At 61.1% G+C, this 57,671-nt stretch carries 49 protein-coding genes and 2 tRNA genes (1 of these 51 running past the window's edge); 23 read left to right on the top strand and 28 right to left on the bottom strand.

Features of this window, described 5'->3' with window-relative positions; all coding sequences use genetic code 11:
- Both BUE92_RS07570 and colR read right to left on the bottom strand, forming a co-directional pair.
- Nucleotides 1-1,005 carry the 5' portion of a sensor histidine kinase gene (locus BUE92_RS07570; protein WP_073522863.1) on the bottom strand. Its footprint begins 276 nt before the window's first position, so only the first 1,005 of its 1,281 coding nucleotides appear in the window; it begins with the start codon at nucleotides 1,003-1,005; its stop codon lies off the left edge, out of view.
- Complete coding sequence (gene colR / locus BUE92_RS07565) at nucleotides 995-1,678, bottom strand: two-component system response regulator ColR (RefSeq protein ID WP_003208587.1); 684 nt, start codon at nucleotides 1,676-1,678, stop codon at nucleotides 995-997. The genes BUE92_RS07570 and colR overlap by 11 nt, the downstream gene beginning before the upstream one ends.
- Before the next feature lie 200 nt (nucleotides 1,679-1,878).
- Between colR and BUE92_RS07560 the strand changes: the two genes are divergently transcribed.
- Together BUE92_RS07560 and BUE92_RS07555 are read left to right on the top strand one after the other, a co-directional pair.
- Nucleotides 1,879-3,828 (top strand): LTA synthase family protein, encoded by a 1,950-nt coding sequence (locus BUE92_RS07560; protein WP_073522861.1) that lies wholly within the window; start codon nucleotides 1,879-1,881, stop codon nucleotides 3,826-3,828.
- A 50-nt stretch (nucleotides 3,829-3,878) separates the two neighbouring features.
- A complete protein-coding gene (locus BUE92_RS07555) occupies nucleotides 3,879-4,604 on the top strand; it encodes a phosphatase PAP2 family protein (RefSeq protein ID WP_073522859.1) in 726 nt (241 codons plus the stop codon).
- A 430-nt stretch (nucleotides 4,605-5,034) separates the two neighbouring features.
- On the opposite strand, the gene groL is transcribed toward BUE92_RS07555, so the two are convergent.
- The 5 genes from groL to BUE92_RS07530 form a co-directional block, all read right to left on the bottom strand.
- A complete protein-coding gene (gene groL, locus BUE92_RS07550; RefSeq protein WP_073522856.1) occupies nucleotides 5,035-6,681 on the bottom strand; it encodes a chaperonin GroEL in 1,647 nt (548 codons plus the stop codon).
- Nucleotides 6,682-6,732: 51 nt separating this feature from the next.
- Nucleotides 6,733-7,026, bottom strand: a complete 294-nt coding sequence (locus BUE92_RS07545; protein WP_073522854.1) for a co-chaperone GroES — start codon at nucleotides 7,024-7,026, stop codon at nucleotides 6,733-6,735.
- A gap of 247 nt (nucleotides 7,027-7,273) precedes the next feature.
- Nucleotides 7,274-7,750 carry an FxsA family protein gene (locus BUE92_RS07540; RefSeq protein ID WP_073522853.1) on the bottom strand — a complete coding sequence of 159 codons (477 nt, stop codon included), beginning with the start codon at nucleotides 7,748-7,750 and terminating at the stop codon, nucleotides 7,274-7,276.
- Nucleotides 7,751-7,816: 66 nt separating this feature from the next.
- Nucleotides 7,817-8,548, bottom strand: a complete 732-nt coding sequence (locus BUE92_RS07535) for a HugZ family pyridoxamine 5'-phosphate oxidase (RefSeq protein WP_073522852.1) — start codon at nucleotides 8,546-8,548, stop codon at nucleotides 7,817-7,819.
- Between the two features lie 102 nt (nucleotides 8,549-8,650).
- Nucleotides 8,651-9,658 (bottom strand): DUF481 domain-containing protein, encoded by a 1,008-nt coding sequence (locus BUE92_RS07530; RefSeq protein ID WP_073522851.1) that lies wholly within the window; start codon nucleotides 9,656-9,658, stop codon nucleotides 8,651-8,653.
- Nucleotides 9,659-9,852: 194 nt separating this feature from the next.
- On the opposite strand from BUE92_RS07530, the gene BUE92_RS07525 reads away from it, so the two are divergent.
- From BUE92_RS07525 to BUE92_RS07510, 4 genes are all read left to right on the top strand, one after another.
- The gene (locus tag BUE92_RS07525; protein ID WP_054897670.1) at nucleotides 9,853-10,167 is read left to right on the top strand and encodes an MGMT family protein; all 315 of its coding nucleotides are present in this window, start codon (nucleotides 9,853-9,855) and stop codon (nucleotides 10,165-10,167) included.
- A gap of 43 nt (nucleotides 10,168-10,210) precedes the next feature.
- Nucleotides 10,211-11,743, top strand: coding sequence for an AmpG family muropeptide MFS transporter (locus tag BUE92_RS07520; RefSeq protein ID WP_073522850.1), 1,533 nt, complete (start codon nucleotides 10,211-10,213; stop codon nucleotides 11,741-11,743).
- 185 nt (nucleotides 11,744-11,928) lie between these two features.
- On the top strand, nucleotides 11,929-13,644 hold the full coding sequence (locus BUE92_RS07515) for a proline--tRNA ligase (protein WP_019817246.1): 1,716 nt from the start codon (nucleotides 11,929-11,931) through the stop codon (nucleotides 13,642-13,644).
- Between the two features lie 20 nt (nucleotides 13,645-13,664).
- Complete coding sequence (locus tag BUE92_RS07510; RefSeq protein ID WP_073522849.1) at nucleotides 13,665-14,618, top strand: hypothetical protein; 954 nt, start codon at nucleotides 13,665-13,667, stop codon at nucleotides 14,616-14,618.
- A gap of 129 nt (nucleotides 14,619-14,747) precedes the next feature.
- On the opposite strand, the gene dinB is transcribed toward BUE92_RS07510, so the two are convergent.
- Nucleotides 14,748-15,806 (bottom strand): DNA polymerase IV, encoded by a 1,059-nt coding sequence (gene dinB, locus BUE92_RS07505; protein ID WP_073522847.1) that lies wholly within the window; start codon nucleotides 15,804-15,806, stop codon nucleotides 14,748-14,750.
- Nucleotides 15,807-16,084: 278 nt separating this feature from the next.
- On the opposite strand from dinB, the gene BUE92_RS07500 reads away from it, so the two are divergent.
- From BUE92_RS07500 to BUE92_RS07485, 4 genes are all read left to right on the top strand, one after another.
- Nucleotides 16,085-16,161 (top strand) — tRNA-Met (locus BUE92_RS07500).
- A 175-nt stretch (nucleotides 16,162-16,336) separates the two neighbouring features.
- Nucleotides 16,337-16,413, top strand: a tRNA-Met gene (locus BUE92_RS07495).
- 280 nt (nucleotides 16,414-16,693) lie between these two features.
- A complete protein-coding gene (gene mprF / locus BUE92_RS07490) occupies nucleotides 16,694-19,336 on the top strand; it encodes a bifunctional lysylphosphatidylglycerol flippase/synthetase MprF (protein ID WP_073522845.1) in 2,643 nt (880 codons plus the stop codon).
- On the top strand, nucleotides 19,336-20,616 hold the full coding sequence (locus BUE92_RS07485) for a virulence factor family protein (protein ID WP_073522844.1): 1,281 nt from the start codon (nucleotides 19,336-19,338) through the stop codon (nucleotides 20,614-20,616). Before mprF ends, BUE92_RS07485 begins: the two co-directional genes overlap by 1 nt.
- Before the next feature lie 137 nt (nucleotides 20,617-20,753).
- Here the strand turns inward: BUE92_RS07485 and recJ are convergent, their stop codons facing one another.
- Nucleotides 20,754-22,463 (bottom strand): single-stranded-DNA-specific exonuclease RecJ, encoded by a 1,710-nt coding sequence (recJ, locus tag BUE92_RS07480; RefSeq protein WP_073522843.1) that lies wholly within the window; start codon nucleotides 22,461-22,463, stop codon nucleotides 20,754-20,756.
- A gap of 149 nt (nucleotides 22,464-22,612) precedes the next feature.
- Nucleotides 22,613-23,155, bottom strand: coding sequence for a YaeQ family protein (locus BUE92_RS07475; RefSeq protein WP_003193952.1), 543 nt, complete (start codon nucleotides 23,153-23,155; stop codon nucleotides 22,613-22,615).
- A 137-nt stretch (nucleotides 23,156-23,292) separates the two neighbouring features.
- On the opposite strand from BUE92_RS07475, the gene BUE92_RS07470 reads away from it, so the two are divergent.
- A complete protein-coding gene (locus tag BUE92_RS07470) occupies nucleotides 23,293-24,492 on the top strand; it encodes a CaiB/BaiF CoA transferase family protein (RefSeq protein WP_020301356.1) in 1,200 nt (399 codons plus the stop codon).
- Between the two features lie 172 nt (nucleotides 24,493-24,664).
- Here BUE92_RS07470 and BUE92_RS07465 read toward each other — a convergent pair whose 3' ends face one another.
- A complete protein-coding gene (locus BUE92_RS07465) occupies nucleotides 24,665-24,949 on the bottom strand; it encodes a DUF3509 domain-containing protein (RefSeq protein WP_020301357.1) in 285 nt (94 codons plus the stop codon).
- A gap of 207 nt (nucleotides 24,950-25,156) precedes the next feature.
- Here BUE92_RS07465 and BUE92_RS07460 point away from each other — a divergent pair, with 207 nt between their 5' ends.
- The gene (locus tag BUE92_RS07460) at nucleotides 25,157-25,819 is read left to right on the top strand and encodes a response regulator transcription factor (RefSeq protein WP_073522842.1); all 663 of its coding nucleotides are present in this window, start codon (nucleotides 25,157-25,159) and stop codon (nucleotides 25,817-25,819) included.
- On the opposite strand, the gene BUE92_RS07455 is transcribed toward BUE92_RS07460, so the two are convergent.
- The 6 genes from BUE92_RS07455 to xerD all read right to left on the bottom strand — a co-directional run bounded on the left by BUE92_RS07455 (nucleotide 25,788) and on the right by xerD (nucleotide 35,677).
- A complete protein-coding gene (locus tag BUE92_RS07455; RefSeq protein WP_073522841.1) occupies nucleotides 25,788-27,032 on the bottom strand; it encodes an EAL domain-containing response regulator in 1,245 nt (414 codons plus the stop codon). The two genes, BUE92_RS07460 and BUE92_RS07455, sit on opposite strands and share 32 nt — an antisense overlap.
- A gap of 189 nt (nucleotides 27,033-27,221) precedes the next feature.
- Entirely contained in the window at nucleotides 27,222-30,794 is a 3,573-nt protein-coding gene (locus tag BUE92_RS07450; protein WP_073523096.1) for an ATP-binding protein, read from the bottom strand.
- A gap of 196 nt (nucleotides 30,795-30,990) precedes the next feature.
- Nucleotides 30,991-32,400, bottom strand: a complete 1,410-nt coding sequence (thrC, locus tag BUE92_RS07445) for a threonine synthase (protein ID WP_003193958.1) — start codon at nucleotides 32,398-32,400, stop codon at nucleotides 30,991-30,993.
- A 67-nt stretch (nucleotides 32,401-32,467) separates the two neighbouring features.
- Nucleotides 32,468-33,772 (bottom strand): homoserine dehydrogenase, encoded by a 1,305-nt coding sequence (locus BUE92_RS07440; RefSeq protein WP_073522840.1) that lies wholly within the window; start codon nucleotides 33,770-33,772, stop codon nucleotides 32,468-32,470.
- 128 nt (nucleotides 33,773-33,900) lie between these two features.
- The gene (locus BUE92_RS07435; protein ID WP_005791088.1) at nucleotides 33,901-34,632 is read right to left on the bottom strand and encodes a thioredoxin fold domain-containing protein; all 732 of its coding nucleotides are present in this window, start codon (nucleotides 34,630-34,632) and stop codon (nucleotides 33,901-33,903) included.
- Nucleotides 34,633-34,780: 148 nt separating this feature from the next.
- Complete coding sequence (gene xerD, locus BUE92_RS07430; protein WP_020301360.1) at nucleotides 34,781-35,677, bottom strand: site-specific tyrosine recombinase XerD; 897 nt, start codon at nucleotides 35,675-35,677, stop codon at nucleotides 34,781-34,783.
- Between the two features lie 107 nt (nucleotides 35,678-35,784).
- On the opposite strand from xerD, the gene BUE92_RS07425 reads away from it, so the two are divergent.
- Nucleotides 35,785-37,593, top strand: a complete 1,809-nt coding sequence (locus BUE92_RS07425) for a cation:proton antiporter (RefSeq protein ID WP_073522837.1) — start codon at nucleotides 35,785-35,787, stop codon at nucleotides 37,591-37,593.
- On the opposite strand, the gene BUE92_RS07420 is transcribed toward BUE92_RS07425, so the two are convergent.
- From BUE92_RS07420 to ffh, 6 genes are all read right to left on the bottom strand, one after another.
- Nucleotides 37,594-38,007 (bottom strand): acyl-CoA thioesterase, encoded by a 414-nt coding sequence (locus tag BUE92_RS07420; RefSeq protein WP_003193963.1) that lies wholly within the window; start codon nucleotides 38,005-38,007, stop codon nucleotides 37,594-37,596.
- Nucleotides 38,008-38,089: 82 nt separating this feature from the next.
- A complete protein-coding gene (gene rplS, locus BUE92_RS07415) occupies nucleotides 38,090-38,440 on the bottom strand; it encodes a 50S ribosomal protein L19 (protein WP_003175895.1) in 351 nt (116 codons plus the stop codon).
- A 45-nt stretch (nucleotides 38,441-38,485) separates the two neighbouring features.
- Nucleotides 38,486-39,259: a tRNA (guanosine(37)-N1)-methyltransferase TrmD gene (trmD, locus tag BUE92_RS07410; protein WP_153475158.1), complete on the bottom strand. Its 774-nt coding sequence runs from the start codon at nucleotides 39,257-39,259 to the stop codon at nucleotides 38,486-38,488.
- Nucleotides 39,241-39,777, bottom strand: coding sequence for a ribosome maturation factor RimM (gene rimM / locus BUE92_RS07405; protein ID WP_003175898.1), 537 nt, complete (start codon nucleotides 39,775-39,777; stop codon nucleotides 39,241-39,243). Before rimM ends, trmD begins: the two co-directional genes overlap by 19 nt.
- Before the next feature lie 5 nt (nucleotides 39,778-39,782).
- Nucleotides 39,783-40,034 carry a 30S ribosomal protein S16 gene (gene rpsP, locus BUE92_RS07400; RefSeq protein ID WP_003175899.1) on the bottom strand — a complete coding sequence of 84 codons (252 nt, stop codon included), beginning with the start codon at nucleotides 40,032-40,034 and terminating at the stop codon, nucleotides 39,783-39,785.
- A 250-nt stretch (nucleotides 40,035-40,284) separates the two neighbouring features.
- A complete protein-coding gene (gene ffh / locus BUE92_RS07395; protein WP_003193965.1) occupies nucleotides 40,285-41,661 on the bottom strand; it encodes a signal recognition particle protein in 1,377 nt (458 codons plus the stop codon).
- A gap of 232 nt (nucleotides 41,662-41,893) precedes the next feature.
- Between ffh and BUE92_RS07390 the strand changes: the two genes are divergently transcribed.
- The 3 genes from BUE92_RS07390 to BUE92_RS07380 all read left to right on the top strand — a co-directional run bounded on the left by BUE92_RS07390 (nucleotide 41,894) and on the right by BUE92_RS07380 (nucleotide 45,536).
- On the top strand, nucleotides 41,894-42,706 hold the full coding sequence (locus BUE92_RS07390; RefSeq protein WP_034115853.1) for a cytochrome C assembly family protein: 813 nt from the start codon (nucleotides 41,894-41,896) through the stop codon (nucleotides 42,704-42,706).
- Nucleotides 42,707-42,718: 12 nt separating this feature from the next.
- Entirely contained in the window at nucleotides 42,719-43,957 is a 1,239-nt protein-coding gene (locus BUE92_RS07385; protein WP_073522835.1) for a transporter associated domain-containing protein, read from the top strand.
- Nucleotides 43,958-44,225: 268 nt separating this feature from the next.
- Nucleotides 44,226-45,536: an MFS transporter gene (locus BUE92_RS07380; protein ID WP_073522834.1), complete on the top strand. Its 1,311-nt coding sequence runs from the start codon at nucleotides 44,226-44,228 to the stop codon at nucleotides 45,534-45,536.
- 101 nt (nucleotides 45,537-45,637) lie between these two features.
- On the opposite strand, the gene purT is transcribed toward BUE92_RS07380, so the two are convergent.
- From purT to BUE92_RS07355, 5 genes are all read right to left on the bottom strand, one after another.
- Nucleotides 45,638-46,819 carry a formate-dependent phosphoribosylglycinamide formyltransferase gene (gene purT / locus BUE92_RS07375; protein ID WP_073522833.1) on the bottom strand — a complete coding sequence of 394 codons (1,182 nt, stop codon included), beginning with the start codon at nucleotides 46,817-46,819 and terminating at the stop codon, nucleotides 45,638-45,640.
- Nucleotides 46,820-46,889: 70 nt separating this feature from the next.
- A complete protein-coding gene (locus tag BUE92_RS07370) occupies nucleotides 46,890-47,357 on the bottom strand; it encodes a preQ0 transporter (protein WP_003193971.1) in 468 nt (155 codons plus the stop codon).
- Nucleotides 47,358-47,482: 125 nt separating this feature from the next.
- Nucleotides 47,483-47,698, bottom strand: coding sequence for a DUF1289 domain-containing protein (locus BUE92_RS07365; protein WP_003193973.1), 216 nt, complete (start codon nucleotides 47,696-47,698; stop codon nucleotides 47,483-47,485).
- Nucleotides 47,695-48,219 carry a gamma carbonic anhydrase family protein gene (locus BUE92_RS07360; protein ID WP_032895426.1) on the bottom strand — a complete coding sequence of 175 codons (525 nt, stop codon included), beginning with the start codon at nucleotides 48,217-48,219 and terminating at the stop codon, nucleotides 47,695-47,697. Before BUE92_RS07360 ends, BUE92_RS07365 begins: the two co-directional genes overlap by 4 nt.
- Nucleotides 48,220-48,254: 35 nt before the next feature.
- Complete coding sequence (locus BUE92_RS07355) at nucleotides 48,255-48,857, bottom strand: CoA pyrophosphatase (RefSeq protein ID WP_032895425.1); 603 nt, start codon at nucleotides 48,855-48,857, stop codon at nucleotides 48,255-48,257.
- A 147-nt stretch (nucleotides 48,858-49,004) separates the two neighbouring features.
- Here BUE92_RS07355 and BUE92_RS07350 point away from each other — a divergent pair, with 147 nt between their 5' ends.
- From BUE92_RS07350 to nagE, 7 genes are all read left to right on the top strand, one after another.
- A complete protein-coding gene (locus tag BUE92_RS07350; protein ID WP_073522832.1) occupies nucleotides 49,005-49,553 on the top strand; it encodes an NUDIX hydrolase in 549 nt (182 codons plus the stop codon).
- A gap of 36 nt (nucleotides 49,554-49,589) precedes the next feature.
- The gene (locus BUE92_RS07345) at nucleotides 49,590-50,093 is read left to right on the top strand and encodes a L,D-transpeptidase family protein (RefSeq protein WP_073522831.1); all 504 of its coding nucleotides are present in this window, start codon (nucleotides 49,590-49,592) and stop codon (nucleotides 50,091-50,093) included.
- A 262-nt stretch (nucleotides 50,094-50,355) separates the two neighbouring features.
- A complete protein-coding gene (locus BUE92_RS07340) occupies nucleotides 50,356-51,114 on the top strand; it encodes a GntR family transcriptional regulator (RefSeq protein ID WP_073522829.1) in 759 nt (252 codons plus the stop codon).
- 10 nt (nucleotides 51,115-51,124) lie between these two features.
- Nucleotides 51,125-52,231 carry an N-acetylglucosamine-6-phosphate deacetylase gene (gene nagA / locus BUE92_RS07335; RefSeq protein WP_047711706.1) on the top strand — a complete coding sequence of 369 codons (1,107 nt, stop codon included), beginning with the start codon at nucleotides 51,125-51,127 and terminating at the stop codon, nucleotides 52,229-52,231.
- A complete protein-coding gene (locus tag BUE92_RS07330) occupies nucleotides 52,212-53,234 on the top strand; it encodes an SIS domain-containing protein (RefSeq protein WP_143169957.1) in 1,023 nt (340 codons plus the stop codon). Before nagA ends, BUE92_RS07330 begins: the two co-directional genes overlap by 20 nt.
- A gap of 30 nt (nucleotides 53,235-53,264) precedes the next feature.
- Nucleotides 53,265-55,775 carry a phosphoenolpyruvate--protein phosphotransferase gene (ptsP, locus tag BUE92_RS07325; protein ID WP_073522826.1) on the top strand — a complete coding sequence of 837 codons (2,511 nt, stop codon included), beginning with the start codon at nucleotides 53,265-53,267 and terminating at the stop codon, nucleotides 55,773-55,775.
- 26 nt (nucleotides 55,776-55,801) lie between these two features.
- Entirely contained in the window at nucleotides 55,802-57,499 is a 1,698-nt protein-coding gene (gene nagE, locus BUE92_RS07320; protein WP_073522825.1) for an N-acetylglucosamine-specific PTS transporter subunit IIBC, read from the top strand.
- The last annotated feature ends 172 nt before the right edge of the window (nucleotides 57,500-57,671 follow it).

Genomic DNA, 57,671 nt, shown 5'->3' with positions numbered 1-57,671 from the left:
GCGCAGCAGGTTGCCCATCACCGCATGCAAGAAGGTGGTGTTGTAGCAGGTGTCCAGGGGGTTGCCTGGCAGGTAGACCAATGTCAGGCCTTTTTTCTCGATGGGCTCGCGCCAGATACCGAGCAGGTCTTCGGCCACCTGGGTGAGGTTACCCTGGGGCGAACTGGCAGCGTCGTCGTGTTTGGCGCGGGCGAGCATCAGGAAGGTTTGCACCAGCTCGCGCATTTCTTCACAGGCTCGGGCAATCCGTTCTACCTGGTTGCGACCGCGCTGATCGATGGCCGGGTTTTCCCGCAACAGTTCGCAGGAACTGGCCAAGACCATCAAGGGCGTGCGCAACTCATGGCTCACATCACTGGTAAACAGTTGCTCGCGTGACAACGCCTGACGCAAGCGACCCAGGGTGGCGTCGAACGCCACCGCCAGTTCGCCCACTTCATCGGCGGCGTAATCCGGCGCCAAGGGCGGCGCCAGGCCCAACAGTTGGTCACGATGGCGGACCTGGCGGGCCAGACGTACCACCGGCGCCATCACCTTGCGGGCCAGCACCCAGCCGAGAAACACCGCCAGCGCCAGGCTGAGCACGAAGCCCACCAGCACCACGGCAAACAGCACGCGCTCACGCTCTTCGAAATCGCTCTGGTCTTGCAGCAACACATAACGCCGGCCATCGACCACTTCGACCATGGCGTGGTACGACAGCGCCTCGCGAAACACCTCATGAAACCCCGGGTCCAGATGGCGCAGATCCTTGGGCAGTTCAAAATCGCCACGCCCGCCGCTGAAATAGAACAACTGATCGGGCTCCGGCCGGTGGCTCCAGTCTTCGACGCTGTCCATCAGCAACAGGCGCTGCAGGTCACCGCCCAGGCCGGCCGAGATCAACTTCTCCTCCACCAGGTGCACCGTGGCGATGATGCCGATGGCGAAGGCCCCCGCCACCAACGCACTCATCAAGGCGAAGGCGATGATGATCCGCTGGGCAAGGCTTTGCTTAAACTCCATCACGACCCTCGGCCAGGCGATAACCCACACCGTGCACCGTTTGCAGCAACGGCTTGGCGAAGGGTTTGTCGATCACTTGGCGCAGTTGATGAACGTGGCTGCGCAGGCTGTCGCTGTCCGGACAGTCGTCGCCCCACAGGGCTTCTTCGAGAATTTCCCGGCGCAGAACGTGCGGGCTTTTCTGCATCAGCACGGCGAGCAGTTTCAGGCCCACGGGGTTGAGCTTGAGCAGGCGCCCTTCGCGGGTGACTTCCAGCGTATCGAGGTCGTAGTTCAGGTCACCCACCTGCAGGGCACGACGCCCGCCGCCCTGGGCACGGCGCAGCACCGCTTCGATACGCGCAGCCAGTTCCGACAAGGCGAACGGTTTGAGCAGGTAGTCATCGGCGCCGGACTTGAAGCCCTGCAGCCGGTCGTCCAATTGGTCGCGAGCGGTGAGCATGATCACCGGCGTATCGCGACGCGCGTCTTCGCGCAGGCGCTTGCACAGGGTGTAGCCATCGATGCCGGGCAGCATGATGTCGAGCACGATCAGGTCGTAATGCTCGGTGGCCGCTAGGTGCAGGCCCGACAAACCGTCCTGCGCACAGTCCACTGTGTAGCCTTTGAGCCCCAGGTAGTCGGCCAGGTTGGCGAGGATATCGCGGTTGTCTTCAACCAATAGAATTCGCATGGGCAGTGTCTCCGTACGCGGTAACGGCCGTGTTGGCTCGCGCAGCTTAAGGCCAAGCGGGGCTCAGGGATAGAGCGCAGAGCCCCGCTGATAAAGGTTTTCAACTGTTTGCAGAGCCGAACAGGTTTTTCACTATAGCTTCACAAACTGACTACAGCCTCAGGAAGAAGATCGCCCCCATTGCTCTAAGGAACATAGACATGGGTTTTTTCAAAACCGCGCCAATGCGCTATTTGCTGTTGATCACCGGTGCCTGGTTAGTGGTTTTCCTGCTCACCCGCAGTGTGCTGCTCATCACTCACCTGGATGAAGTCGGCGGCAACCTGCTGCCGGTGTTTGGCGTGGGTGTGCTCTACGACCTGGCCTTCCTCGCCTATGCAGCTTTGCCGCTTGGCCTGTATGTGCTGCTCTGCCCACCTGCCTTGTGGCGCCGTCGTGGCCATCGCTGGTTCCTGCAAGCGGTGCTGACCGTCAGCCTGTTCGCCATGCTGTTCACTTCGGTGGCCGAATGGCTGTTCTGGGATGAGTTTGGCGTGCGCTTCAACTTTATCGCCGTCGATTACCTGGTGTACTCCGATGAGGTATTGAACAACCTGCTGGAGTCCTATCCGATCGGCAAGCTGCTGAGCCTGCTGGCAATGCTGGCTATCCTGCTGAGCGTGGCTCTGCGCAAACCCTTCAATGCCGCGATGGCAGCGCCATTGCCTGCACTGCGTGGCCGTTTGGTCAACGCCCTGGGCCTGTTGGTGCTCGCCGGCCTCAGCCTGCAACTGGTCAGCCAGGACAGCCCGCGCACCCAAGGCGGCAACGCGTACAACAACGAATTGGCCAGCAACGGCCCCTATCAGTTCTTTGCCGCGTTCCGTAACAACGAACTGGACTACACCCAGTTCTACAAAAGCCTGCCGACCGACGTCGTCGCCAAGCAATTGCGCGCCGAACTCAGTGAACCCAACGCCCGCTTTATCGACCAGGACCCGCTGGATATTCGCCGTGCCATCACCAACCCCGGCACACTGCGCAAGCCCAACATCGTACTGGTGACCATCGAGAGTTTCAGCGCCAAGTACATGGGCAGCAATGGCGATACGCGCAACCTCACGCCCAACCTGGATGCATTGCGCCAACAGAGCCTGTACTTCAATAACTTCTACGCCACCGGTACGCGCACCGACCGCGGCCTGGAAGCCATTACCCTGGCAATTCCACCGACGCCGGGGCGTTCGATCGTCAAGCGCATCGGCCGTGAAAGCGGGTTCGCCAGCCTTGGGCAACAGCTCTCGGCCATCGGTTATGACAGCGTGTTTGTCTATGGCGGGCGCGGTTACTTCGACAATATGAACGCGTTCTTCAGCGGCAACGGCTATCGGGTGGTGGACCAGAGCAGCGTGCCCGAGTCAGAAATCTCCTTCAAAAACGCCTGGGGCATGGCGGACGAAGACCTGTTCAAGCAGACCTTGAAACTGGCCGACGCCGACTACGCCAAGCAACAGCCGTTCTTGCTGCAACTGATGACCACCTCCAACCACCGTCCTTACACCTACCCGGACGGGCGTATCGACATCAAGTCCGGCAAGGGCCGCGACGGCGCGGTGAAATACACCGACTACGCCATCGGCCAGTTCCTTGAGGCCGCCCGCCAGAAACCGTGGTTCGATAATACGATCTTCGTGTTCGTCGCCGACCACACCGCCGGCAGCGCGGGCAAGGAAGACCTGCCTATCACCAACTACCAGATCCCGCTGTTTATCTACGCGCCCAAGCTGATCGACGCACGGGAGTCCACCCAACTGGCGAGCCAGATCGATCTGGCGCCGACCTTGTTGGGCCTGCTCAACCTGAGCTACGAATCGACATTCTTTGGCCGCAACCTGCTGCAAGACAACCCATTGCCTGCACGGGTGGTAGTGGGCAATTACCAGCACCTGGGTCTGTTTGATGGCAAGGACCTGGCAATCCTCAGTCCGCGCCAAGGCTTGCGTCGCCACGACCGGGCCCTGGGCGAGAGCCAGGAGCTGCGCGTCGGTAGCGATGACCCTTTGATTCAACGGGCGATCACCTACTACCAGGCCGCCAGTTATGACTACAAACAGCAACTGCTGAGCTGGAAAGCGCCCAAGGAAGAGGCTCCAGTCTTAAGCAAACGCTAATCAAAAAGCCCCGTGCAGGTGAGTACGGGGCTTTTTCACCAAGGTTCGTGATGAAATCCCCCTCCTCTTTACCGGTTTCCAAACCGCTTGATTTCTGGCTGTGCCTGGGCCTGCCTGCCAGCGCTGCAGTGGCCATGCTGTTGCTGGAGCTGACATCACTGGACATGGACCTGGCCAGGCATTTCTACAGCGCAGAGGCTGGCGGCTTTATTGGCCGCTATAGCTTCTTGCTTGAAGACATCCTGCATGACCGTGCCAAGCAACTGGTGATCCTGTTTTCGGTGCTGGCGATTCTGGGCCTGGTCGGCAGCTTCATCCTGCAGCGACTCAAGCCGTACCGCCGTGAACTGGTGTGCCTGGTGCTGTCGCTGGGAATGGCGACGGCGTTCGTGTCGCCATTGAAAACCATCACCGCCGTGCAATGCCCCTGGAGCCTCAAGGAATTCGGCGGCCAGGAAACCTACAGCGAACTGCTCAGCCCGCGCCCGCCGACCGATAAACCCGGCCGCTGCTGGCCCGGCGGGCATGCAGCCACAGGGTTTGCCTTGTTCGCCTGGTTCTTTGCCCTGCGGGATCGGCGGCCGCGGCTGGCGCGCTACGCGTTCATCTTTGCCTTCAGCCTGGGCAGCGTGTTTTCAGTCAGTCGCATGCTGCAAGGTGCGCATTTCTTTTCCCACAACGTGTGGACAGCGATCTTTTGCTGGCTGATCTGCCTGGGGCTGTATTGCTTGTTGCTGTACCGGCCTTCACGGCAAGCCGTAATGCCGGTCGGTTAAGCGAATGCAACGAAGATCAAATGTGGGAGCTGGCTTGCCTGCGAAAGCCAACGGTAACCACGATGCGAAGCGCGCCGCTCTTGATCCTGATCTGCTTTTGATCTTGATCTCAGGCGCCCCGTTAAACCACGCTGGCCGAACGCAGGCTTGAATTCGTGGGTAACCCGGCAGAATGCAGAGTTAGCCGCCGTCAGGGCGGCCCCCTAGATGGCCGTTGCCTGAATAACGGATATGAACTCGCCCTGATCCAACATTCCTGCACGCTGGCAGGCCGTCTTCGCAGGCAAGCCAGCTCCCACATTTTGACCGCGGCGCATCAGTTAGATAAGCGTGGCTGTCAGGCCGCCGTCGGGTAGATACAGCCGCTCATAAAAAAGCCCCGCCTGCATCACTGCAGGCGGGGCTTTTTATAGTGCCGGGTAAGGCTGGCTTACATCATGCCGCCCATGCCACCCATGCCGCCCATGTCTGGCATACCGCCGCCAGCCGAGCCTTCTTTCTTCGGTGCTTCAGCGATCGCCGCTTCAGTGGTCAGGATCAGACCGCCGATGGAGGATGCTGCTTGCAGCGCGGAACGGGTCACCTTGGTAGGGTCCAGGATGCCCATTTCGATCATGTCGCCGTACACGCCAGTCGCAGCGTTGTAACCGTAGTTACCTTTGCCGTTCTTGACTTCGTTGACCACAACGCTTGGCTCGTCGCCGGAGTTGGCAGCGATCTGGCGCAGCGGTGCTTCAACGGCACGACGCAGCACAGCGATACCGACGTTCTGGTCAGCGTTGTCGCCGGTCAGGTTGGTCAGGGCTTCCAGAGCACGGATCAGCGCAACGCCACCGCCAGGTACAACGCCTTCTTCAACGGCAGCACGGGTTGCGTGCAGGGCGTCTTCAACGCGGGCCTTCTTCTCTTTCATCTCGACTTCGGAACCAGCGCCAACCTTGATCACTGCAACGCCGCCAGACAGCTTGGCCAGACGCTCTTGCAGTTTTTCACGGTCGTAGTCCGAGGAAGTCTCGGCAACCTGGGCACGGATCTGGGCGATACGCGATTCGATGTCGCCTTCAACGCCAGCACCGTCAACGATGATGGTGTTTTCCTTGGAAATGGTCACACGCTTGGCACTACCCAGGTTTTCCAGGGTGGCGCTTTCCAGGCTCAGGCCGATCTCTTCGGAGATAACGGTACCGCCGGTCAATACGGCGATGTCCTGCAGCATGGCCTTGCGACGGTCGCCGAAGCCTGGAGCCTTGACAGCTGCAACCTTGACGATGCCACGCATGTTGTTCACAACCAGGGTCGCCAGGGCTTCGCCTTCAACGTCTTCGGAAACGATCAGCAGTGGGCGGCCGGCTTTGGCGACGGCTTCCAGTACTGGCAGCATTTCGCGGATGTTGGAGATTTTTTTGTCGACCAGCAGGATCAGCGGGCTGTCCAGCTCGGCAACCATGGTGTCCGGCTTGTTGACGAAGTACGGGGACAGGTAGCCACGGTCGAACTGCATGCCTTCTACAACCGACAGTTCGTTTTCCAGGCCCGAGCCTTCTTCAACGGTGATCACGCCTTCTTTACCGACTTTTTCCATGGCTTCGGCAATGATGTCGCCGATGGAGCTGTCGGAGTTGGCGGAGATGGTGCCTACCTGAGCGATAGCCTTGGTGTCAGCGCATGGCTTGGACAGGTTTTTCAGCTCGGCAACGATGGCGATGGTCGCCTTGTCGATGCCACGCTTGAGGTCCATAGGGTTCATGCCGGCAGCGACGGCCTTGTAGCCCTCGTTGACGATAGCCTGAGCCAGTACGGTAGCGGTGGTGGTACCGTCACCTGCGTCATCGTTGGCACGGGAGGCAACGTCTTTGACCAGCTGCGCGCCCATGTTTTCGAAACGGTCTTCCAGTTCGATTTCTTTGGCTACAGAAACGCCGTCCTTGGTGATGGTCGGAGCGCCGAAGCTCTTCTCGATGATCACGTTACGGCCTTTCGGGCCCAGGGTCGCTTTTACTGCGTCAGCCAGGATGTTGACACCGGTGAGCATTTTCTTGCGGGCGGAATCGCCGAATTTAACTTCTTTAGCAGCCATGATCGATATTCCTTAAATACTTTAGTAGTAACGGGAAAATGAGCGGGGAAATCAGTCTTCCAGAACGGCAAGAATCTCGTTCTCGCTCATTACCAGCAGGTCTTCGCCGTCGACTTTCACAGTGTTGCTGCCGGAGTAAGGGCCGAAAACAACCTTGTCACCCACTTTCACGGCCAGCGCACGTATTTCACCGTTTTCCAGAGCCTTGCCCGGACCCGCAGCCAGAATCACACCGTGGTTGGCTTTTTCAGCAGCCGAACCTGGCAGGACGATGCCGCCAGCGGTTTTCTTTTCTTCTTCACTGCGACGGATGACGACGCGGTCATGCAGAGGACGAAGCTTCATTGTCGATCTCTCCTAAGTGTATTTTTCATCGGCCGGTATCAATTCCGGCGGGTTAAATTCCGGCGGTGCCGGTCGCGGCTCGCGGGGCGAGACGCGGAAGTCTGTCTAGTGTCACCACCAGAAACCTTGCGGTGACCGTTACATAAGGGCGCCCAGGCTTATTACAAGGGGCCGGGGATGAAATTTTTTGTGTCGGTTCAAGGATAAATGCAACACGGCACCCGAAGGTGCCGTGCCAGTGAAGCGGTTACTTAGGGTCGCGGTGTTCGAATTCGCCTTCGATCACATCACCTTCACGCCCCAGGGGTTGGCGCGGAGCCGGGCCGCCACGGGGTTGCAGGTCGTCGGCGAACGCACGCTGGCGAATCGCGGCCTCTTCGGCACGCTGGCGCATCTTGCCAGCCAGCAGCTTGCGGGTGAACGGCAGCAACAGCACCAGGCCGAGCACATCGCTGATAAAGCCCGGCAGGATCAGCAGGCCACCGGCCAGGGCCATCATCAGGCCCTCAAGCATGGTCTGGGCCGGCAGTTCGCCGCGGTTCAGGCTTTCACGGGCACGCAGCGCGGTTGCCAGGCCGGCGACACGCAGCACCAGCACACCGAGCATGGAGCCGGCGATGATCAGCAACAGCGCCGGGAAAAACCCGATCGCACCGCTGACTTTAACGAATACGAACAGCTCCAGCACCGGGAACAGCAGAAAGAGCAATAAAAAAGGGCGCATCAAATGGTTCCTCAACGCAAGAATGCCTTGCCAGTTCACCTTAGATGACGTCGCCGTTGTGTGAATTCAAGCAGTAGCCGCGGTTTTTTTCGGCCAGGCTTCAGCGTGCGCCAATGAAACCAGGGCTTCACGTACTTGTGTCGGCGTGTTGCAGGGCTCGGCAAACCCTAGCCAATGCAACGATTGTCCAATGCGCAGGTGCATGCCTTCGCTATCGATACCGGCCAACTGCGCAGGCTCGGTGGTCGGCAAGCCGCCAAGCTCGACGTAATGGGCGATGGCCTTGGCGTGATCGCTGTTCATGTGCTCGATCATGCTGCGCTCGGCCTTGCCCGCAAATGGATTGGCCAAGGTCAACTGGTCGACCCAATGGATCGCGCCAAACCCACCGATATAACGGTGGCGCACCGGCTTGAGCACCCAGAAATCGAAATCGTGGGCCTTGTGGTAGTTGGCCGAATCGGGGAAGTAGCGGTAGTAGCGCTCTGCAGCCGCTTCGATGGCGGCAGGGTCTTCCAGCTTCTCGGCTTCGGCCAGGTAGGTCAGGCGCCCGACGGCTTGCACATCATCGGCCTCGCGCTCACCCACCAGCAGCGAACACTTGGGATCTTTTTGCAGGTTATGGGTGTGCTGGGCAATGCGGCTGATCAGGATCAGCGGGCGGCCCTGCTCGTCCAGGCAGTAGGGCACCACCGAGCCGAAGGGAAAGCCGGGCATGGCTTTGGACTGTGTGGCGAGCGCCCCACGGTATTCCTTGAGCAACAGCTCTCGGGCGTTCTTGGCAACCTGCGTGCTCAATAGATGACTCCTCGGGTGTTCCGCGGCCCATGGCATATGGGAATGGATCTCAACACAAGGTAATCAATATCTGCGCAGGTTGCCAGAGTGGCCGACGCCGGTTTACCAGGCCACGCCGAAGCCTGCGGTGTAGCGGGTCTTGCTCAAGCTGCTGTCGGAGTCGCCGCTGATGACGTCACGCTCGGCCTTGAGGTTGAGGGACGCCCATTCGGTGACTTTGTAGCGCAGGCCCATCTCGGCATCCAGGGAGTAATCGGCCGGACCGTCCAGAGGCTTGCCCAATTCGCCGTTGGTGAAGAACTCCACGGTCTTGCCCACCAGGTAGCGGTTGTAGTTCCACTTCATGGCCAGGGAATAGAAGTTGTCCTTGCCGCCGTCGGCATATTCGTAATCGGTGCGGTTGACCAGCGATCCGAGGGAGAACGCACCCAACTCATCATCCCAGAACTGGTAGCCCGGGCCGGTACCCACGGTGCGCTGGCGCGCCAGGTCTTCGACCTTGTCGCGCTTGTAGGTCAGTCGCCCCTGCCAGAACCAGTGTTCGGTGATAAAGCGGTCCAGGTCGTATTCCAGGGCCCAGTTGTCGGTGGTGGTGACGTCGTCCTGGAACTCGCGGTTGTATTCGCCCTTGCCCGTATGGCGCCACTGGCCGTGACGGGCCGAGGTCTTGAAGTCGATGTCGTAGTCGTTGGTGTCTTTGTCCGCGCGCTTGTAGTCCAGCGCCAGGTCGACGTTACCCTTCCACACCAGGTCTTCGATCACGGGCTTGGGCTTCATGATCTGTTGGATACTTGCCAGTTCCACCGTCTTGGGCGCCTCGCCATTGGCCAGCACCACCTTGCCATCATCCGATGCCTGCAAGGACTTGGCCTTTTCACCGCTGTAGGCGTCCTGCTTGACCAGCAGTTCCTGATCACTTTCCAGGGTTTTGACCTGTTTCCAGTCCACCGCAATGGAGCCCGCGTAGTCGGTTTGGATCAGCAACTTGCCACCGTCGAAGACTTTGATCTTGCCGGTGAGCCGATCACCGTTTTTCAACCAGACGGTATCGGCGAGCAAGGGCGTGGAAGCACTGAAAACAGCAAGGCACAACAGGGTTCTGGACAACATAAGCAAGTACGGGACTCGGGGTTGGCGAAAATAAGGGGCGTTATAGTGTTACATGGCTAGAACTGACTCAAGGATTTATATTGAGTTCAATACTCATCGTCATGTTTACAGACGTTTCTGACAAAACAACGACGATCTCAACGGATATACCCACAGTGATCCTACCTGCCGATACGCCACAAAGCCCCGCCGAGATGCGCCGCACCGCCCTCTACCTGACGTTGTCGCAGGTGCCCGAAGGCTGCGTGGTGAGTTACGGCGAGCTGGCCCACCTGGCCGGTTTGGGGCGGGCTGCCCGCTGGGTCGGGCGTACCCTGAGCCAGTTGCCGCAAGACACGCGGTTGCCCTGGCATCGGGTGCTGGCTGCCGGTGGTCGGATAAGTCTGCCGGTGGGCAGCGCCTCGGGTGACGAACAACGTGCGCGTTTACGTAGCGAAGGCGTCACCATCCTGAACAATCGTGTTGATATTCAGCGTCATGGCTGGCGCCCGGTAGAGCACAGCGGTTAGAGTGCGCGCTTTGTTTCCGCAAATCTGAGGCAGACTCCAGCCCATGCCCCGTAAAACCTGGCGCGCCGCGCTCGCCGCCTATGCCAGCCCTTCGACGTTAGTGCTGTTGCTGCTCGGTTTCGCCGCCGGCATGCCTTACATGTTGGTGTTTTCGACGCTTTCGGTGTGGCTGCGTGAAGCCGGTGTGGCCCGCGAGACCATTGGTTATGCGAGCCTGATCGGCCTGGCCTACGCCTTCAAATGGGTCTGGTCGCCGCTGCTCGATCAATGGCGCCTGCCGTTGCTTGGCAAATTGGGGCGTCGTCGCTCCTGGCTGGTGCTGGCCCAATCGCTGGTGATCCTCGGATTGATCGGCATGGGTTTTTGTGACCCGCAAAAACACCTGTCCTGGTTGATCGCCATTGCGGTGATCGTCGCCTTCGCGTCGGCCACGCAAGACATCGCGGTGGATGCCTACCGCCTGGAAATCGCCGACGACAGCCGTCAGGCCGCCCTGGCGGCAAGCTACATGTCCGGTTATCGCATCGCCGCCCTGCTGGCCACGGCCGGTGCGCTGTTCTTTGCCGAAGGCTTTGGCTCCACCGGCTTCAACTATAAACACTCGGCCTGGACCGGCACCTATGTGCTGTTCGGCGTGTTGATGGTGCCGGCGTTGCTCACCACCTTCCTCATGCGTGAACCTGATGTGCCACTGCGCACCCAGTTGCAGGCCGGGCGCTACAGTTTCGCGCACCAGTTGGTGTCAGTGTTTGTGCTGATCGTGCTGTTGGTCTCGGTGCCGGCGATGTTCACTCAGCTGTACAACACCGACTTTGCCAGCGTGCTGTTCCAGGGCGTAAGCCTGTGGGAACTGCTGATGGAAGACCGCGCGTTCCTGCGCGCCATCCTCTATATCACCCTCACTACCCTGTGCCTTTCAGCCATGGGCCGCCGGGGCCTGGCGCCCGTGCTCACGCCGGTCAACGACTTTATCCTGCGCTACCGTTGGCAGGCGCTGCTGCTGCTCGGTCTGATTGCCACCTATCGCATGTCCGACACGGTGATGGGCGTCATGGCCAACGTGTTCTATATCGACCAGGGATTCACCAAGGACCAGATCGCCGGGGTGAGCAAGATCTTCGGCCTGATCATGACCCTGCTCGGCGCCGGCATGGGCGGCCTGTTGATCGTGCGGTTCGGGATATTGCCGATCCTGTTCATCGGCGGCGTGGCCTCGGCCGGCACCAACCTGCTGTTCGTGATGCTCGCCGACATGGGCCCCGACCTGCAGATGTTGATCGTCACCATCTCCTTGGACAACTTCAGTTCGGGCATGGCCACCTCGGCGTTCGTGGCTTACCTGTCGAGCCTCACCAACCTCAAGTTCTCCGCCACCCAATATGCGCTGCTCAGTTCGATCATGCTGTTGCTGCCACGTTTGATCGGCGGCTATTCAGGGGTGATGGTGGAGAAGTTCGGGTATCACAACTTCTTTATGATCACCTGCCTGCTGGGCGTGCCGACGCTGCTCCTGATTGCGCTGCACTGGTTCCAGGAGAACCGCCGCGCCCGGTTGAATCCCCCGCAGGAAGACTGATACATGTGGGAGCGGGCTTGCTCGCGAATGCGGTGGGTCAGTCCAAGACTCGGAGGCTGACACGCCGCATTCGCGAGCAAGCCCGCTCCCACAGACCCCTCTGCATTCTGATACCTGTACTCCAGCACTCTGCGCCCGTACAATCCCAAGTCATTTCAAGTCCAAGCAACCGACAACGGCCTACCATGCGTACCAGTCAATATTTGCTCGCCACACAGAAAGAAACGCCTTCCGACGCGGTTGTAATCAGCCATCAGTTGATGCTGCGCGCCGGCATGATCCGCAAACTGGCCTCGGGCCTGTACACCTGGTTGCCCATGGGCTTGAAGGTGATGCGCAAGGTCGAAGCCATCGTTCGTGAAGAAATGAACGCTGCCGGCTCTCTGGAAGTGTTGATGCCGAGCACCCAACCGGCTGAGTTGTGGCAGGAATCCGGGCGCTGGGAAGAGTACGGCCCTGAGTTGCTGCGCTTTAAAGACCGTCATGGCCGCGATTTCTGCGCCGGCCCGACCCATGAAGAAGTCATCACCGACCTGATGCGCAACGAACTGAGCAGCTATAAGCAGTTGCCGCTCAACCTGTATCAGATCCAGACCAAGTTCCGTGATGAAATCCGCCCGCGCTTCGGCTTGATGCGTGGCCGCGAGTTCATCATGAAGGACGCCTATTCGTTCCACGCCGACCAGGCTTCCCTGCAAGCGACCTACGATCGCATGCACCAGGCCTACTGCAACGTGTTCACGCGCCTGGGCCTGAAGTTCCGCCCGGTTGAAGCGGACAACGGCTCCATCGGCGGTGCCGGCTCCCACGAATTCCACGTGCTGGCCGAGTCCGGCGAAGACGATATCGTGTTCAGCAACGGTTCCGACTACGCGGCGAACATCGAGAAGGCCGAAGCCATACCACGTGAAACCTCGCGCCCTGCTCCCACCGAGGAGCTGCGCCTGGTCGACACGCCAGACACCAAGACCATCGCGGCCCTGGTGGAGAAATTCAATCTGCCGATTGAAAAGACCATCAAGACCCTGATCGTGCGCGCCGAAGAAGAAGGCAAGCTGATCGCCCTGGTGATCCGTGGCGACCACGAGCTCAACGAAATCAAGGCCGCCAACCAGCCTGGCGTGGCCAGCCCGCTGGTCATGGCCACCGATGCCGAGCTGCGCGACGCCATTGGCGCCGGTGCTGGCTCCCTGGGCCCGCTGAACCTGCCACTGCCGATCATCATCGACCGTTCGGTCGAGCTGATGAGCGACTTCGGTATCGGCGCGAACATCGACGACAAGCACTACTTCGGCGTGAACTGGGAGCGTGACCTGCCGGTTCCGACCGTGGCCGACCTGCGCAACGTCGTGGCCGGCGACCCAAGCCCGGATGGCAAGGGCACCCTGGAGATCAAGCGCGGCATCGAAGTCGGGCACATCTTCCAGCTGGGCAACAAGTACAGCAAGGCGATGAAATGCGAAGTGCTGGGCGAGAACGGCAAGCCGATCACCCTGGACATGGGCTGCTACGGCATCGGCGTATCCCGAGTAGTTGCCGCTGCCATCGAGCAGAACAACGACGAGAAAGGCATCATCTGGAGTGACGCGCTGGCGCCGTTCCAGGTAGCCCTGGTGCCACTGCGCTATGAAACCGAGCAAGTACGCGAAGCCACCGACAAACTGTACGCGGAACTCACCGCGGCCGGGTTTGAAGTGCTGCTCGATGATCGGGACAAGAAAACCAGCCCGGGCATCAAGTTCGCCGACATGGAACTGATTGGCATCCCGCACCGGATCGTGGTCAGTGACCGCGGCCTGGCTGATGGCAATCTGGAATACAAGAGCCGGACCGAAGCCGAAGCCCAACCGTTGCCGGTGGCTGACGTGCTGTCTTTCCTCCAGGCGCGTATTCGTCGCTGAAAACCAGATCAAGAGAAGTCATGTTCAAGCGAAACACCAGAGCCCTGGGGGGCGCCGCCTTGTGCTGCGCCCTGCTGGTCAGCGGCTGCGCCAATCAGATGTCGCAACGCAGCGAGCACGAGGAGCGGGTCGAGCGTAAGTTGCTCGACCACAGCCTGCAGATCGATGTAGGCGAACCTAAAGTGCTGGAGCTGCCGCAACGCCGGGTTCGCATTCATGAGCAGAAGACCTTCGAGGTCACCGAATTCGAAGTCACCCGTCGTTACGACCGCTACACGCCCTACCAGCCCTGGCGCAAACTCTATGAGATGCCCTTGGGTGCCGTGGCGTTGGTGGCGGGCGTGGGTGCCAACGTGGTGAATATCTTCGCCCTCGGCAACCTGCCCACGAGTGTGACCCATGACTGGTTGAGCTATGGCGTGGACGGCATCAACCCGTTCATGAACGTGCAATCCCACGGCCGTGCGCAACAGAACCTGGCGGCTATCGATGAAGTCCAGCGTGACAAGCGCCTGGAGTATTCGAGCCTGCCCTGGAGCGAGCGCCCGGTACAAGTCACTGCCGGCAAGCAGACCCATGAGCTGACCACCGACCGCAACGGCATACTGCGCCTGAACCTGTTGGACAGCCCCTTTGCCGAGCAGGACCTGAACCGCGTCACCACACTGAAAATCAGTGTGGAGGATGGCCAGGACGACGTGCATACCGACTCGACCCTGGCGGTCAGCAACACGCTACGCAGCAAGTTGCTCGAAGCTCATGCCCTGATCTACGACGACCTGGAAGATGACGAGGTGAACCAGTGGGTGCACCGCGTCAAGCGCCTGTCGGAGTTGGGCTTGGAAGAAGAAGCCAGCGAGCTGGAACAAAGCCTGATCGAACTGACGCGCAATGATCCGGAGTTGCAGCAGGAGTTTGTGCAGGCGCTGACCAAGGATGGGGGGCGACTCGTCGCAGATCCTGGCGCTCGCTGACCCCCAGGCTTTTTTGTAGGAGCGAGCTTGCTCGCGAAAAACGCACAGGCACCGCGTTTATTCAGCAAACACGCGTTATCGTTGGCGTTCTTCGCGAGCAAGCTCGCTCCTACAGGGGGCACCCGGTTTTTACCAGCAGAACTCGAGCTGTTCGTTGCCGCCGCTCAGGTCCAGCAACCGTACGCCTATCCCCAGCAACCGCACCGGCTTACCCCCGCGATTGAACGCCTGGGTCATCAACTGCTCATAACTCTCCAGATCCCGCCCTGCCCCGGCCTGCTCCAGCGTCGTCTGGGTAAAGTCATGAAACTTCACTTTCACGAACGGCTTGCCCGCCCGGTAGCTGCTGTCGATACGCGCCATGCGCCCGGCCAAGGTCTCCATCAGTTCCGGCAGTTTCGCCAGGCAGCTTGAAAGATCGGGCAGGTCCACGTCGAAGGTATTTTCTACACTGATGGATTGCCGCCGGCTGTCGTTCTGCACCATGCGATCATCAATCCCACGGGCCAGGCTCCAGAGGCGCTCGCCAAAACTGCCGAATTCGCGCACCAGCGCCAGCTTGTTCCAATCGCGCAATTGCAGGCAGTCTTCGATGCCCAGGCGCGCCAGCTTGTCGGCGGTGACCTTGCCCACGCCATGCAGCTTGCTGACACGCAACTGCGAGACAAAGTCTTCAACCTGGTCCGGCGTGATCACAAACAGGCCGTTGGGCTTTTTCCAGTCGCTGGCGATCTTGGCCAAAAACTTGTTGGGCGCAACGCCCGCAGACACAGTGATATGCAACTGGTTGGAGACCCGGCGCCGAATGTCCTGAGCAATACGCGTGGCGCTGCCGCCAAAATGCGGGCTGTCAGACACGTCGAGGTAAGCCTCATCCAGCGACAACGGCTCGATCAAGTCGGTGTAGTCGCGGAAAATCAGCTGGATTTCTTTCGATGCTTCTTTATAGGCATCCATGCGCGGCTTAACGATGGTCAAGTCCGGGCACAGCTTGAGGGCGTGACGTGACGACATCGCCGAACGCACCCCATACGCCCGCGCCTCATAATTGCAGGTGGCGATCACGCCGCGTCGATCTGCCGAGCCACCGACAGCCAAGGGCTTTTGCGCCAGGCTCGGGTCGTCGCGCATCTCGATGGCGGCGTAGAAGCAATCACAGTCGACGTGGATGATTTTGCGCTGCGTCATATAAACGGGGTGTTAACCAACGGGTGGCCAGTATCGCACTCACCCCTGTATATAGCACCAGTAGTTTGAATCTTCTGTCTGAGCGGTAGGAAATTTCGTAGATGAATATATTTTCTCAATCGAATCCAGCATCCCAATAGAGCTGAAAGCCTTGCCCTGCCTGGCTTCGAGGCCTCAAGAAGCCCCTCATCAAGCGCTAACCGATTGAAGCAAAAGCGCTTTTCTTCGATTCACAGGTTGACACACTCGCGTTCCTCTGTAGAATGCCGACACACAGACGCGGGATGGAGCAGTCTGGTAGCTCGTCGGGCTCATAACCCGAAGGTCGTCGGTTCAAATCCGGCTCCCGCAACCAAACATCAAAAAAGGCTACTCGAAAGAGTGGCCTTTTTTGTGCGTGTCCGTTTTGCGCCTGTACACCTGCACAATGCGGCCAACACCTTGATTTCAGAATAATTAGCGCTTATTTCAGCGATCGGCTCATTAACGGTTGACACCCCGGCATTGGGCTGTAGAATGCCGCCCACAGACGCGGGATGGAGCAGTCTGGTAGCTCGTCGGGCTCATAACCCGAAGGTCGTCGGTTCAAATCCGGCTCCCGCAACCAAACATCAAAAAAGGCTACTCGAAAGAGTGGCCTTTTTTGTATCTGGCAAAAAAGTTCTTCTGAAACAATGGCATGGCATCTTTCATGAAACCGTAGACGGTTTGCAGAGTCCATCTCATTGCACACTATGCTCAATGCTCAAGCGCTACCCCTCTACGACCAATGGCCGCAGTCGCCGCCCCGGGCGATCCGCGTTAATATTTGTAATTATTTTGTCCATAGGGATTGGTAACTTGGCTGGATACCTCCATCCTGTCGCGCACAATCCACGAGGTGATTGATGCGCGCCAACTCGTCTGAACCACAAGACACCGTCACAGCAGAACAACCGATCACTCCCACCCGTTTGCGGTGGCTGGACCTGTTGAGCAAGTACCGCCAGCCCATCGGCCTGGCCGTGACGCTCCTGCTGTTTGCAATCGCCCTGATCGCCTGCCGACACCTGCTGCTGGAGCTGGACCTCTACGCACTCCATGATTCGATTCTGGAAGTGCCCAAGCCAGCCTTGCTCGGTGCGTTTGCCGCGGCGGTCGCAGGCTTCATTATCCTGCTCGGTTATGAATTTTCCGGCGCACGCTATGCCGGGGTGAAATTACCCGCCAAGACCCTGGCCCTGGGTGGTTTCACCGCCTTTGCTATCGGCAACGCCATTGGTTTGTCGATGCTCTCGGGCGGTTCGGTGCGTTACCGTTTATATGCACGCCATGGCATCGGTGCCTCGGAAGTGGCGCACATGACCGTATTCGCCAGCCTGGCCCTGGGCTGTGCGCTGCCGCCGCTGGCCGCGCTGGCCACGTTGAGCAACTTGCCAGCCGCCTCCACTTACCTGCATTTATCGCAAAGCCTGCTCGGCGGCATTGCCGGCGCCGTGCTGCTATTGTCGGCCCTGCTGTGCATCGGCATCTATCGCCGCCGCCTGCCGGAGCAACCCTACCCCGACAACCTGCTGGTCAAGGCCGGGCGCCGTACCCTGCGTCTGCCTGGCCGACGCCTGACTTTCCTGCAACTGATCATCACCGCACTGGACGTCGCCGCAGCCGCCACCGTGCTGTATCTGCTGTTGCCGGAAGCTCCGCCCTTCGGCCCGTTCCTGTTGGTGTACCTGCTGGCCCTGGCCGCTGGTGTACTCAGCCATGTGCCGGGCGGCGTGGGCGTATTCGAAGCGATCCTGCTGGCGGCCTTCGCCGACAAACTCGGTGCCGCGCCCCTGGCTGCTGCCTTGCTGCTGTACCGCATGATCTACGTGGTGCTGCCACTGTTGGTCGCCTGTGTATTCCTGCTGGTCAACGAGGCCCAGCGCCTGTTCCAGACCCAGCAAAGCCTGCGGGTAGCGTCGGGGCTGGCAGCGCCAGTATTGGCCGTCCTGGTTTTTTTGTCCGGCGTGGTCCTGCTGTTTTCCGGCGCCACGCCAGAGATCGACTCACGCCTGGAAAACATCGGCTTCCTGATTCCCCATCGTCTGATTGACGCGTCGCACTTCGGTGCCAGCCTGATCGGCGTGTTGTGCCTGTTGCTCGCCCAGGGCTTGCGCCGGCGGTTGTCGGCCGCCTGGATGCTGACCATGGTGTTGCTGCTGGTCGGCGCCCTGCTCTCGCTGCTTAAAGGCTTCGACTGGGAAGAAGCCAGCCTGATGACCATGACCGCAGTGCTGCTGGCCATCTTCCGCCGCTCGTTCTACCGCGCCAGTCGCCTGACCGAGTTACCGTTTTCGCCGCTGTACCTGGTGGCCAGTGTCTGTGTGCTCGGCGCTTCGATCTGGCTGCTGCTGTTTGCCTATCAGGACGTGCCCTACAGCCATCAACTCTGGTGGCAGTTCACCCTCGACGCCAACGCCCCGCGTGGTTTGCGTTCGCTGCTCGGCGCTGCCGTGTTGCTGGTGATCGTGTCGCTGACCTGGCTGCTGCGCACGGCACGCCCGGTCATCCACCTGCCGACCCCGGAAGAACTGGAGCGCGCCAGCAAGATCCTGATGGCCTCGTCCCAACCCGACGGCGGCCTGGCGCTCACCGGCGACAAGGCGCTGCTGTTTCACCCCAACGATGAAGCCTTCCTGATGTATGCCCGTCGCGGGCGTAGCCTGGTGGCTTTGTACGACCCGATCGGCCCGACCCAACCGCGCGCCGAGATGATCTGGCAGTTCCGCGACCTGTGCGACATCCACCACGCCCGCCCAGTGTTCTACCAGGTACGCGCCGAGAACCTGCCGTACTACATGGACATCGGCCTTACCGCGATCAAGCTGGGTGAAGAAGCCCGCGTCGACCTCAAACGCTTTGACCTGGAAGCCAAGGGCAAAGAAATGAAGGATTTGCGCTACACCTGGAACCGTGGCACCCGGGACGGCCTGTCCCTGGAAATCTGCGACCCGGGCAAGGCGCCGATGGATGAATTAAAAGTCATCTCCGATGCCTGGCTTACCGGTAAGAATGTGCGGGAAAAGGGCTTCTCCCTGGGCCGTTTCAGCGATGACTACCTCAAGCACTTTCGTATCGCGATCATTCGCTTCGAAGGGCGCCCGGTGGCCTTCGCCAATTTGCTCGAAACCTACAATCATGACCTTGCCAGCCTCGACCTGATGCGTGCCCACCCGGACGCGCCCAAGCTGACCATGGAATTCATGATGGTGGGCCTGATTCAACATTATAAGAGCCACGACTACGCGCGCTTCAGCCTCGGCATGGTGCCGTTGTCGGGCTTGCAACCGCGCCGTGGCGCGCCGCTGACCCAGCGCCTGGGCTCGATGGTGTTCCGCCGTGGCGAGCAACTGTATAACTTCCAAGGTTTGCGCCGCTTCAAAGACAAGTTCCAGCCCGACTGGGAACCCCGTTACATGGCCGTGCCCGCAGGACTGGATCCGCTGGTGGCATTGGCCGATACCGCCGCCCTGATCGCGGGCGGCTTGACTGGATTGGTGAAACGCTGATGATTCGACGCTCCTGGCGGTATGTATTGGCCTTAGTGGTGCTGCTCGCGCTGATCGCGGCGGGTGGCTTCTGGTACTGGAACCGCCCTGCCCCGCAGCCGACCCTGGAGCACTTGCCCCAGGCCGACGGTTCGGTAATGACCCGCGTAACCCCGGCCAGCAACGCAAAAGCCCGCGTGGCCGTGGCAGTGATGGCCGACGAAACCCTGACCGACAGCCAACTGATTGCCCTGAGCCAAGGCGGTTCAGCGCAACTGGTTCAGGTGGTGCTGCCAAAAGATGACTGCGCGCTGCAGGAAAAAGCCCTGCAAGGCGCCCTGGCCCAGCTGAAAGGCCCGGCAACCCTGGTCAGCGGCATCGGCCCTGGCGCCGCACTCGCCTGGCGCTGGCTGGCCACCCAGAACGACGACAAGGCCAACGCCATCTCCGTGGGCTTCGCCCTGAAACAGGAAGGCTGCAACGACCCGCTGCCGAAAACCGCCGCCCATGGCAGCTGGCTGGTGGCGTGGAACGATAACCCCGACGATGAAAGCGCCAGTTTCGTACGCGACACACCGCGCGCCACCACCAGCATCAGCGACTACGACATTCATTACCCACAGGTGCTGAACAACGAACTGCGCAAGCAACTAGTCGGTTCGGACAACGGCGGCCTGGCGATTCCGGTGGTGGAAGTACCCGCCGGCCAAGCCAAGGACACCGTGACCCTGTTCCTCTCCGGTGACGGCGGCTGGCGCGACCTGGACCGCGACGTGGCGGGCGAGATGGCGAAGATCGGCTACCCGGTGGTGGGCATCGACACCCTGCGCTACTACTGGCAGCACAAGACGCCGGAGCAAAGCGCCAAGGACCTCACCGAGCTGATGCAACACTACCGGCAAAAGTGGGGCACCAAGCGCTTCGTGCTGACCGGTTACTCGTTCGGCGCCGACGTATTGCCAGCGATCTACAACCGTATGCCAGAGAACGAACAGCAACGGGTAGACGCGATCATCCTGCTGGCCTTCGCCCGCACCGGCAGCTTTGAAATCGAAGTGGAAGGCTGGCTGGGCAACGCCGGCAAAGAAGCCGCCACCGGCCCGGAAATGGCCAAGCTGCCGCCTGAGAAAGTCGTGTGCATCTACGGCGCCGAAGAAGTCGACGAGAGTGGCTGCACCGACAAGACCGCCGTGGGCGAAGCCATGAAGCTGCCGGGCGGGCATCACTTCGATGAAAACTACCCGGCGCTGGCCAAGCGGTTGGTGGATGTTATCGTCAAGCATCAGGCCAAAGCCGAGTAATCCCAGGCTGTACACAAGACCCAATGTGGGAGGGGGCTTGCCCCCGATGGCGGTGGATCAGTCACAACATCATTGACTGACACTCTGCTATCGGGGGCAAGCCCCCTCCCACATTTGAATTGCATTGTGAGCTGTATCTAACGCGGTTCGATGTGCGCAATCATCAACTGCACCGTCTCATTGCCACGAAATTCATTCACATCCAGCTTGTAGGCCAATTCCACCCAACGCACGGTCGGGTTTGGCCACACTTCGCGGTCTACCCCAAAGGCGATGCCATCGAGCTTCACAGACCCGCATTCGCTCTTGAGCACTACTTTCAGATGCCGCTCGCCCACCACCCGCTGCTCCACCAACTGGAACACGCCATGGAACAACGGCTCGGGAAAGTGCTGCCCCCACGGGCCGGCATGGCGCAGGGCGCGGGCCAGTTCCAGGTGAAACTCTTCCACCGCCAGGGTGCCGTCTGAAAGCAGGCGGCCGGTGAGGTCTTCTTCGCGTAGTTGCCGACGCACTTCGGCATCAAAGGCTTGCGCAAACAATGGGAAGTTGGCCTTGGGCAAGGTCAGCCCCGCCGCCATGGCGTGGCCGCCGTACTTGGCGATCAGGTTGGGATGCTGGCTGGCGACGACCGCCAACGCATCGCGGATATGAAAGCCTTGCACCGAGCGTCCAGAGCCCTTGAGCAAGCCATCGCCGGCATCGGCGAAGGCAATGGTAGGGCGGAAATAACGCTCCTTCATACGCGACGCGAGAATCCCGATCACCCCTTGGTGCCACTCCGGGTCGAACAGGCACAAGCCGTACGGCATCGACTCTATCGGCAAGTCCTTGAGCTGGGCCAGGGCCTCGCGCTGCATGCCTTGTTCGATGGATTTACGGTCCTGGTTCATGCCGTCCAGTTGCGCGGCCATTTCCCGTGCAGCGGCGAAGTCGGTGGTGAGCAGGCATTCGATGCCCAGGCTCATATCATCCAGGCGTCCGGCAGCATTGAGGCGCGGGCCGAGGATAAAACCCAGGTCGGTGGAGGTGATACGCGCATGATCACGCTTGGCCACTTCCAGGATCGCCTTGATCCCCGGCCGCGCCCGACCGGCCCGAATACGCTCCAGCCCCTGATGCACGAGGATGCGGTTGTTGGCGTCCAGCGGCACCACGTCAGCGACGCTGCCCAGGGCCACGAGGTCGAGCAGTTCACCGATGTTCGGCTGGGGCTTGCTGTCATACCAACCCAGGCTGCGCAACCGTGCACGCAGGGCCATCAACACGTAGAAGATCACGCCGACCCCGGCCAGGGCCTTGCTGGGAAACGTGCAGCCCGGCTGGTTCGGATTGACGATGGCGTCGGCGGCCGGCAGTTCATCGCCGGGCAAGTGGTGGTCGGTCACCAGCACCTGCAACCCCGCCGCTTTCGCCGCCGCCACGCCTTCGACGCTGGAGATACCGTTGTCCACGGTGATCAGCAACTGCGGCTCGCGCTGCAGCGCCACCGCGACGATTTCCGGGGTCAGCCCGTAGCCGTATTCGAAGCGGTTGGGCACTAGGTAATCGACATGGGCCGCCCCGAGCAAACGCAGGCCCAGGGTGCCTACGGTGCTCGCCGTGGCGCCATCGGCGTCGAAGTCACCGACGATCAGGATGCGCTGACGCTGCTCCAGGGCCGTCACCAGCAAGTCCACCGCGGCGTCGATGCCCTTGAGCTGCTGATAGGGAATCAACCGCGCCAGGCTCTTGTCCAGCTCGGCCTCCGACTGCACCCCGCGTGCGGCGTAAAGGCGGGTCAACAGCGGCGGCAGTTCACCGAGAAAAGGCAGGACGGCGGGCAATGGGCGGGGATCGATACGCATACGGTGGTGATAACTTCTCTTTAATAATTGTAGGAGCGAGCTTGCTCGCGAAGGTGGTTAACGATGACGCGTGTGCCTGGGTGAACGCGGTGCCTTGGGTTTTTTCGCGAGCAAGCTCGCTCCTACAGGGGGCCGTGCTCAGCCAGGATTCAACCGCGTTCGCCGACCAGCCATTGCAGTTGCACTTCATGCTGGCCACGGTCATCGGTTACAAAGATCGTGCCTTCGCTGATCATCACGTCCCACTTGATGACGCGGGGCATGTCCTTGGCCAGGGTCTCCAAGACTTCCTGAGGTACGGCAGCGATGTGCACGTTTTTCAGGTTGTTGGCCACCGGTACCACCTTGCCTTCCCACACGCGCAGGCTGCCATAGGCCAGCAGGCTGGTGCGTTCCGTGCGGCGCGAGCACCAGGTCAGGCGGTCGGCATCCGGCTGGCCGACTTCGATCCAGTGCAAAACCCGATCATCCAGGCTTTTTTCCCACAGGGCCGGTTCATCTACATCCGACAGGCCACGCCCGAACGCCAATTGCTCGTTGTACCAGAGGGCGTAGGCCAGCAAGCGCACGGTCATGCGCTCTTCGGTTTCCGAAGGGTGGCGGGCGATGGTCTGTTTGACACTCTCGTACACCGAGCGGTCGAGATCGGTGAGGTTGAGTTCGAATTTGTAGGTCGTGGACGGCTGGGCCATGAACGGGCTTCTAAAGACAAGGAAAGGCGGCCAGTCTAACCGATGGCGAGGGCATTGAACGAATACTGCGCTGCATCCGCGCGGCTCGCCTATGTTAAAAAGCAGTACATCATCGTCCCGCGCTCGTAAGGATCACCATGTCGCTCACTGCCAAACCACTCGCCGGCCTGAAAGTCATCGAACTGGGCACTTTGATCGCCGGCCCGTTTGCCTCACGCATCTGCGCCGAATTCGGCGCCGAGGTGATCAAGGTCGAATCCCCGGACGGCGGCGACCCGCTGCGCAAATGGCGCAAGCTGTATGAAGGCACTTCGCTGTGGTGGTTCGTGCAGGCGCGCAACAAGCAGTCGCTGACGCTCAACCTCAAGCACCCTGAGGGGCTGGCGATCCTCAAGCAACTGTTGGCCGACGCCGACATCCTGATCGAAAACTTCCGCCCAGGCGTGCTGGAGAAACTCGGCCTGAGCTGGGAAACCCTGCACGCCCTCAACCCCAAGTTGGTGATGGTGCGCCTCTCGGGCTTCGGCCAGACCGGGCCGATGAAGGACCAGCCGGGGTTTGGCGCGGTGGGCGAGTCCATGGGCGGCTTGCGCTATATCACCGGCTTCGAGGACCGCCCGCCAGTGCGCACCGGGATCTCCATCGGCGACTCGATTGCCGCGTTGTGGGCGGTGATCGGCGCGCTGATGGCGCTGCGTCACCGCGAAGTCAACGGCGGCCTGGGCCAGGTGGTGGATGTGGCGCTGTATGAAGCCATCTTCGCCATGATGGAAAGCATGATCCCCGAGTTCGATGTGTTCGGGTTTATCCGTGAGCGCACCGGCAACATCATGCCTGGCATCACCCCGTCCTCGATCCACACCACCGCAGACGGCAAGCATGTGCAGATCGGCGCCAATGGCGATGCGATCTTCAAGCGCTTCATGCGCGTGATCGGCCGTGACGACCTGGCGAACGACCCTGCACTGGCCAGCAATGACGGGCGTGACGCTCGCCGCGACGAGCTGTACGGCGTGATTGATCGCTGGGTCAATTCGCTGTCGCTCGACCAGGTGATTGAGCATCTGAATAAAGCCGAGGTGCCCGCCAGCCGCATCTACAGCGCTGAAGACATGCTGGGCGACCCGCAATTCCTGGCCCGGGAAATGTTCCTCAAGGCGCAGTTGCCGGGCGGCAAGGACTTCAAGATGCCCGGCATCGTGCCCAAGCTCTCGGACACACCAGGCAGTTGCGAATGGGTAGGGCCGCAACTGGGTGAACACAACAGCCTGGTGCTCAATGCCCTGGGCTACGACGCGGCGGCTATCACTCGCCTGCGCGAGGATGGCGCGATCTGACAAATCCGAGGCAAAAAGAAACCCCGAGCAGTGGGGAGACAACTCGGGGTTAAACGTGGTCTACAAAAAGACCCGCACAGCAAGCGACAAACACCGGAGCACAATGCCTGCTCTTGCTGTTACAAACTCTGACTGACCACCTTGTAGGAAGGTTCCGAAGAAAAATAATGTTTCATGCCAGTGCGCCGCCACGGGTTTGGGAGGCGTTGCGCAAGGCAGCGATGACTGAAGGTTCCAGGCGCCCTTCGGCGATTTTCAGGTCGCGGAGCAGGCAATCCACCACATCCACCAGCGCGCGCTTGTCGCTCAATTGCGCACGATCGACTTCACGTTCAACCACGATGGCGCCACCGGGGTTCTTCACGGTTACCAGGCAGTCGTCGCGCATACCGGCAGAGGTCAGCGTAACCTGATAAGGGCTCAGTGCTTGGCTGAGCAATAGGTTGATACTCTCCATCTCGATCACCACTCAATCATTCGAAAAAGGTTCGAAAAACAAAAATGTCACGAAGAGGCTGACATTCAAGTGACCCGTGCTCAAAGCAGAAAGTTCTACCTTTTGTGTAATCCACTGCTTGAGGAAAACGAGCATGCACGGAAAAGATGACAGAGAAAAAACAACGGCGCACAGGCTAGAATCCCTGGATTGTCCCGGGAGCCTGCCTTGAGAGCTGCGTCTGAACCGCCCTTGCGTATCGTGATTGCCGATGATCACCCGATTTTCCTGATTGGCCTGCGCGCCGTGCTCGAACGTGACCCGCACGTCAGCATCGTCGGCGAGGCCAATTCCCCCCAGGCCCTCAGTGCGTTATTGCAACACTGTGCCTGCGATGTGGTGGTGACCGACTTCATGATGCCCGTCGAGCCCCAGGCCGACGGGCTGCGCTTGATCGAGCAACTGCGCCGGCACTATCCGCACCTGCCCATTGTGGTGGTGACCATGCTCAACAACGCCGGCTTGTTTCATTCCATCCTGGCATTGGGTGTGATGGGCTTGCTGAGCAAGGCCAGCCTGGCCGATGAGCTGCCCCAGGCGATCCGCCAGGTGCGCCAACAACGCACCTATGTGGCCCAGACCATCCGCCAGGCGCTGAGCCTGGCCGGGGAAGTCGGCGCCGATCGCCTGCATTCCCACGAGCGCCTGTCACCCCGGGAGCTGGAGGTGATTCGCCTGTTGGCCGGTGGCATGACGGTGGGCGAGATCGCCGCGCACCTGCATCGCAGCAAGCAGACCGTCAGCGCGCAAAAAGTCAGCGCCATGCGCAAGCTGGGGCTGGTCAACGATGCCGCCCTGTTTATTTACTTGCAGGAACACGGGCTGGCCTAGCCTGGAACGCGATCCATTGCTTGAGCGCCTCGGCGTCCATCGGCCGGGCGATAAAGCAACCTTGCAGCCACGCCGCCCCCAGTTCCCCCACGGCGTGATAGTCGGCGGCGGTTTCCACGCCGGTGACCACCACGGCAACGTCCAGGCGCGCCGCCATGCTCATGGCGCCCGCCACCACAGCGGCCTTGCGGTCATCATTGGCCATCCCACAGGCAAACGCCGGAGGAATTTTCAGCTCGGTAAACGGCAGTTCCAGCAAATGCTGCAGGCTGGTACCGCCCATGCCGAAGTCGCCGATGGACAACTGGCAACCCAACATGCGCAAGCGCAGCAACCCGGTGACATGGACGCTATCGGTTTTCAATGTCGAGGTTTCCACCAGCTCCAGGGTCAGGCTATGGGCGGGCACACCGTGCAACTGCAGCAGCCCTTGCAGCACCTGGGGGAAGTGCTCGCGCTCCAGCATGCGCCCGGGAATATTCACAGCCACTGGCAGCACCTGGCCGCTTTCGCCCATCACCTGGTTCGCCAGGCCAAGCGCCTGCTCCAGCACATGCCAGGTAAACGCCTCTTCCATGCCGGCAAACTCCAGCACCGGCAGGAACTCGTCAGGCAGCAACAACTCACCGTCCTGCAACTGCCAACGCGCCAGCGCCTCCACCCCTTGCAACACACCGGCCTGACTGACGATGGGCTGGTACCAGACCCTGCCACACGCCGCGATAGTTGCCTGGCTGACATCCGCCGAGGGCGGCAGTTGTTCCCGCTCGCACAAGCCCAGCAATTGGCGCACGCGCTCCCAGGACAGCACCGCTGGCCCTGGGCGCAAGTGCTCCTGACAATCGCTCAGTACTCGCCCGATCAGCTTGGCCGAGGCCGGCTTGGGCAAACATGCCAGGACCTTGAGCCCCAAATGCCGGGCCATGTTCGCTACGCCCTCCAGCACGTCGGGCTCGGCGTTGCTGAGCAGGATCAACACCTGGGCCAGGCGGCGCTCCGCCAACTCGCGGATCAATTCCAGGCCATCGCCCTGCTCCAGGTACAGATCGCAGATGGCGATATCCACCGGGCCTTTGCTGTCCAGAGACTGGCGGGCGGTTTCGACCGTTTCCGCGGCCCGTACATTGAACACGCCGTTGGCATTGAGCATCTGGTGCAGCGCCATCAGTTGAAACGGATTGTCTTCGAGGATCAGGACGTTCAGGGATCGCATGGGTAAGGGTGTCGGTACAGGGAAAGTCCTGCACAGTAGCCATATGCTGTGGTGTACCCCATAGGACGTGTCCTAAATGGGGTCTGTAGGAGCGAGCTTGCTCGCGAAAAACGTTAACGATAACGCGGGCTTCCTGGGTAAACGCGGCGCTTGTGAGTTTTTCGCGAGCAAGCTCGTTCCTACAGTGTGTTAGGCATCCAGATAGGGTTGCAGGTCGCGACGAAACGCCTTGAGCACCCCGGACAACCGCAACCAGGGTGCTTCAAGCTCGGCGCCGCGCTGCTCGCGGGCGCACTGCTCAAGAGCGACACAGGCCTTGGCGAGCGGCAGTGCATCCACCAGCGAGCAAATGCCCTTGAGCCGGTGCAGCGATGCATTCAAACGTGCCACGTCGCGCTCGGCCAGGGCACCCGCCAATATCTCGTGTTCGTGGTCCAGGCTCTTGGCCAGTTCCTGCAACATGCTCTGCAGCACCGGGCCATCGGCCTGGGTCATGGTGCGCAGGGCCTGGATATCGAACGAACGCTGGGGCGCCACGCGGGCCAGCACTTGGGTCCAGTGTTCCAGGGTCACCGGCTTGACCAGCAGTTCATCCATACCGGCGTCCTCGCAGCGGCGTTGTTCATCTTTCATGGCGTTCGCGGTGCAACCCACCAGCGCGCTGCGAGGCCGTTGCTCCTCGGCTTCGAGGCGCCGTATAGCCGCACTCAAGGCATAGCCGGACATGCCGGGCATCTGGCAATCGGTGACCAGCACATCAAAACGCTGCTCACGCCAGCGTTGCAACGCGGCCTCGGCCGACTCCAGGGCGACCACCTGGTGACCGAGGAACTGTAACTGCTGCGCCAGCACCAGGCGGTTGGCCGCCAAATCATCCACCACCAGTACCGACAGGCTACGCCCCGTCGGTGACAACGTCGCGGTGGGCGTTGCCGGCACATCATCGGTGCTGACCCGGTCCAGGCGCAGGTCAATACACACCACCGTCCCCTCACCCACCACGCTGTCGAGGTGAATGCTCCCGCCCATCAATTCCACCAGTTGCTTGCAGATGCTCAGGCCCAGACCGGTGCCGCCGTGTTGCGCGGCGGTCAAGGCGCTCACCTGGGTAAACGGTTTGAACACCCGCGGCTGCTGCTCGGCGCTGATGCCCGGGCCGCTGTCTTTGACGCACAGGTGCAGGTATTCGGTATCGGTCTCATCCCGTTGGCAGGTCACGCTGAGGTGAACCCCGCCCCGCTCGGTAAACTTGAGCGCATTGCCCAACAGGTTGTGCATCACCTGGCGTAACCGCAGCGGGTCGAACCAGTAATAACCCTGAGCAGCCGGATCAAACGCCAGGGTCAGATGCAGGCCCTTTTTTTGCGCCGTGGCTTCGAACAGGCTCTGGATACCTTCGAAAAAGCGCTTCAACTCAGTGGTCTGTGGCGCCAGTTGCAGGTGGCCGGCCTCGATCTTGGCCAAGTCCAGGCTGTCGCCCATCAGCGCAATCAGCTCGCGCGCCGAACGATGGGCCACCTGCAGCGCCTCGGAAACCGGCTGGCCGCTTGCCAGGCAACGCTCTTGCTCCAGTTCGAGCAAGCCAATGATGGCAGTCATGGGGGTGCGAATCTCGTGGCTCAAGGCCGATAGAAATGCACTTTTGGCGTAGTTCGCTTCGTCGGCGGCCTGACGAGCGTCCATCAACTGGCGCTCCAGGTCTTTGCGTTCGTTGATATCGATCCAGCCGCCTAACAACCCTTGCAGGCGACCTTGGGCGTCGAAAAAGGGCACCGTCCACTGATAGACGTGATAAGTGCCGGCGTTGAGCTCCAATTGCCGGTCGACAAACAACGGCTGCTGCGTGGCCAATTGCTCCATGTGTCCAGCGTGCAGGCGTGCCGCCGTGGCGTCGGGCATGACCTTGCTCTCCATCAGCGTCAGGCCCTGGATCAGCTCCAGCCGGGTCACCAGTTGCTGTTCATAACTTTTATTGCAGGTCACCAGCCGTCCGGCCAGGTCGCGGACGAACAGCGGGTTGGGCATGCCGTCGAGCAATGCGCGCTTGAACGCCAATTGGTCATTGAGCCGTTGCTCGGCCTCCAGCCGTTGGCGAATCTGGCGCTTGAGCCGGCTGTTCCACACCAGCGACACCAACACAAACAGCAGCGCCGTGGCCACCGTCCAATAGGCCCATGGCGGTACGCGTTGCCAGGCGGGCGGCGGGATCGCGACGGCGCCGATCCAACGCAGGCGCAAGGCACTCAACTCCGCTACCGGCAACGCCTCCAGGGCTTTATTCAAAATGCTCAGCAGCTCAGGCTGGTCCTTGCGCACCGACAGGCAGTTGGACGACCACTTGCCATCGACACTGCGACCGATACGCAGGCCATCTTCCGGGTAACTCTGCACTTCCACTTCAGTCTGTATCGTAGCGGCAGCCTCGCCCCGTCGTACCAGCTCACGGGCCTGGATGTAATTGTCCACCAGGCGCAACTTGATGAGCGGATGGTCATGGCGAATCTGGCTCTCCATGACGTGGCGCGCCGGCAGTGCCAGCACCTTACCGTCCAACTGGTTCAAGCCAGTCAAGGGCGCGGCATCGGTACGTTCGATAAACACCCAGCCGGAACCGCCGAAACCATGGCTGAAGTCGAGCAGCGCACTGCGCTCCTGATTCACAGCCAGGGTTGTGTTCATCTGCGCCCGGCCCGTTTCCAGCCATTCCAGGGTTTGCGCGGTAGAGCCCACCTCTTCATAGATGAACTGCAAACCGGTCATGCGCGAGATGCGATTCAACAGGTCGACATTCAAGCCAACCCAGCGGCCATCCTTGTCCCTGAAGATGTAAGGCGACAATTGCTGGGCTACCACCACGACATGGGGATGTTCTCGTACCCAGGCCTGCTCCGACGCCGACAACGCAACGCGCTCCCCACTGATGCCGACGCCGAGCCCGGTGGTCCAGCGTGCGAGAATTTCGCGCTGCACCGACTCGTCGAGGCTTGCCAGCGCGCGGTTCATCATGGCCCCCAGCAACGGATCGGCCTGACGAGTGGCGAAGGCAAAACCGATGGGCGCCAGCCGGCTCTGCTCCTTGATCTGCAACCCCAGGTAAGGCCGCAGCGATTTATAGGCGCGCACAATCACTTCATTGCCGATAAACGCATCGGCGTCGCCTTGCTTCAAGGCTTCGAGGCCGCTGTAGAGGTTGGGCGCGAGCATGATGTGGCTGTCCGGATACGCCGCGTGAACCTTCTGCACGTTGGCGTAGCCGTCGAGCAACACCAGCTTCTTGCCGGCCAGATCGTCGTCTTGGGTATCGTCGCGACGCAGCACCACCACCGAACGGTCGGGCATGTAGTCCGGGGTGAACTGCAGGCCGGGTACGTCACGCTCGTAGCCGTTGGCACTGGTGAGAATATCGATGGTGCCGTTACGCAGCGCTTCGACCGCCTGGGCGCGCTCGGAGAAGCCCAGCACTTGCATGGGCACACCCAGCCGCGCGCCAACCAGGCTCAAGTAATCGGCGCTGATGCCCTGGTAGCGATTGCGGTCGCGGGTGATGTCGATCGGCTGGTAGTCATCTATCGAGATGCCCACCTTCAATGTCCGATGCGCCGCCAGCCACTGCTGCTCCGTTGGCGCCAGAGGCATAGGTTCAAGCGGGATAAACGCCGGCACCAGTTTGAACGGCAGGCTGACAGCGGCCAGGCTCATGGGCACCTGGATGAGCCACAACAGGCACACCAGCTTCAACGTCCATTGGATCAAAACCTGCACCGGTTGGGTTTCCTTGATTGGGCGAATGGGCAAGTATGGCTCGCCAGAATGAAAAAGCCCGTCACGAGGACGGGCTTGGCCGACTGCAAAAAGCTGAATGCTGCCCCACCGCGTCTTGGGTGGATGAAACCGCTCCCACATTTTGGATCGATGGGCAGCAGAAAGATGCCCATCGGCCTTCAGAACGCACTGTCGATCAGAGCGGCTTGCCGCGATTGCCGTGCTGGCTGACGAACGCCTGCACCGCCTTCAGGTCATTGGCCAACACGGTGCAGCGCTCTTCGCGCTCGAACAGGTCGGTCAAATGCTCCGGCAGTTCCAGCGCCTTGCCAATGCCGGCTTTCTCGACCGCTTCCGGGAACTTGACCGGGTGCGCGGTACCGAGGATCACCATTGGAATATCCAGGCTGCGGCGGCATTCGCGGGCGGCTTTCACGCCGATAGCCGTGTGCGGGTCGAGCACTTCGCCGGTCTCGGCATAGACCTGCGCGATGGTTTCGCAGGTCTGCGCATCGTCCACGGCCAGGGAATCGAACAGCTTGCGGGTTTCGGTCCAGCGCTCTTGCTCGACGCTGAAACCGCCACCTTGCTTGAAGCTGTTCATCAACTCGGCCAGGGCTGCGCCGTTACGACCGTGCATGTCGAACAGCAGGCGCTCGAAGTTCGACGACACCATGATGTCCATGGACGGCGACAGCGTGGCGTGCAGGGTTTCCTTCACATACTGGTTGCCGCTCATGAAGCGATGCAGGATGTCGTTGCGGTTGGTGGCGACGATCAACTGGTTGATCGGCAGGCCCATGTTGCGCGCCAGGTAACCGGCGAAGATGTCGCCAAAGTTGCCAGTCGGCACCGAGAACGACACCGAACGCGCCGGGCCGCCCAGCTGCAGGGATGCGTGGAAGTAGTAGACGATCTGGGCCATGATCCTCGCCCAGTTGATCGAGTTGACCGCCACCAGGCGCGTGCCCTTGAGGAAGCTCTGGTCAGCGAAGCTGTTCTTGACCATTTCCTGGCAGTCATCGAAGTTGCCTTCGATGGCGATGTTGTGGATGTTCTCACCGAAGATGGTGGTCATCTGCCGACGTTGCACTTCCGACACGCGCTTGTGCGGGTGCAGGATGAAGATGTCGACGTTTTCGCAGTGCTTGCACCCCTCGATGGCCGCCGAGCCGGTATCGCCGGAGGTGGCGCCGATGATCACCACGCGCTCGCCACGTTTTTCCAGCACGTAGTCGAGCAGGCGACCGAGCAGTTGCAGGGCGAAGTCCTTGAACGCCAGGGTCGGGCCGTGGAACAGCTCCAGTACCCACTCATTGCCGTTCAGTTGGCGCAGGGGCGCGATGGCGTTGTGGGAAAACACGCCATAGGTTTCTTCCAGAATCTTCTTGAAATCCGCATCCGGAATGCTGCCGGTCACGAACGGGCGCATCACTCGGAAAGCCAGCTCGTGATACGGCAGGCCGGCCCAGGAGGCGATTTCTTCCTGGGTGAAGCGTGGCAGGTTTTCCGGCACGTACAGGCCGCCGTCGGTGGCAAGGCCTGCCAGCAGAACGTCTTCGAAATTCAGGGCCGGTGCCTGGCCGCGGGTGCTGATGTAACGCATGACTGGCTCCTCTAAAACATTCTCGAACAAGGGCCGCCGGATGGACGGGGCCCCTGGAACAAATCGGTTAGTTCAAGTGTTCGACGCGAATCCGCACCACCGGGCCGACCACACCTTGCAAGGCTTCCAAGGCGTGGATGGCATCGTTGATGTGCTGTTCGAGCACGCGGTGGGTCAGCAGGATCATCGGCACCTGGCCGTTTTGCTCCTCGACTTCCTTCTGCATGATCGACTCGATGTTGATACCGCGCTCCGACAGAATGCTGGCGACCTGCGCCAACACACCTGGATGATCCTTGGCCTGAATACGCAGGTAGTAGGCACTTTCGCAGGCTTCGATCGGCAGGATCGGGTGGGCCGACAGCGAGTCCGGCTGGAACGCCAGGTGCGGCACGCGGTTTTCCGGGTCGCTGGTCATGGCGCGAACCACGTCCACCAGGTCGGCGATCACCGACGACGCGGTCGGCTCCATGCCGGCACCGGCGCCGTAGAACAGGGTGGAACCGGCGGCGTCGCCGTTGACCATCACCGCGTTCATCACGCCGTTGACGTTGGCGATCAGGCGGTCGGCCGGGATCAGCGTCGGGTGAACCCGCAACTCGATGCCCGCCGGGGTGCTGCGCGCCACGCCCAGGTGCTTGATACGGTAGCCCAGGGCTTCGGCGTAGTTGACGTCGGCGGTGGTCAGCTTGGTGATGCCTTCGGTGTAGGCCTTGTCGAACTGCAGCGGGATACCAAAGGCGATGGACGCCAGGATGGTCAGCTTGTGGGCCGCGTCAATGCCTTCCACGTCGAAGGTCGGGTCGGCTTCGGCATAACCCAGGGCCTGGGCTTCGGCCAGCACGTCTTCGAAGGTACGGCCCTTCTCGCGCATTTCGGTGAGGATGAAGTTACCGGTGCCGTTGATGATGCCGGCCACCCAGTTGATGCGGTTGGCGGACAGGCCTTCGCGGATCGCCTTGATCACCGGGATACCACCGGCCACCGCGGCTTCGAACGCCACGATCACGCCCTTCTCGCGGGCCTTGGCGAAGATCTCGTTGCCGTGCACGGCGATGAGCGCCTTGTTGGCGGTGACCACGTGTTTACCGTTCTCGATGGCCTTGAGCACCAGCTCGCGGGCCACGGTGTAGCCGCCTACCAGCTCGATAACGATATCGATCTCAGGGTTGGTGGCCACGGCGAACACATCGTTGGTAATCGCAATACCGGTCGTTTCGAACTGAGGCTTTGGTGAACGCGTGGCAATCTGCGCCACTTCAATCCCGCGACCTGCGCGGCGGGAAATTTCTTCAGCGTTACGCTGAAGTACGTTGAAGGTACCGCCACCGACGGTCCCTAACCCACAGATGCCTACTTTGACCGGTTTCACTGAAGAACTCCCCATGAAACGGCCGACGCTAGGTCGGCCGTGAAAACAGCCGCACAACTGCGGCTCTCAATTAATGGCCAGCCGACGGTTCGGCGGGCCATGATCGTCAAAAGCTCAACGATAAATGCTTACTTGGCACCCAGTGCCAGTTTGGCAACTTGCGGCGCCGGCTGGTAGCCCGGAATCACCTGGCCGTCGGCCAAAACGATGGCCGGTGTACCGTTCACACCAATGGACTGGCCCAGGGCGAACTGCTTGGAAACCGGGTTGGCGCATTTGGCCGATTTGATTTCCTTGCCATCGACCATCTTGTCCATGGCTGCTTTCTTGTCGGCCGAGCACCACACCGCCTGCAACTGCTCGTCACCCGGCGAACCCAGGCCCTGGCGCGGGAAGGCGACGTAGCGCACTTCCACGCCCAGCTTGTTCAGCGCCGGTATTTCAGCGTGCAGCTTGTGGCAGTACGGGCACGTGGTGTCGGTGAACACGGTGATGTGGGTCTTGGTTTCGCCAATGGCGGGGTAAACCACGGTTTCAGCCACCGGGATGCCGTTGATCAGCTTCGACACGCCCAGGCGCTCGGCCTTCTCGGTCAGGTTGACCGGCTTGCCATCCTTGAGCTGGAACAGGTAGCCCTGGACGATGTACTGGCCATCGGCACTGGCGTACAGCACGCGGCTGCCCTTGAGCTTGACTTCATACAGGCCGGCCATGGGGCTGGCGCTGATGCTTTCGATAGGCGTGTCGAGCGCCAGGTTGGCCAGGCTCTTGCGAATGGTTTGCTCGGCCGCATCATCGGCGACCGCAAAGGTGGAAACCAACGCAATGGCTGCGGCGGCAATAATCTGGGTCAAGCGCATGGGAACTCCTGAAGGCAGAGGCAGGGACGGGAGCAGAATACTGATCTGGACCACAATGGATGCCGTCCCCTTTGCGAACCGGCAAAGCCTACCACAGTTGGGCGGGAGGGCAGACCGCGACAGGTAAAATGGGCCATTTCTAACGGTTTTATCCGCGCGGGTGATGCTTGGCGTGCATGTCCTGCAAACGTGCGCGTGCCACATGGGTGTAGATCTGGGTTGTGGATAAGTCGCTGTGCCCAAGCAGCATTTGCACCACGCGCAAATCCGCGCCGTGGTTGAGCAAATGGGTGGCGAACGCATGGCGCAAGGTGTGGGGTGACAGCGCCTTGCCGATCCCGGCCACTTTGGCCTGGTGCTTGATGCGGTGCCAGAAGGTCTGGCGGGTCATTTGCTCGCCGCGCTGGCTGGGAAACAGCACGTCGCTGGGGCGCCCACCAAGCAGTTCGTGGCGCGCATCGCGCATGTAGCGCTCGACCCACACAATCGCCTCCTCGCCCATCGGCACCAGCCGCTCCTTGCTGCCCTTGCCCATCACGCGCAACACGCCCTGGCGCAGGTTGACCTGCTCCAGGGTCAGGCTGATCAGTTCGGTCACGCGCAGGCCGCAGGCATACAGCACCTCCAGCATGGCACGGTCGCGCTGGCCGATGGCCTCGCTCAGGTCCGGGGCCGCGAGCAAAGCATCGACGTCGGCTTCCGACAAGGACTTGGGCAACGGCCTGCCCAACTGCGGCATGTCGATTTGCAGGGTCGGGTCGACGGCAATGAGTTTTTCCCGCAGCAGGTAGCGATAAAAGCCACGCACGCCGGAGAGGAATCGCGCAGTGGAGCGCGGTTTGTAGTTCTGCTCCAGGCGCCAGGCCAGGTGATCGAGGATCAACTCGCGCCCGGCATTGATCAGCTCAAGGTTTTTTTCCTGCAGCCAGCCGTTGAACAGGGCCAGGTCGCTGCGGTAGGCCTGGCGGGTGTTGTCCGACAGGCCTTTTTCCAGCCAGAGGGCGTCGAGGAAACGGTCGATCAAAGGGTGGTCGATGGCGGGCATGGGTACTCGAAGCAGCGCAGCATGGGGACTGTGCGAATTATTTAGTGAACTGTGACAAGGGCCGCTAGTCTTTCATAGCCCGCTATTTCAAGGAACAGGAAGCTTTAATGAACGAACAACAGATTTTGTTGGCTTTTGGCGGCATTGGCGTGGCCGCACTCGGCTGCCAGTGGCTGGCCTGGCGCCTGAAACTGCCAGCGATTCTGTTTCTTCTGCTGAGCGGGATTCTGGCAGGGCCGATACTCGGATGGCTCGACCCGCAGGAAATGTTCGGCCCTTTGTTGATGCCGTTGGTGTCGTTGGCAGTGGCGCTGATCCTGTTTGAAGGCAGCCTGACCCTGCACCTGTCGGAATGGAAGGAAATCGGCAGCGTCGTCCACCGGCTGGTCACCGTCGGCGCACTCTCGACCTGGGCGGTGATCACCCTGGCCACCCACTGGCTGCTGGGCTTCGACTGGATGCTGGCGCTGCTGTTCGGCACCCTGACACTGGTCACCGGCCCGACGGTGATCGTGCCCATGCTGCGTGTGGTGCGCCCCAAAGCCTCCATCGCTAATATCCTGCGCTGGGAAGGCATCGTCATCGACCCGATTGGCGCACTGCTGGCCGTGGTGGTGTATAGCTTCATCATCGCCCGTGCGTCGGGCGACGGCTTGAGCCACAGCCTGCTGACCTTCGGCGGCGTCATCCTCTGCGGCAGCCTGTTCGGCATCGCCGGTGGCTGGGTACTGGGGCAGATCATGCGTCGCCAGTGGTTGCCGGAATACCTGCATAACCTGGCGACGCTGGCCGGTGTACTGGGCATCTTCATCGCCTCCAACCAAGTGATGCATGAGTCCGGCCTGCTGGCGGTCACGCTGATGGGCATGTGGATGGCGAACATGAAAGGCGTGGATGTACGGCACATCCTGCACTTCAAGGAAAACCTCAGCGTGTTGCTGATTTCCGGGCTGTTCATCCTGCTGGCGGCGCGCCTGGACCTGAACGCCATGATCGCCCTGGGCCCGTTCGTGTTGATCCTGCTGTTGATCATCCAATTCATTGCACGCCCGTTGAACGTGGCGCTTTCGACCTTTGGCTCGGGGTTGAACTGGCGCGAGCGCGCGCTGTTGGCTTGGATCGCCCCACGGGGCATTGTGGCGGCGGCGGTGTCAGCGATCTTTGCGATCCGCCTGGATGAGGCTGGCCACGAAGGCGCGTTGTTGCTGGTGCCGCTGACCTTCGCGGTGATCATCGGCACCGTGGTGCTGCAAAGCGCCACGGCACGCCCCTTGGCCCGCCTGCTGAAAGTCGCCGAGCCGGCGCCTAGCGGCTTCCTGATCGTGGGTGCGAACGGCCCGGCGCGGGCGCTCGGCAAGGCGTTGCAGCAATTGGGCAGCCGCGTGTTACTGACGGATTCCAGCTGGGAAAACATCCGCGCCAGTCGTATGGAAGGCTTGCCTACGTACTTCGGCAACCCGGCCTCCCAGCATGCCGAGTCCCATCTGGACCTGGTCGGCCTGGGGCATCTGCTCGCACTCTCGCCTTCTGGCGAACTGAATGCCTTGGCCACCATGCGTTTTCGCCATGACTTCGGCCATCGCCTGTTCGCCCTGGCCAGCCGCCAGGAAAACCGTCGCACCGACAAGCACAAGGCCAGCCATGAACACCGTGGCCACTTGCTGGGCAGCCAACCCTTGAGCTACACCAAATTGGCCAGCCTGCTAGGCCAAGGCGCCGAGCTGTACAGCACCAGCCTCACCGACGGCTTTGGCTGGGAGCAGTACCAGGCGTTGCACGGGGAGCGCGCCACCTTGCTGTTTGCCCGAGACACCAGCGGCTGGGTGCACGTGGTCTCGCCCGAGAGCAATTTGAAGCCTGTAGCGGGCTGGACCTTGCTGGCGGTCATTCAACCGCAGGCCAGCACCGCCGAGTAATCAGTCAACAAAGCCAGGCAGTACCGGGACAGGGCGTTTATCCGCGTCAATCGCGACGAAGCTGAACACGCCCTGGATCGCCTTTTCACGGCCATCAGCGCTCATGCTCTCCACGAACACTTCAACCTCGACCTTGAGGCTGGTGTTGCCAACCTTGATCACCCGACCGATCAGCTCAACGATAGAGCCCGCCGGGATCGCGTGGTTGAAGTCGATACGGTCGGTGGAGACCGTCACCAAAGGCAAGCGACAGAAACGCGTGGCGGTGATGAACGACACTTCGTCCATCCACGCCAGGGCGGTGCCGCCGAACAGGGTGTTGTGGTGGTTGGTGGTGGGCGGGAAGACGGCCTTGGTCACGTGGGTGACCGACAGGTCGGTGCGGCGCTGGATTTCTTCGAGGCGGGTGGTCATGGGTCAATACCGGCAGATAGGCAAATTTCAGGCACAAAAAAGCAGCCCGTAGGCTGCTTTTTTCTGCATCGGGAAGCTGGACTTAAGCCAGTTTTTCCTTGATGCGAGCTGCTTTACCGGACAGGTCACGCAGGTAGTACAGCTTGGCTTTACGTACGTCACCGCGACGCTTGACGGCCATGCTGTCGATTTGCGGGCTGTAGGTCTGGAAAGTACGCTCTACGCCAACACCGTTGGAGATTTTACGAACAGTGAAAGCACTGTTCACACCACGGTTACGCTTGGCGATTACCACGCCTTCGAACGCTTGCAGACGCGAACGGTCGCCTTCCTTCACTTTCACCTGAACGACAATGGTGTCGCCCGGGGCAAAGGTAGGGATCTCTTTGGTCATCTGCTCTGCTTCGAGTGCAAGGATGATTTTGTTAGTCATGCTGTGCTCCTAAGGTAAGTCAATGGACCTACCATCGATACGTTGTTAACTATCGTCCCGCGCGAGGATGTATTCCTCGAGCAGCTTCTTCTCTTCTCCAGAAAGCGAGCGGCTTTCCAGAAGATCGGCGCGTCGTTCATAGGTCCGACCAAGGGACTGCTGTAAACGCCAACGCCGGATGTGTGCGTGATTGCCACTTAGCAATACGTCGGGAACACGCTGATCCACATACACCTCCGGACGGGTGTAGTGCGGGCAATCCAGCAAACCATCCGTGAAGGAATCTTCCTCCGCGGAGTCCGCATGCCCTAAAGCTCCGGGCAGCAGTCGTGTAACCGCATCTATCAGGACCATCGCCGGCAGCTCGCCGCCAGACAGGACATAGTCCCCAATCGACCACTCTTCATCGACATGAGCTTCAATAAAACGCTCGTCAATGCCTTCATAGCGACCGGCAATCAGGATCAAACTTTCCTCATTCGCCAGTTCGCGTACCGCCGCCTGTTTCAGCTGACGGCCTTGAGGGGACAGGTAAATCACCTTCGCCTTCTCCCCGGCGGCTGCCTTGGCCTGAACCAACGCGTCTTCCAGGGGCTTGATCTTCATCACCATGCCCGGGCCACCGCCAAATGGGCGATCGTCCACAGTGTGATGTCGATCCGTCGTGTAGTCTCGCGGGTTCCAACAGGTGAGCTGCAACAGCCCCTGTTTCACCGCCCGACTGGTGATGCCGTACTCGCTGATGGCGGAGAACATCTCGGGAAACAAACTGATCACTTCAATGCGCAAATTAGCCACGCTTAGAAGTCCGCGTCCCATTCCACCTTCATCTCGCCCGCGGCCAGGTCGACGGCCAACACGCATTGCTCGGTATAGGGCAACAGGCGTTCACGGTCATCCAGGCTGCCAGCGCAAGGCTTGACCACCATTACATCATTGGCGCCGGTTTCCAGAAGATGATCGATTTTCCCCAGCAATTGCCCGAGTTGATCAATAACCTTCAGACCTTCCAGCTGGTACCAGTAGTACTCGCCGTCGGTCAATTCAGGGAACAGGTTGCGCGGCACGCAGATCTCATAACCGGCCAGAAGACGAGCTTCTTCACGATCATCAAGACCCTTGAGCTTTGCGACCAGGAACTTGTCGCTCCCGCGTCCACTGACCAGCTCAACCTGTTTCACACTACCCTCGCGCTTGAGCGTCCAGGTCTTGTACTGCAACAGGTTTTCAGTCGGATCAGTAAAGGAATACACCTTCACTTCGCCGCGAACGCCATGAACAGAGTAAATCTTGCCGATAACGATCAAATCATCAGCAACAGCTGGCGTCGCGTTCATATTGCTCAGGCTGCGGCCTTAGCCGAGTCCTTCAACAGTTTTGCAACGCGCTCGGATGGCTGTGCGCCAACGCTCAGCCAGTAGGCTACGCGCTCTTGGTTCACGGACAGACGAACTTCTTGACCACGAGCAACAGGGTTGAAGAAACCAACCTGTTCCTTGTGCGAACCGTCACGCGGGTTGCGGCTGTCGGTTACGGTCAAGTGGTAAAACGGGCGCTTTTTGGAGCCGCCAAGGGCAAGACGGATTGTTAGCATGTGAACATCGTTCCTGTAGTCGGTGCTGCAAATCTAAATGCACAGCGGGCATAGGTGCCCGAAAGGCCGCATATTCTAAGGAATATCCGGACTTTTGCAAATGTCTTTTTCTGGCGCCTATCAGCGTGCCATCCAGATCTGCTATAGAGCCGTCGGTTAAAACGGCGAGTCAGCGCCCGCCAACGGCGGGTTTGCTGGAGATCCCACATCCCTGTGGGTCGGAGCAGGAGTGAACTCCCGCTCGAAACTTTTACATTTTAGGCATGCCGCCGCCGGGCAACATACCGCCCATGCCGCGCATCATCTTGGCCATACCGCCCTTGGCGGAGAATTTCTTCATCATCTTCTGCATCTGCTTGTGCTGCTTGATCAAGCGACCGATGTCCTGCACCTGGGTGCCGGAGCCCATGGCGATCCGGCGCTTGCGCGAACCGCTGATCAGCTCAGGGTCGCGGCGCTCGGCCGGGGTCATGGAATTGATGATGGCTTCCATCTGCTTGAACTGCTTCTCTGCCGCGCCCTGGGCGTTGCCCATTTGCGCCAGGTTCACACCGCCGATGTTGGGCAGCTTGTCCATCAGGCCGCCGAGGCCGCCCATGTTCTTCATCTGTTGCAGCTGGTCGCGGAAGTCTTCGAGGTCGAAGCCCTTGCCCTTCTTCAGCTTCTTGGCCAGTTTGTCGGCCTTGTCCTTGTCGAGCGTGGCTTCGGCCTGCTCGATCAGGCTGAGCACGTCACCCATGCCGAGGATGCGCGAGGCGATACGCTCAGGGTGGAACGGCTCGAGCGCTTCGCTCTTCTCGCCCATACCGATGAACTTGATCGGCTTGCCAGTAATGGCACGTACCGACAGCGCGGCACCGCCACGGGCGTCGCCGTCGACCTTGGTAAGGATCACGCCGGTCAGCGGCAGTGCGTCACCAAAGGCCTTGGCGGTGTTGGCCGCGTCCTGGCCGGTCATGGCGTCGACCACGAACAGGGTCTCGACCGGGTTGATCGCGGCATGCAGCGCCTTGATCTCGCCCATCATCTCTTCGTCGATGTGCAGGCGACCGGCGGTATCGACGATGACCACGTCGATGAACTTGAGCTTGGCTTCTTTAATAGCCGCGTTGGCGATGTCGACCGGCTTCTGGCTCAGGTCGGACGGGAAGAAGGTCACGCCCACTTCGCCCGCGAGCATTTCCAACTGCTTGATGGCCGCCGGACGGTACACGTCGGCCGATACCACCATCACGGATTTCTTCTTGCGCTCTTTAAGGAAGCGCGCCAGTTTGCCGGCGGTGGTGGTTTTACCCGCACCTTGCAGGCCCGCCATCAGCACGACGGCTGGCGGCACGGCGCTGAGGTTCAGGTCTTCGTTGGCCGCGCCCATCAGGCTTTCGAGTTCGGCCTGGACGATCTTCACAAAGGCCTGGCCCGGGGTCAGGCTGCGGGACACTTCGGTGCCGACCGCACGCTCCTTGACCGAGTTGACGAAGTCCTTCACCACCGGCAAAGCCACGTCGGCTTCCAGCAACGCCATGCGCACTTCACGCAGGGTGTCTTTAATATTGTCCTCGGTCAGCTTGGCCTTGCCGGTAACATGGCGCAGCGTCTGCGAGAGACGGTCAGTCAAGTTTTCAAACATGCGCGATCCTTTCAGGCCCTATTCATCGAAATGCAGGTAGACCGAGGTAATGGCGGCCCAGGCTGGGGGAAATCGCTATTAAAAACAGCGTTCGCCGAGCCTGCGGCGTGGGCAGGTCGCGGATTATAGCGAAGACTGCGCCCATGCACACCCGCTGTCTGGCCCGGGAGTCTTTCGTGCAACGCAGGTGTGTGCCAAACTCAACGCCTTTCGGGCTTGCCTACCAGGATTTATGCTCCCCTTGTCACCCAGTTTGCTACCCAGCCTCGCCGCCGCCATTTTGTATGCCGCTGCGACTCTCTATCAGGGCACTCGTCTGGCCCAAGGCACCAAAGCGGACAAACGTCTGCTCGTCGGCCTTGGCGTGCTGGCCCTGCTGGCCCATGCCGCCAGCCTGTTCACCCACCTGATGACCCCGGTCGGCCTAGGCCTGGACTTCTTCAGCGCCGCCAGCCTGATCGCCGCGGCCGTCATAGCGCTGACGCTGCTGGCCTGCTACCGGATTCCGGTGGAGAACCTGCTGGTGCTGCTATTCCCCCTGGGAATGCTGACGGTGCTGCTCGCCCAGTTCACCCCTACTGGCACCGTACAGGTGATCGACGAGGAGCCGGGCATCCTTGCGCATATCCTGTTGTCGATCCTCGCCTACGGCATGTTCACCATCGCGGTGTTCCAGGCCCTGCTCCTGCTGCTGCAAGATCACCAGCTCAAGCACAAGCACCCATCCGGGCTGATCAAGAACTTCCCGCCGCTGCAAACCATGGAAAGCCTGCTGTTCGGGTTCCTGTGGGCCGGCTGGACCTTGTTGTCGCTGTCGCTGATCTCCGGCTGGCTGTTCGTCGAAAACCTGTTCGCCCAGCACCTGGTACATAAAACCTTGCTGGCGTGCCTGGCGTGGGTGGTGTTCAGCGTGCTGCTGTGGGGGCGCAACCGCCTCGGCTGGCGTGGGCACAAGGCCATTCGCTGGACCCTGGCCGGTTTCTGCCTGTTGATGCTGGCCTATTTCGGCAGCAAGCTGGTTCGCGAATACATCCTGCATATCTGACGGGCAGTGATCATGGACAACTTGCCCTTAGGGCCGATGCTCGCCGTAATTGCCCTGCTGATTTTATGGGCGGCGCTGTTTACCGCCATTGAAGCTGCGCAACAACACCTGCTGGCCCTGCGCCCTGGTACACGCCAGGGCGACAAGGCGGCCGCGCGCCTGAGCTTCCCCCGCCATAGCCTGATCCTGTGCAACAGCCTGTGCCGCGCCGCCGTGGTGATTCTCTGCACCCTGCTGGCGATCTATGCCTGGGCAGAGAACGGGCCCTGGCTAGGCTGGCTGATTTCCTGCGCAGGGCTGCTGGTGCTGGCCGACTACCTGCCCCGCACCCTGGCTACCCGTCATCCGCAAGCAGTGCTGGGTTTTGGCAATACGTTGCTGGGCGTGCCGCTGAAAATCCTCTACCCCCTGGCCTGGCTGCTCAATGGCATCAGCCTGCTGCTATTGCGCCCGTTTGCACGCAAATCCGGCGTGGTGAAAAACAGCGACGAGCCCCTGCCCGCCCATGACGACGACCCAGAGCCCGACACCGATGCCGACCGCACGCCCGGCCTGCCCGGCATCCATGCCCTGGACAACATCACGGTCAACGACATCCTGGTGCCGCGCAGCGAAGTGGACGGCATCAACCTCGATGAGTCGATAGAAGACATCATCGAACAGTTGCGCACCTCGCCGCACACCCGCCTGCCAGTGTTCCACAGCGACATCAACCAGGTGCAGGCCGTGCTCAATACCCGGCAGGTCCAACACCTGCTGCCCGACGCCAGCCTGACCAAAGAGGCCCTGCTCGCCGCCTGCCACGAGCCTTACTTCGTGCCGGAAAGCACGCCGTTGCAGCTGCAACTGCTGAATTTCCACAAACAGCAGCGGCGCCTGGGCATGGTGGTGGACGAGTACGGTGAAGTGCTGGGCATTATCACTCTGGAAGATATTCTGGAAGAGATCGTCGGCGAATTCGAAAGCGATCAGGCGGTGGATAACCCGCATATCGAAGCCCAGCCCGATGGTCGCTACATCATCGACGGCGCCGCCTCGATTCGTGAACTGAACAAAAGCCTGGGCTGGCACCTGCCCAGCGACGGTCCCAAGACGCTCAACGGCCTGGTGACCGAGGCGCTGGAGACCATTCCCGATTGCGCGGTATGCCTGAAAGTGGGCCGGTATCGCCTGGAAATCCTCGAGACAGAGGACAACCGGGTGAGCAAAGTGTTGATCTGGCATACCAGCCGTGTGCCAGTGGCCGCCTAACCGCCTGCCAGCCCGCTTCCACACTTGATCTGCTGTATTCAACCGATCGGGTTCCCAAACCCACAAACCCCTTCCTATAATCCCTGCGGCTTACCCAAGCCCCGCCCGACCGCGTGCTACCCGCACCCAGCGTGTCCTGGCACCGCCTTACCATGTCCGACCGGTGTTTGCTCCCATCCCGAGCCGCCCCGCGCACAGCCCTGATCCATGGGTGTTCGACCAATAATAATCCGCGTCCAAACGCGCAATAACCGTCAGGGATAACGTCATGAGCACCACCTACCAAGAGGCCGCGAGCGCCGCCCCAGCCAACTCGACCGCCCGCGTCGCCACGGCGAGCATCGTCGGCACTGCCATTGAGTTCTACGATTTCTACATTTATGCCACGGCTGCCGCCCTGGTGATCGGCCCGGTGTTCTTCCCACAGACCTCCGGCACCGCGCAGATGCTGGCATCGTTCCTGACCTTCGGTATCGCTTTTATCGCCCGCCCTCTGGGGTCGGCGTTGTTCGGTCACTTCGGTGACCGTATCGGCCGTAAATCAACCCTCGTGGCTTCACTGCTACTGATGGGTGTATGTACTACCCTGATCGGCTTGCTGCCGGGCTACGACAGCATCGGCGCCTGGGCCCCGATCCTCTTGTGTGTCTTGCGCTTCGGCCAAGGCCTCGGCCTGGGTGGAGAATGGGGCGGCGCGGCCTTGCTGGCGACCGAGAATGCTCCCAAGGGCAAGCGCGCCTGGTTCGGCATGTTCCCGCAACTGGGCCCGTCGATAGGCTTCCTGGCGGCCAACGGTTTGTTCCTGATTTTGGCCATGAGCCTGAATGACGAGCAATTTCGCAGCTGGGGCTGGCGCATTCCGTTCATCCTCAGCGCCGCACTGGTAATGGTGGGCCTGTATGCACGCCTCAAGTTGCATGAGACGCCGGTGTTCGCCAATGCAGTGGCCAAGGAAAAACCAGTGAAAGTGCCGCTGGTGGAACTGTTCAGCCAGCATTGGCTGCCGGTACTGCTGGGCGCCGCGTCGATGGTGGTGTGCTATGCGCTGTTCTATATCACCACGGCGTTTTCGTTGAGCTACGGCGTTTCCACCTTGGGCTACAGCCGTGAAACCTTCCTCGGCCTGCTGTGTTTCGCGGTGCTGTTCATGGGGCTGGCGACACCGCTGGCCGCCTTGGCCAGCGACCGTTACGGGCGCAAGCCGGTGCTGATTGTCGGCGCAATCCTGGCGATTCTGTCGGGCTTTACCATGGAGCCGCTGCTGACCCATGGCTCGACCTGGGCCGTGGCGCTGTTTCTGGCGTTGGAGCTGTTTTTGATGGGCGTGACCTTCGCACCGATGGGCGCACTGCTGCCGGAATTGTTCCCGACCCGTGTGCGTTATACCGGCGCTTCGGCCGCGTATAACCTGGGTGGGATCGTCGGCGCATCGGCGGCGCCGTTCTTCGCGACCAAGCTGGTGGCGATGGGTGGTTTGAGTTATGTCGGGGGATATGTATCGGCGGCAGCGTTGCTAAGTTTGATTGCGGTGCTGTGCCTGAAAGAGACGCGGGATAACGACTTGAACAAGGTTGCCTGAAAGTCAAAAACTGTAGGAGCGAGCTCGCGAAAAAGGTACATCCGACACCGCAATGTGCCTGAAATACCTTCGCGAGCAAGCTCGCTCCTACAGGAGCCGTCTTACAACTCTACGACAACAGCCTGGGACGCCCGGGTCGCCTTGGCCCGAGCCGCGTCAATCGACTCATCCCGCGCCAGTGCCACGCCCATGCGGCGCTGGCCATTCACTTCTGGCTTACCAAACAGACGCAACGCGGTATCCGGCTCGCTCAATGCAGCGCCGAGGTTGGCAAACGCCGTCTGGGTCGACTGCCCTTCCACCAGGATCACGGCCGACGCCGAAGGCCCGAACTGACGGATCAACGGGATCGGCAGGCCCAGGATGGCGCGCGCGTGCAAGGCAAACTGCGACAGGTCCTGGGAAATCAGGGTCACCAGGCCAGTGTCATGGGGGCGCGGCGACACTTCGCTGAACCACACCTGATCGTCCTTGATGAACAATTCCACGCCAAACAAGCCACGGCCACCCAAGGCTTCGGTCACGGCTTTGGCAACGCGCTCGGATTCCGCCAAGGCAATGGGGCTCATGGCCTGCGGCTGCCAGGACTCCTGATAGTCGCCCTTCTCCTGACGATGACCCACCGGCGCGCAGAAAGTGGTACCGCCGATGTGGCGCACGGTCAGCAGGGTGATTTCGTAGTCGAAGTCGATAAAACCTTCGATGATCACCCGGCCCTTGCCGGCACGCCCGCCCTCTTGGGCGTAGTCCCAGGCTTGCTGCACGTCGTCAGCGCTGCGCAACAAGCTCTGGCCCTTGCCCGACGAACTCATCACCGGCTTGACCACGCACGGGAAGCCCAGGTCCTGGACGGCCTTGCTGTAGTCTTCGAAGGTGTCGGCGAAGTGGTACGGCGAGGTCGGCAGGTCCAGCTCTTCAGCGGCCAGGCGACGGATGCCTTCACGGTTCATGGTCAGCGATGTGGCGCGGGCGGTCGGGATTACGGTAAAGCCTTCGGCCTCCAGTTCAACCAGGGTGGCGGTGGCGATGGCTTCGATTTCCGGCACGATGAAGTGCGGCTTCTCCGCCTCGATCACCGCACGCAATGCGGCCCCGTCAAGCATATTGATCACATGGCTACGGTGCGCCACCTGCATGGCCGGCGCGTTGGCGTAGCGATCCACGGCAATCACTTCAACGCCCAGGCGTTGCAGTTCGATTACCACTTCCTTGCCCAGCTCACCGCAGCCACACAGCAAAACGCGGGTCGCGGTTGGCGACAATGGAGTTCCGATTCGGGTCATCTCAGGTCCTCAGGGGAGCGGATCATGGGGGAGAAAGGCCGGCATTTTACATGAACTGTGAAAATTGGCCTCAGTTGGCGACAGCCCGCCGGCGGATGCGCCAGGCCATGATCAGCCAGACCACGGTGACACCGGCGAACTTGGATACCAACGCCGTGCCCGCCACCGCCGGGGTAAGTGCGCCGATCAGGCCGAAAAAGATAAAGGTATCGAGGGGAATGCTCAGCGCCGAACTTATCCACAGGCGATCATGCAGCGGGCGCTTGGTGATGCTGAACACCAGCCAGTCGATGCACTCGGACACGGCGAACGCCGTGGCACTGGCCAGGGCAATGGATGGGTCGGAGGTGATATAGGAGAGCACCAGCGCCGCGAGCATGGCGATGATCGCGCCATGGCCGAAGCGGGTTTGCACCATGTCGCGCAGGATAAATACCAGGCCACCCCAGGCGGACCAGATGACGTCCAGGTGCGGGGCGGTGGAGAAGGCGAAGTTGATCAGCACGACGCTGCTGATGTAGGCGATCAGGAAAAACATGGGGCAGAAAACCTGTAGGAGCGAGCTTGCTCGCGAAAAACGTTAACGATGACGCGGGGAATCTGACTATACGCGGTGTTCTTGGGTTTTTCGCGAGCAAGCTCGCTCCTACAGGGGGGGGGCAGTCAGGCGCCAGATTTCCCAGGCGTCATCCACATCATCCCACTCGCCACCGCCCGCTCATGGCACAACCCCAGCACCACCCGGCGCTCGGCGTTGTCCATGCGGCTCCAGCGCGTAATCTCATCCACATTGCGCTGGCAACCGGTGCAGATATCGTCATCATCCAGCGCGCAAATGCTGACGCAGGGCGAGGCGACCGGTCGTTCAATCGTGCTCATTCCTGCTGCTCAGCCAGGTCACGGGCATAACGCTGCGAGTTATGCACATAGTGCGCGGCGCTGGCTTCGAGCATGCGCTTTTGCGCCTCGGTCAGCTCGCGCACCACTTTGCCCGGCGAGCCCATGACCAACGAGCCATCGGGGATTTCCTTGCCTTCACCGATCAGCGAATTGGCGCCGATGATGCAGTGCTTGCCGATCTTGGCGCCATTGAGGATCACCGCGTTGATGCCGATCAGGCTGTAGTCGTCAACGGTGCAGCCGTGCAGCATGGCGTTATGGCCAATGGTCACGCCGGTGCCAAGGGTCAGCGGGTAGCCCATGTCGGTGTGCATCACGCTGCCGTCCTGCACGTTGCTGTTCTTGCCGATCAGGATCAGCTCGTTATCGCCACGCAACACCGCGTTGAACCAGACGTTGGCGCCCTCCTCCAGCTTGACCTTGCCCACCAATGTGGCATTGGGTGCCACCCAGCTGTGGGGATGCGTCTCGACGCGGGCGTCGCCCAGGCGGTATTTCATGGTTTTTCCTCACGGCATGCCATTTGAACGATGGCTTATAGATTGATGAAGCTCTTGGGCGGCTGGTGCAGGCTGATCTTGGCATCGTCATAGAGCAGGTTGATCAGCTCGACGATCATGATCGCCGTCAGCCCCCATATCTTGTATTCGCCGAACCTGTAGCTTGGCACGTACCAACTGCGGCCCTGGTAATCAATGCGGTGGGTATGTTCGCGTGGGTCCTGTCGGAAAAAGTCCAAAGGCACGCTGAAAACGGCGGCAATCTCGGCGTCGTTGGCCAGGTACTCGACGTAGTCGGGGATCACCCCCACATAGGGCGTTACACGGATGCCGTGCAGGGAAATCAGCGGGCTCAACGGGCCGATCACCTCAACCAGCCCCGGCGGCAGGCCGATTTCTTCTTCGGCTTCGCGCAAGGCGGTAAAGATCAGGTCCGGGTCTTCGGGGTCACGGCGCCCGCCGGGAAAAGCCACTTCGCCACCGTGGGTCGACAGGCCGCTGGCGCGCAGGGTCAGGATCAGCTCGGGTTCGTCACTGCGGGTAATCGGCACCAGCACCGCAGCCTCGGGGAAACGCCCGTCGGTTTCCAGGGTGTGGGGGGTGTGATTGCTTACCCGGCGAAGTAGCTCGTCCAGCATGAGTCATCTCGGTCTGTTGGCTACCTTGCATCATGCACCAAAGCGTGCGAGCGCCCAACCCCAAAACCGCAGGGCTGTCGCGAAACGACAACTTGCAGGAACGCCCGGCACCAAGCCAAGATGTGCCCATTGTCCAGGAACCCCAGCATGAATTTCTGCAGCCAGTGCGGCAAACCGGTGACCCAACGCATTCCCGAAGGCGACGCACGCCTGCGCTATGTCTGCGACCACTGCTCGACCATTCATTACCAGAATCCCAATATCGTCGCCGGTACCGTGCCGGTGTGGGGCGACCAAGTGCTGCTGTGCCGCCGCGCCATCGAGCCACGCCTGGGTTACTGGACCCTGCCCGCAGGCTTTATGGAAAATGGCGAGACCGTCGAACAGGCAGCCATGCGTGAAACCCTGGAAGAAGCCTGCGCCCGGGTGCGCAACCTGAGCATCTATACCCTGATCAATGTGCCGCACATCAGCCAGGTGCATATTTTCTACCGCGCCGAACTGATCGACCTGGACTTTGCCGCAGGCCAGGAAAGCCTTGAAGTGAAGCTATTCGATGAAGCCGATATCCCTTGGTCCGAGCTGGCTTTCCGCACGGTCGGGCGTACCTTAGAATGCTTCTTCGCTGACCGTCGCCAACAGGTGTACCCGGTGCGCAGCGAGTCCGTGCCACCGCTGTCCAAGCCCGCCCAATAACAAGCCGGCCAATGTCGCCAAAGGGATACCGTTTCAATGCGTTGGTTGCTTGCTCTGATCTGCCTGTCGTTTGCCACGCTGTCCCCGGCCTCCACGGTGCAAACCCTTGACGGTAAAACGGTCGAGAAAGTCCTGGTGCTCAAATCCGCCCACCAGTTGCAGTTGATCAACGACGGCAAGCCGTTCAAGACCTATCGCATTTCCCTGGGCAAGAACCCCAAGGGCCACAAGCTGATCGAAGGCGACCGCCGCACACCCGAAGGCCTCTACTGGATCGACTGGCGCAAGACCAGCGACCGCTTCAACCTGGCCATGCACATTTCCTACCCGAACATCAGCGACGCCGCCCGCGCCCGCCGCGAAGGCGTAAAGCCGGGCAGCATGATCATGATCCACGGCACCCCCGACACCGAAGACTACCCGGAGCAGTGGTTCCACACCCTGGACTGGACCGACGGCTGCATCGGCATGCGCAATGTGGATATGCGCGAAGTGTGGAACCTGGTCAAAGACGGCACCCTCATCGAGATTCGGCCGTAATCGCGTGCCGTTCGTAAAATAATTCGAAAATAATTCCTGCCCCAGGCAGCGCCTGCCGGTGAATACCAGTTCACCGCGCGGGACCCTGCACTTGTGCGCGCCACAAAGACCTCTCTAATACCACTTGATACCAAGCCCCATTAAAGCGCCCTGAAACAGGGTTTGGCACCGTTTTGGTAGCATTGACATGGTATTTAAGTGGTATTAGTTTTCGGCCATTACCGGGCGACAACATTCCAATAACGCATCGGAAACCTGACAGATGAATCCCATCCTGGCCCTGCGCCCCGACGACAAGCAATCCACGCCGCTGTACCTGCAACTGGCCCGCAGCCTTGAAGCCGCTATCCATGCCGGCCAGTGGAAGTCCGAACAGGCCTTGCCTTCGGAACGCGCCCTCAGCGAGCAGTTGAGCATCTCGCGGGTCACCGCCCGTAAAGCACTGGAAGTGTTGCTGGCTCAAGGGCTGATCCGACGCAGCCAAGGCTCCGGCACTTTCATAACGCCGCGCCTGGAACAACCCTTGTCGCGCCTGTCGGGGTTCAGCGAGATGCTGCGGCTCAAGGGCTTTGTACCCACCTCCCAGTGGCTGGAGCGCGACATCACCCCGCCGACCCACGAAGAACTGATCCGCCTGTGCCTGTCGCCCACCGACAAAGTGGCGCGCCTCAAGCGCCTGCGCAAAGCCGATGACACGGTGATGGCGATTGAAATGACTACCATGCCCGCCTCCGTGCTGCCCCAACCGCAAGCCATCGGTAATTCGCTGTACGAATACCTGGAAGGCATCGGCAAGCCCATCGTGCGCGCCTTGCAACATATCCAGGCGATCAATGCCTCGGACGAGTTCGCCACGCTGGTGGGCATCGCCCCCGGCACCGCCATGCTGCTGATGACCCGCGTGGGCTACACCGCCGATAACACGCCGATTGAAATCACCGACACCTACTGCCGCAACGACTACTACGACTTTGTCGCAGAACTGCGCCGCCATGATTACTCCGCCGAATTGCGAACTTAGAGAACTGCCCATGACTGAAGACAATATCCTCACGCCCAGCGGCTGGATGCGTGGTCGCCTGGTGCACGAGCACGGCAAGGTTGTCGCCATTGACGGCACGCCGTGCGACCCGGCCGACAACGACCTGCCCTACCTGCTGCCGGGCTTTATCGACCTGCATGTGCATGGCGGTGGCGGCGCGGACATCATGGAAGGTGCGGGCGCCTTCGAGACTATCACCCGTACCCACGTTCGTTTTGGCACCACCTCGCTGCTGGCCACCACCATGACGGCGCCGGTGGAAGAAATCTCCCGGGTGCTTGGTGAGCTCGGCACGTTCTGCGAACAGCGCCCAGCCGGCAGCGCCCGCGTACTCGGCGTGCACCTGGAAGGCCCCTACATCAATCCGGGAAAACTCGGCGCCCAACCCAACTTCGCCCACACCGCGTTGATGCAGGAAGTGGAAGCCTACCTGCGCCTGGCGCCGATCCGGGTGATCACCATCGCCCCGGAAATCGCCGGCCACGACGGCCTGATCCGCGCGCTCAGCGAACGCGGCGTGCGCATGCAGATCGGCCACACCCTGGGCAGCTATGAAGAAGGCGTTGCCGCCCTGGCCGCTGGCGCCACCAGCTTCACCCATTTGTACAACGCCATGAGCCCGCTGCATCACCGCGAGCCGGGCATCGTCGGCGCCGCGCTGGCCCATGCCCAGTACGCCGAGCTGATCCCGGACTTGCTCCACGTGCACCCCGGCGCCATGCGCGTGGCCTTGCGCTCGATCCCATGCCTGTACTGCGTCACCGATTCCACCGCCGCCGCCGGCATGCCCGACGGCGAATACAAGCTGGGCAGCCACACCGTGACCAAATGCCTGGGCGGCGTGCGCCTGGCCGACGGCACCCTGGCCGGCAGCACCCTGACCATGGACCAGGCACTGCGCAACCTGGTGAAAATCGGCCTGCCGCTCAGTGAAGCCTCGCAACGCCTGTCGCAATTTCCTGCGGACTACCTGGGCCTGGAAGAACGCGGCCGCCTGCAACCCGGCAGCTTTGCCGACTGCGTGCGCCTGGACCGCTCCCTGACACTCACCGACGTAATGGTCGAAGGAGACACCATTGACTTCAAAAATGCTTGAAGAGGCCCTGGCCTCCTGCGACGCCGTCGCGGCACAACTGCAACGCCTTGATCCGATGCTGGAAGAAGTGGCCGGGCGCCTGCGTCGCCAACCGCCGCAGGTGGCGATGACCATCGCCCGCGGCAGCTCCGACCACGCCGCCAGTTACTTCGCCTACCTGGCCATGCAGCACGTGGGCATTCCGGTGGCATCGTTGCCGATGTCGGTGGTGACCCTGTTGCAGGCGCCGATGAAGGTCAGCGGCCAAGTGGCGTTTGGGTTCTCCCAATCGGGGCAGAGCCCGGACCTGGTCAACAGCCTGCGCCTGTTGCGCAAACGTGGTGCCTTGAGCATCTCAATGGTCAACGCCGAAGACTCGCCGCTGGAAGCCGCCTGCGAGTTCCACGTGCCGCTGTGCGCCGGGCCGGAACTCAGCGTGGCCGCCACCAAGAGTTTTATCGCCACCCTCAGCGCCAGCGCGCAGTTGGTCGGCCACTGGAACCAGGAGGACGACCTGCTGCAAGCCTGCCGCGCCTTGCCCGAGGGCCTGCGTGACGCCGCCAGACAGGATTGGCGCACGGCCATCGACGCCCTTAAAGACAGCCAGCGCTTGATGGTAATCGGCCGTGGCGCCGGGTTTGCCATCGCCCAGGAAGCCGCGCTCAAGCTCAAGGAAACCTCGGCGATCCAGGCCGAAGCCTTCAGCAGCGCCGAAGTGCGCCACGGGCCGATGGCCTTGATCGACGAGAACTACCCCCTACTGGTGTTCGCCCCACGCGGCGCCGAGCAGGCCGGCCTGTTGAGCCTGGCCGCCGATATGCGCCAACGCGGTGCTCGCGTGTTGCTAGCTGCGCCGGACGATATCGCCGAACGCGACCTGACGCTGAGCCGCGCCGAACACCCGAGCCTGGACCCGATCCTGGCGATCCAGAGCTTCTACGTGATGGCCGCCGGCCTGGCTGAGGCACGGGGCATGGACCCGGACCAACCACGCCACCTGAGCAAAGTCACCCGCACGCACTAAAGCGGCGTTTTCCTGATGAGTACCGTGCCCATGTCCAACAACAATAATCCATTGACCCTCAGCGCCCCCTTGAGTGGGCCGGTGCTGGCCCTGAACCGCGTCCCCGACGAAGTGTTCGCCAGCGGCGCCATGGGCGACGGGCTCGCTATCGACCCGCTGAACGGCTGCCTGCAGGCGCCCTGTGATGGCGTGATCATCCATGTCGCCCGCACCGGGCATGCGCTGACTCTTCGCGCCGACAACGGCGCCGAGGTGTTGATGCATATCGGCATCGACACTGTTGAACTCAATGGCGAAGGTTTTGCCTTGCTGGTCAAGGAAGGCGCACGGGTGAGCCAGGGCCAGGCGCTGGTGCAGTTTGACCTCGACCGTATTGCGCGCCAGTGCAAGAGCTTGGTGAGCCTGATCATTCTCACCAACAGCGACCGTTTTGAGCTGACGCCTCTGGCCGTGAAAACCGTCAAGGCTGGTGAGCCGCTGATGCAGTTGGCCGTGCGTTCGGCCATCACCGCGCAGGTAGCTGTGGATAACTCCAGCGCCGAAGCCAGCGCCAGCGTGCGCATCACCCACCGCGGCGGCTTGCATGCGCGCCCTGCCGCGCTGGTGCGCAAGACGGCGCAAGGTTTCAGCAGCCAATCGCAGTTGCACAGCGGTGATAAATCCGCGGCGTGCGACAGCCTGATCGGCCTGATGGGGCTGGGCATTGGCGAAGGCGACGAGGTGCGGGTGACCTGCCGTGGCACCGATTGCGAAGCCGCGTTGCAGGCACTGGTCGCCACGTTGTCTGTGGTGGTGCACGAGGAACATCAAGCGCCGGTCGTGGCCACGCCCCGCCGCGTGAATACAGAAGCCAATGTACTGCAAGGCGTGTGCGCGGCACCGGGCCTGGTGTGCGGGCCGCTGTTCCGCCTGACGGGCATCGAGCTGCCGGAGGACACCAGCGCTCACAACATCGACGAGCAACGGCAACAGCTGGATGCGGCCCTTGAGCAAGTGCGCGGCGAAATCCGCAGCACCCTGGACCACGCTCGCCAACGCAAGAACGTCGAAGAAGAAGACATCTTCGCCGCCCACCTCGCCCTGCTGGAAGATCCCGCATTACTCGACGCGGCCACCGCCGCCATCACACAGGGCAGCGCGGCCACCCACGCCTGGCGCGATGCGATCCAGGCTCAATGCGCCGTGCTGTTGGCGTTGGGCAAGCCGCTGTTTGCCGAGCGCGCCAACGACCTGCGCGACCTGCAACAACGAGTACTGCGTGCCTTGCTGGGTGAAGCCTGGCACTTCGAATTGCCGGCCGGTGCGATTGTCAGCGCCCATGAACTGACGCCTTCGGACTTGCTGCAACTGAGCACACAACAAGCAGCGGGCATCTGCATGGCCGAAGGCGGCGCGACCTCCCATGTGGCCATTTTGGCGCGGGGCAAAGGCTTGCCCTGCGTGGTGGCGTTGGGCGATGAAGTGCTCGACGTGCCCCAAGGCCAACGGGTGGTGCTCGACGCCGCCAATGGGCGCCTGGAACTGGCCCCCAGCGAAGCGCGCCATGCCGAAGTCCACCAGATTCGCGAAACACAAAAACTGCGTCGCCAGCAGCAACAGGCCCAAGCCCAGCAGGCGGCGAGTACCCGCGATGGCGTGACCATCGAAGTCGCCGCCAATGTCGCCTCCAGCAGCGAGGCCCAGCTGGCATTAGCAAATGGTGCCGATGGCGTCGGCCTGCTGCGCACCGAATTCCTCTTCGTCGACCGCCGTACCGCGCCGGACGAGCAGGAACAGCGCCAGGCTTATCAGGCTGTGCTGGATGCCATGGGCGACAAGTCGGTGATTATTCGCACCATCGATGTGGGCGGCGACAAGCAACTCGACTACCTGCCGCTGCCCGTCGAAGCCAACCCGGTGCTGGGTCTGCGCGGCATTCGCATGGCTCAGGTACGTCCCGAACTGCTCGACCAGCAACTGTGCGCCCTGTTGCAAGTCTCGCCGCTGACGCGTTGCCGCATCCTCTTGCCAATGGTCAGTGAAGTGGACGAACTGCTGCACATCCGCCAGCGCCTGGATGAGTTGTGCGTGGAGCTGAAACTGACTCAGCGCCCTGAACTGGGCGTGATGATCGAAGTGCCCGCCGCCGCGCTGATGGCCGAGAAACTGGCCGAACATGCGGACTTTTTGTCCATCGGCACCAATGACCTGTCCCAGTACACCCTGGCCATGGACCGCGACCACGCAGGGCTGGCCGCCCGTGTCGACGCGCTGCACCCAGCGTTGTTGCGACTGATCGCGCAAACCTGCATCGGCGCAGCCAAGCACGGCCGTTGGGTCGGCGTGTGCGGTGCCCTGGCATCTGACCCGCTGGCCACGCCAGTGCTGGTCGGCCTGGGCGTCACGGAGCTGTCGGTGAGCCCGCCGCAGATCGGCGAAATCAAGGACCGCGTCCGTCATCTGGACGCGGCGCAATGCCGGCAACTGAGCCAGGCACTGCTCGACCTGAGCAGCGCCAAGGCCGTTCGCCAAGCCTGTCAACACCACTGGCCGCTGAGCTGAAAACAACAAGAATAGGGAGACACGCCATGTACCAACATTTTATCGAAGGCCTGCAACGCCTGGGCCGCGCCTTGATGCTGCCGATCGCGATCCTGCCGATCGCCGGCCTGTTGCTGCGCCTGGGCGATACCGACTTGCTCAACATCGCGGTGATGCACGATGCCGGGCAGGCGATCTTCGCCAACCTGGCGCTGATCTTCGCCATCGGCATTGCCGTGGGGTTTGCCCGTGACAACAACGGCACTGCGGGCCTGGCCGGCGCAATTGGTTACCTGGTGATGATCTCCACGCTCAAGGTGATGGACACCACCATCAACATGGGCATGCTCGCCGGTATCGCCAGCGGCTTGATGGCCGGTGGGCTGTACAACCGCTTCAAGGACATCAAGTTGCCGGAGTACCTGGCGTTCTTCGGTGGGCGCCGGTTTGTGCCGATTGTCACCGGCTTCAGCGCAGTGGGCCTGGGTGTGATTTTCGGCCTGATCTGGCCGCCGATCCAGCATGGCATCAACAGCTTCGGCGTGCTGCTGATGGAAAGCGGCAGCCTAGGTGCGTTCGTGTTTGGCGTGTTCAACCGCCTGCTGATCGTCACCGGCCTGCATCACATCCTTAACAACATGGCGTGGTTTGTGTTCGGCAGCTTCACCGACCCGGTAACCGGCGCGGTGGTCACGGGCGACCTAACCCGCTACTTTGCTGGCGACCCCAAAGGTGGCCAGTTCATGACCGGCATGTTCCCGGTGATGCTGTTCGGCTTGCCTGCTGCCTGCCTGGCGATGTACCGCAATGCGTTGCCTGAGCGGCGCAAAGTGATGGGCGGGATCTTCCTGTCGATGGCGCTGACCTCGTTCCTGACCGGGGTGACCGAGCCGATTGAATTTGCCTTCATGTTCCTGGCGCCGTTCCTGTACCTGATACACGCGCTGCTCACCGGCCTGTCGATGGCGGTCACCGACCTGCTGAATATCCACCTGGGCTTTACCTTCTCCGGTGGTTTTATCGACATGGTGCTGGGCTGGGGCAAGTCCACCAATGGCTGGTTGGTGGTGCCGGTGGGCCTGGCCTACGCGGTGATCTACTACACGGTGTTCGCCTACTGCATCCGCCGCTTCAACCTGAAGACGCCGGGCCGTGAAGACATCCAGGTGGTGCAGGCTGAAGCGATGAGCGATAACCAGCGGGCGACGGCTTATATCCAGGCGTTGGGTGGGGCTGAGAACTTGCTGAGTGTGGGTGCTTGTACCACGCGGCTGCGCTTGGACATGGTGGATCGCAACAAGGCGGTGGACGCAGAGTTGAAAGCGCTGGGGGCCATGGCTGTGGTGCGGCCGGGGAACGGCGGCAGTTTGCAGGTGGTGGTTGGGCCGATGGCCGATAGCATTGCCGATGAAATTCGCTTGGCCATGCCGGGGTTTGTTGCTGCAGCGCCTGTAGCGGTTGCACCTGTGGATAAACCGGTGATGGTGAATGTGCAGGAAGCCGAGAAATGGCTGAATGCCCTGGGTGGCAGGGAGAATGTGCGCCAGCTGGAAGCGGTGGCGATGACCCGGTTGCGGGTGGAGTTGGGGGATGATTCGCGGTTGTCTGAGGCTCAACTCACTGCGCTTGGTTGCCAAGGTGTCAGTCAGCTCGACAGCGGTGTTTGGCACCTGTTGATGGGTGACAAGGCATCGGGGTTGGGTGAAGCGCTGGAGCGGTTGGTGACTCGCCCGATCAACGCCTGATCGCGCGAGGGTGACGCAGAGCGTCACAGGATGCGTTCCCACGCAGAGCGTCACTAGTGTCCGGTAAACATGTTTCATAGCTGAAAGCTGCCTTGGGCAGCCTTCAGCTTTTCTCGCTCCTGCCTTCGTCGATCCCTCAATTCTGGAGTCGCAGGCCGTTCGTGCAGGACAT

This window comes from Pseudomonas fluorescens (genome assembly GCF_001902145.1).
GTDB lineage: Bacteria > Pseudomonadota > Gammaproteobacteria > Pseudomonadales > Pseudomonadaceae > Aquipseudomonas > Aquipseudomonas fluorescens_BV.
The sequence above is the reverse complement of the archived record's forward strand: the minus strand, read 5'-3'. Positions and strand labels throughout refer to the sequence as shown.

Coding starts and splice junctions, on each gene's coding strand:
- BUE92_RS07360 (WP_032895426.1), bottom strand. CDS start 48,219: ATGAAATACCGCCTGGGCGACGCCCGCGTCGAGACGCATCCCCACAGC.
- groL (WP_073522856.1), bottom strand. CDS start 6,681: ATGGCTGCTAAAGAAGTTAAATTCGGCGATTCCGCCCGCAAGAAAATG.
- thrC (WP_003193958.1), bottom strand. CDS start 32,400: ATGCGTTACATCAGCACCCGCGGCCAGGCACCGGCCCTGAATTTCGAA.
- BUE92_RS07340 (WP_073522829.1), top strand. CDS start 50,356: ATGAATCCCATCCTGGCCCTGCGCCCCGACGACAAGCAATCCACGCCG.
- nagA (WP_047711706.1), top strand. CDS start 51,125: ATGACTGAAGACAATATCCTCACGCCCAGCGGCTGGATGCGTGGTCGC.
- BUE92_RS07485 (WP_073522844.1), top strand. CDS start 19,336: ATGATTCGACGCTCCTGGCGGTATGTATTGGCCTTAGTGGTGCTGCTC.
- colR (WP_003208587.1), bottom strand. CDS start 1,678: ATGCGAATTCTATTGGTTGAAGACAACCGCGATATCCTCGCCAACCTG.
- BUE92_RS07475 (WP_003193952.1), bottom strand. CDS start 23,155: ATGGCCCAGCCGTCCACGACCTACAAATTCGAACTCAACCTCACCGAT.
- BUE92_RS07370 (WP_003193971.1), bottom strand. CDS start 47,357: ATGTTTTTCCTGATCGCCTACATCAGCAGCGTCGTGCTGATCAACTTC.
- BUE92_RS07455 (WP_073522841.1), bottom strand. CDS start 27,032: ATGCGATCCCTGAACGTCCTGATCCTCGAAGACAATCCGTTTCAACTG.
- mprF (WP_073522845.1), top strand. CDS start 16,694: ATGCGCGCCAACTCGTCTGAACCACAAGACACCGTCACAGCAGAACAA.
- BUE92_RS07345 (WP_073522831.1), top strand. CDS start 49,590: ATGCGTTGGTTGCTTGCTCTGATCTGCCTGTCGTTTGCCACGCTGTCC.
- BUE92_RS07380 (WP_073522834.1), top strand. CDS start 44,226: ATGAGCACCACCTACCAAGAGGCCGCGAGCGCCGCCCCAGCCAACTCG.
- BUE92_RS07515 (WP_019817246.1), top strand. CDS start 11,929: ATGCGTACCAGTCAATATTTGCTCGCCACACAGAAAGAAACGCCTTCC.
- BUE92_RS07555 (WP_073522859.1), top strand. CDS start 3,879: ATGAAATCCCCCTCCTCTTTACCGGTTTCCAAACCGCTTGATTTCTGG.
- rimM (WP_003175898.1), bottom strand. CDS start 39,777: ATGAACGCGACGCCAGCTGTTGCTGATGATTTGATCGTTATCGGCAAG.
- BUE92_RS07365 (WP_003193973.1), bottom strand. CDS start 47,698: ATGAGCACGATTGAACGACCGGTCGCCTCGCCCTGCGTCAGCATTTGC.
- BUE92_RS07390 (WP_034115853.1), top strand. CDS start 41,894: ATGCTCCCCTTGTCACCCAGTTTGCTACCCAGCCTCGCCGCCGCCATT.
- BUE92_RS07465 (WP_020301357.1), bottom strand. CDS start 24,949: ATGGAGAGTATCAACCTATTGCTCAGCCAAGCACTGAGCCCTTATCAG.
- BUE92_RS07355 (WP_032895425.1), bottom strand. CDS start 48,857: ATGCTGGACGAGCTACTTCGCCGGGTAAGCAATCACACCCCCCACACC.
- BUE92_RS07525 (WP_054897670.1), top strand. CDS start 9,853: ATGCGCCGCACCGCCCTCTACCTGACGTTGTCGCAGGTGCCCGAAGGC.
- BUE92_RS07530 (WP_073522851.1), bottom strand. CDS start 9,658: ATGTTGTCCAGAACCCTGTTGTGCCTTGCTGTTTTCAGTGCTTCCACG.
- BUE92_RS07560 (WP_073522861.1), top strand. CDS start 1,879: ATGGGTTTTTTCAAAACCGCGCCAATGCGCTATTTGCTGTTGATCACC.
- BUE92_RS07425 (WP_073522837.1), top strand. CDS start 35,785: ATGAACGAACAACAGATTTTGTTGGCTTTTGGCGGCATTGGCGTGGCC.
- BUE92_RS07540 (WP_073522853.1), bottom strand. CDS start 7,750: ATGCGCCCTTTTTTATTGCTCTTTCTGCTGTTCCCGGTGCTGGAGCTG.
- ffh (WP_003193965.1), bottom strand. CDS start 41,661: ATGTTTGAAAACTTGACTGACCGTCTCTCGCAGACGCTGCGCCATGTT.
- BUE92_RS07385 (WP_073522835.1), top strand. CDS start 42,719: ATGGACAACTTGCCCTTAGGGCCGATGCTCGCCGTAATTGCCCTGCTG.
- xerD (WP_020301360.1), bottom strand. CDS start 35,677: ATGCCCGCCATCGACCACCCTTTGATCGACCGTTTCCTCGACGCCCTC.
- BUE92_RS07520 (WP_073522850.1), top strand. CDS start 10,211: ATGCCCCGTAAAACCTGGCGCGCCGCGCTCGCCGCCTATGCCAGCCCT.
- dinB (WP_073522847.1), bottom strand. CDS start 15,806: ATGACGCAGCGCAAAATCATCCACGTCGACTGTGATTGCTTCTACGCC.
- BUE92_RS07350 (WP_073522832.1), top strand. CDS start 49,005: ATGAATTTCTGCAGCCAGTGCGGCAAACCGGTGACCCAACGCATTCCC.
- BUE92_RS07545 (WP_073522854.1), bottom strand. CDS start 7,026: ATGAAGCTTCGTCCTCTGCATGACCGCGTCGTCATCCGTCGCAGTGAA.
- BUE92_RS07510 (WP_073522849.1), top strand. CDS start 13,665: ATGTTCAAGCGAAACACCAGAGCCCTGGGGGGCGCCGCCTTGTGCTGC.
- trmD (WP_153475158.1), bottom strand. CDS start 39,259: ATGGGACGCGGACTTCTAAGCGTGGCTAATTTGCGCATTGAAGTGATC.
- purT (WP_073522833.1), bottom strand. CDS start 46,819: ATGACCCGAATCGGAACTCCATTGTCGCCAACCGCGACCCGCGTTTTG.
- nagE (WP_073522825.1), top strand. CDS start 55,802: ATGTACCAACATTTTATCGAAGGCCTGCAACGCCTGGGCCGCGCCTTG.
- rplS (WP_003175895.1), bottom strand. CDS start 38,440: ATGACTAACAAAATCATCCTTGCACTCGAAGCAGAGCAGATGACCAAA.
- rpsP (WP_003175899.1), bottom strand. CDS start 40,034: ATGCTAACAATCCGTCTTGCCCTTGGCGGCTCCAAAAAGCGCCCGTTT.
- BUE92_RS07435 (WP_005791088.1), bottom strand. CDS start 34,632: ATGCGCTTGACCCAGATTATTGCCGCCGCAGCCATTGCGTTGGTTTCC.
- recJ (WP_073522843.1), bottom strand. CDS start 22,463: ATGCGTATCGATCCCCGCCCATTGCCCGCCGTCCTGCCTTTTCTCGGT.
- ptsP (WP_073522826.1), top strand. CDS start 53,265: ATGTCCAACAACAATAATCCATTGACCCTCAGCGCCCCCTTGAGTGGG.
- BUE92_RS07470 (WP_020301356.1), top strand. CDS start 23,293: ATGTCGCTCACTGCCAAACCACTCGCCGGCCTGAAAGTCATCGAACTG.
- BUE92_RS07420 (WP_003193963.1), bottom strand. CDS start 38,007: ATGACCACCCGCCTCGAAGAAATCCAGCGCCGCACCGACCTGTCGGTC.